This is a genomic window from Streptomyces sp. NPDC028928 (genome assembly GCF_055564915.1).
Genome location: NZ_JBVHVI010000026.1, coordinates 19,114 through 73,223 on the forward strand (window position 1 = coordinate 19,114; position 54,110 = coordinate 73,223).

The 54,110-nt window shown below is 72.0% G+C and carries 60 protein-coding genes and 1 pseudogene (1 of these 61 running past the window's edge); 35 read left to right on the plus strand and 26 right to left on the minus strand.

Annotation, left to right across the window (positions count from 1 at the left end; translation table 11 throughout):
* The 3 genes and pseudogenes from ACZ4U1_RS38985 to ACZ4U1_RS38995 all read right to left on the minus strand — a co-directional run.
* A pseudogene (locus ACZ4U1_RS38985) lies at positions 1-349 on the minus strand (hypothetical protein); the annotation flags it as partial.
* A 6-nt stretch (positions 350-355) separates the two neighbouring features.
* Complete coding sequence (locus tag ACZ4U1_RS38990; RefSeq protein ID WP_467908913.1) at positions 356-919, minus strand: hypothetical protein; 564 nt, start codon at positions 917-919, stop codon at positions 356-358.
* A gap of 124 nt (positions 920-1,043) precedes the next feature.
* The gene (locus tag ACZ4U1_RS38995; RefSeq protein WP_467908914.1) at positions 1,044-1,574 is read right to left on the minus strand and encodes a universal stress protein; all 531 of its coding nucleotides are present in this window, start codon (positions 1,572-1,574) and stop codon (positions 1,044-1,046) included.
* Positions 1,575-1,893: 319 nt separating this feature from the next.
* Here ACZ4U1_RS38995 and ACZ4U1_RS39000 point away from each other — a divergent pair, with 319 nt between their 5' ends.
* Genes ACZ4U1_RS39000 through ACZ4U1_RS39015 form a run of 4 tightly spaced genes read left to right on the plus strand, consistent with a single transcriptional unit; the run spans position 1,894 to position 6,100 of the window.
* Positions 1,894-3,183, plus strand: coding sequence for an extracellular solute-binding protein (locus ACZ4U1_RS39000; RefSeq protein WP_467908915.1), 1,290 nt, complete (start codon positions 1,894-1,896; stop codon positions 3,181-3,183).
* Positions 3,184-3,189: 6 nt separating this feature from the next.
* Complete coding sequence (locus ACZ4U1_RS39005) at positions 3,190-4,188, plus strand: carbohydrate ABC transporter permease (RefSeq protein ID WP_467908916.1); 999 nt, start codon at positions 3,190-3,192, stop codon at positions 4,186-4,188.
* Between the two features lie 53 nt (positions 4,189-4,241).
* Complete coding sequence (locus tag ACZ4U1_RS39010) at positions 4,242-5,006, plus strand: carbohydrate ABC transporter permease (RefSeq protein ID WP_467908973.1); 765 nt, start codon at positions 4,242-4,244, stop codon at positions 5,004-5,006.
* Positions 5,007-5,047: 41 nt separating this feature from the next.
* On the plus strand, positions 5,048-6,100 hold the full coding sequence (locus ACZ4U1_RS39015) for an endo-1,4-beta-xylanase (protein WP_467908917.1): 1,053 nt from the start codon (positions 5,048-5,050) through the stop codon (positions 6,098-6,100).
* Between the two features lie 94 nt (positions 6,101-6,194).
* Here the strand turns inward: ACZ4U1_RS39015 and ACZ4U1_RS39020 are convergent, their stop codons facing one another.
* Positions 6,195-6,401, minus strand: coding sequence for a DUF5999 family protein (locus ACZ4U1_RS39020; RefSeq protein WP_361699339.1), 207 nt, complete (start codon positions 6,399-6,401; stop codon positions 6,195-6,197).
* A gap of 284 nt (positions 6,402-6,685) precedes the next feature.
* Positions 6,686-7,285, minus strand: coding sequence for a hypothetical protein (locus ACZ4U1_RS39025; protein WP_467908918.1), 600 nt, complete (start codon positions 7,283-7,285; stop codon positions 6,686-6,688).
* Positions 7,286-7,855: 570 nt separating this feature from the next.
* On the opposite strand from ACZ4U1_RS39025, the gene ACZ4U1_RS39030 reads away from it, so the two are divergent.
* Positions 7,856-9,373, plus strand: coding sequence for a glutamate-cysteine ligase family protein (locus ACZ4U1_RS39030; RefSeq protein WP_467908919.1), 1,518 nt, complete (start codon positions 7,856-7,858; stop codon positions 9,371-9,373).
* Positions 9,374-9,541: 168 nt separating this feature from the next.
* A complete protein-coding gene (locus ACZ4U1_RS39035) occupies positions 9,542-10,339 on the plus strand; it encodes a CPBP family intramembrane glutamic endopeptidase (RefSeq protein ID WP_467908974.1) in 798 nt (265 codons plus the stop codon).
* Between the two features lie 8 nt (positions 10,340-10,347).
* On the opposite strand, the gene ACZ4U1_RS39040 is transcribed toward ACZ4U1_RS39035, so the two are convergent.
* On the minus strand, positions 10,348-11,160 hold the full coding sequence (locus ACZ4U1_RS39040; RefSeq protein WP_467908920.1) for a PhzF family phenazine biosynthesis protein: 813 nt from the start codon (positions 11,158-11,160) through the stop codon (positions 10,348-10,350).
* A gap of 64 nt (positions 11,161-11,224) precedes the next feature.
* Entirely contained in the window at positions 11,225-11,662 is a 438-nt protein-coding gene (locus ACZ4U1_RS39045) for a hypothetical protein (protein WP_467908921.1), read from the minus strand.
* 91 nt (positions 11,663-11,753) lie between these two features.
* Between ACZ4U1_RS39045 and ACZ4U1_RS39050 the strand changes: the two genes are divergently transcribed.
* The gene (locus tag ACZ4U1_RS39050; protein ID WP_467908922.1) at positions 11,754-12,119 is read left to right on the plus strand and encodes a MerR family transcriptional regulator; all 366 of its coding nucleotides are present in this window, start codon (positions 11,754-11,756) and stop codon (positions 12,117-12,119) included.
* A 127-nt stretch (positions 12,120-12,246) separates the two neighbouring features.
* Positions 12,247-12,882, plus strand: a complete 636-nt coding sequence (locus ACZ4U1_RS39055; RefSeq protein WP_467908923.1) for a PadR family transcriptional regulator — start codon at positions 12,247-12,249, stop codon at positions 12,880-12,882.
* A gap of 85 nt (positions 12,883-12,967) precedes the next feature.
* On the opposite strand, the gene ACZ4U1_RS39060 is transcribed toward ACZ4U1_RS39055, so the two are convergent.
* Positions 12,968-13,396, minus strand: a complete 429-nt coding sequence (locus ACZ4U1_RS39060; protein ID WP_467908924.1) for a type II toxin-antitoxin system Rv0910 family toxin — start codon at positions 13,394-13,396, stop codon at positions 12,968-12,970.
* Between the two features lie 243 nt (positions 13,397-13,639).
* Here ACZ4U1_RS39060 and ACZ4U1_RS39065 point away from each other — a divergent pair, with 243 nt between their 5' ends.
* The 3 genes from ACZ4U1_RS39065 to ACZ4U1_RS39075 all read left to right on the plus strand — a co-directional run bounded on the left by ACZ4U1_RS39065 (position 13,640) and on the right by ACZ4U1_RS39075 (position 16,487).
* Positions 13,640-14,221 (plus strand): Clp protease N-terminal domain-containing protein, encoded by a 582-nt coding sequence (locus ACZ4U1_RS39065; protein WP_467908925.1) that lies wholly within the window; start codon positions 13,640-13,642, stop codon positions 14,219-14,221.
* Positions 14,222-14,298: 77 nt separating this feature from the next.
* A complete protein-coding gene (locus ACZ4U1_RS39070) occupies positions 14,299-15,303 on the plus strand; it encodes an EamA family transporter (RefSeq protein WP_467908926.1) in 1,005 nt (334 codons plus the stop codon).
* 206 nt (positions 15,304-15,509) lie between these two features.
* Positions 15,510-16,487 carry a DMT family transporter gene (locus tag ACZ4U1_RS39075; protein ID WP_467908975.1) on the plus strand — a complete coding sequence of 326 codons (978 nt, stop codon included), beginning with the start codon at positions 15,510-15,512 and terminating at the stop codon, positions 16,485-16,487.
* Positions 16,488-16,496: 9 nt separating this feature from the next.
* Here ACZ4U1_RS39075 and ACZ4U1_RS39080 read toward each other — a convergent pair whose 3' ends face one another.
* Positions 16,497-17,177 carry a pyridoxamine 5'-phosphate oxidase family protein gene (locus ACZ4U1_RS39080; protein WP_467908927.1) on the minus strand — a complete coding sequence of 227 codons (681 nt, stop codon included), beginning with the start codon at positions 17,175-17,177 and terminating at the stop codon, positions 16,497-16,499.
* Positions 17,178-17,227: 50 nt separating this feature from the next.
* Between ACZ4U1_RS39080 and ACZ4U1_RS39085 the strand changes: the two genes are divergently transcribed.
* Entirely contained in the window at positions 17,228-18,559 is a 1,332-nt protein-coding gene (locus tag ACZ4U1_RS39085) for an aminotransferase class I/II-fold pyridoxal phosphate-dependent enzyme (RefSeq protein WP_467908928.1), read from the plus strand.
* A 25-nt stretch (positions 18,560-18,584) separates the two neighbouring features.
* On the opposite strand, the gene ACZ4U1_RS39090 is transcribed toward ACZ4U1_RS39085, so the two are convergent.
* Together ACZ4U1_RS39090 and ACZ4U1_RS39095 are read right to left on the minus strand one after the other, a co-directional pair.
* Positions 18,585-18,971: a VOC family protein gene (locus ACZ4U1_RS39090; protein ID WP_467908929.1), complete on the minus strand. Its 387-nt coding sequence runs from the start codon at positions 18,969-18,971 to the stop codon at positions 18,585-18,587.
* A 41-nt stretch (positions 18,972-19,012) separates the two neighbouring features.
* Positions 19,013-19,954: a DMT family transporter gene (locus ACZ4U1_RS39095; RefSeq protein WP_467908930.1), complete on the minus strand. Its 942-nt coding sequence runs from the start codon at positions 19,952-19,954 to the stop codon at positions 19,013-19,015.
* Between the two features lie 74 nt (positions 19,955-20,028).
* Here ACZ4U1_RS39095 and ACZ4U1_RS39100 point away from each other — a divergent pair, with 74 nt between their 5' ends.
* Positions 20,029-20,931, plus strand: a complete 903-nt coding sequence (locus tag ACZ4U1_RS39100) for a LysR family transcriptional regulator (RefSeq protein ID WP_467908931.1) — start codon at positions 20,029-20,031, stop codon at positions 20,929-20,931.
* Between the two features lie 6 nt (positions 20,932-20,937).
* Here ACZ4U1_RS39100 and ACZ4U1_RS39105 read toward each other — a convergent pair whose 3' ends face one another.
* Positions 20,938-21,408 (minus strand): pyridoxamine 5'-phosphate oxidase family protein, encoded by a 471-nt coding sequence (locus tag ACZ4U1_RS39105; protein WP_467908932.1) that lies wholly within the window; start codon positions 21,406-21,408, stop codon positions 20,938-20,940.
* A 98-nt stretch (positions 21,409-21,506) separates the two neighbouring features.
* Here ACZ4U1_RS39105 and ACZ4U1_RS39110 point away from each other — a divergent pair, with 98 nt between their 5' ends.
* A complete protein-coding gene (locus ACZ4U1_RS39110) occupies positions 21,507-22,151 on the plus strand; it encodes a cysteine hydrolase family protein (protein ID WP_467908933.1) in 645 nt (214 codons plus the stop codon).
* 7 nt (positions 22,152-22,158) lie between these two features.
* On the opposite strand, the gene ACZ4U1_RS39115 is transcribed toward ACZ4U1_RS39110, so the two are convergent.
* Positions 22,159-22,617 carry a Rieske (2Fe-2S) protein gene (locus ACZ4U1_RS39115; RefSeq protein ID WP_467908934.1) on the minus strand — a complete coding sequence of 153 codons (459 nt, stop codon included), beginning with the start codon at positions 22,615-22,617 and terminating at the stop codon, positions 22,159-22,161.
* Positions 22,618-23,037: 420 nt separating this feature from the next.
* Between ACZ4U1_RS39115 and ACZ4U1_RS39120 the strand changes: the two genes are divergently transcribed.
* A complete protein-coding gene (locus ACZ4U1_RS39120) occupies positions 23,038-23,739 on the plus strand; it encodes a LuxR C-terminal-related transcriptional regulator (RefSeq protein ID WP_467908935.1) in 702 nt (233 codons plus the stop codon).
* 63 nt (positions 23,740-23,802) lie between these two features.
* Here ACZ4U1_RS39120 and ACZ4U1_RS39125 read toward each other — a convergent pair whose 3' ends face one another.
* Together ACZ4U1_RS39125 and ACZ4U1_RS39130 are read right to left on the minus strand one after the other, a co-directional pair.
* A complete protein-coding gene (locus tag ACZ4U1_RS39125; protein WP_467908936.1) occupies positions 23,803-25,173 on the minus strand; it encodes a TrpB-like pyridoxal phosphate-dependent enzyme in 1,371 nt (456 codons plus the stop codon).
* 139 nt (positions 25,174-25,312) lie between these two features.
* Positions 25,313-26,263, minus strand: coding sequence for a DMT family transporter (locus tag ACZ4U1_RS39130; protein WP_467908937.1), 951 nt, complete (start codon positions 26,261-26,263; stop codon positions 25,313-25,315).
* A gap of 243 nt (positions 26,264-26,506) precedes the next feature.
* Between ACZ4U1_RS39130 and ACZ4U1_RS39135 the strand changes: the two genes are divergently transcribed.
* The 12 genes from ACZ4U1_RS39135 to ACZ4U1_RS39190 all read left to right on the plus strand — a co-directional run bounded on the left by ACZ4U1_RS39135 (position 26,507) and on the right by ACZ4U1_RS39190 (position 36,523).
* On the plus strand, positions 26,507-27,673 hold the full coding sequence (locus ACZ4U1_RS39135; RefSeq protein WP_467908938.1) for an aminotransferase class I/II-fold pyridoxal phosphate-dependent enzyme: 1,167 nt from the start codon (positions 26,507-26,509) through the stop codon (positions 27,671-27,673).
* Entirely contained in the window at positions 27,663-28,244 is a 582-nt protein-coding gene (locus ACZ4U1_RS39140) for a DUF6190 family protein (protein WP_467908939.1), read from the plus strand. Before ACZ4U1_RS39135 ends, ACZ4U1_RS39140 begins: the two co-directional genes overlap by 11 nt.
* The gene (locus ACZ4U1_RS39145; protein ID WP_467908940.1) at positions 28,241-29,179 is read left to right on the plus strand and encodes a dihydrodipicolinate synthase family protein; all 939 of its coding nucleotides are present in this window, start codon (positions 28,241-28,243) and stop codon (positions 29,177-29,179) included. Before ACZ4U1_RS39140 ends, ACZ4U1_RS39145 begins: the two co-directional genes overlap by 4 nt.
* Positions 29,176-30,039, plus strand: coding sequence for an iron-containing redox enzyme family protein (locus ACZ4U1_RS39150; RefSeq protein WP_467908941.1), 864 nt, complete (start codon positions 29,176-29,178; stop codon positions 30,037-30,039). Before ACZ4U1_RS39145 ends, ACZ4U1_RS39150 begins: the two co-directional genes overlap by 4 nt.
* Entirely contained in the window at positions 30,036-30,314 is a 279-nt protein-coding gene (locus tag ACZ4U1_RS39155) for a Rieske 2Fe-2S domain-containing protein (RefSeq protein ID WP_467908942.1), read from the plus strand. The genes ACZ4U1_RS39150 and ACZ4U1_RS39155 overlap by 4 nt, the downstream gene beginning before the upstream one ends.
* Before the next feature lie 131 nt (positions 30,315-30,445).
* Positions 30,446-31,222: a HipA family kinase gene (locus ACZ4U1_RS39160; protein WP_467908943.1), complete on the plus strand. Its 777-nt coding sequence runs from the start codon at positions 30,446-30,448 to the stop codon at positions 31,220-31,222.
* The gene (locus tag ACZ4U1_RS39165) at positions 31,219-31,668 is read left to right on the plus strand and encodes a DUF3037 domain-containing protein (protein WP_467908944.1); all 450 of its coding nucleotides are present in this window, start codon (positions 31,219-31,221) and stop codon (positions 31,666-31,668) included. The genes ACZ4U1_RS39160 and ACZ4U1_RS39165 overlap by 4 nt, the downstream gene beginning before the upstream one ends.
* 159 nt (positions 31,669-31,827) lie before the next feature.
* Positions 31,828-32,589 (plus strand): 3-oxoacyl-ACP reductase FabG, encoded by a 762-nt coding sequence (fabG, locus tag ACZ4U1_RS39170; RefSeq protein WP_467908945.1) that lies wholly within the window; start codon positions 31,828-31,830, stop codon positions 32,587-32,589.
* Positions 32,590-32,611: 22 nt separating this feature from the next.
* Complete coding sequence (locus ACZ4U1_RS39175) at positions 32,612-33,373, plus strand: SDR family oxidoreductase (RefSeq protein WP_467908946.1); 762 nt, start codon at positions 32,612-32,614, stop codon at positions 33,371-33,373.
* Between the two features lie 194 nt (positions 33,374-33,567).
* Positions 33,568-35,145, plus strand: coding sequence for an ABC transporter substrate-binding protein (locus tag ACZ4U1_RS39180; RefSeq protein WP_467908947.1), 1,578 nt, complete (start codon positions 33,568-33,570; stop codon positions 35,143-35,145).
* Positions 35,146-35,265: 120 nt separating this feature from the next.
* Positions 35,266-35,949, plus strand: coding sequence for a uracil-DNA glycosylase (ung, locus tag ACZ4U1_RS39185; RefSeq protein ID WP_467908948.1), 684 nt, complete (start codon positions 35,266-35,268; stop codon positions 35,947-35,949).
* Between the two features lie 100 nt (positions 35,950-36,049).
* Positions 36,050-36,523, plus strand: a complete 474-nt coding sequence (locus ACZ4U1_RS39190; RefSeq protein ID WP_467908949.1) for a hypothetical protein — start codon at positions 36,050-36,052, stop codon at positions 36,521-36,523.
* Between the two features lie 589 nt (positions 36,524-37,112).
* Here ACZ4U1_RS39190 and ACZ4U1_RS39195 read toward each other — a convergent pair.
* A complete protein-coding gene (locus ACZ4U1_RS39195; RefSeq protein WP_467908950.1) occupies positions 37,113-37,736 on the minus strand; it encodes a TetR/AcrR family transcriptional regulator in 624 nt (207 codons plus the stop codon).
* Between the two features lie 75 nt (positions 37,737-37,811).
* Between ACZ4U1_RS39195 and ACZ4U1_RS39200 the strand changes: the two genes are divergently transcribed.
* Together ACZ4U1_RS39200 and ACZ4U1_RS39205 are read left to right on the plus strand one after the other, a co-directional pair.
* Positions 37,812-38,987: an FAD-dependent monooxygenase gene (locus ACZ4U1_RS39200; RefSeq protein WP_467908951.1), complete on the plus strand. Its 1,176-nt coding sequence runs from the start codon at positions 37,812-37,814 to the stop codon at positions 38,985-38,987.
* Positions 38,988-38,996: 9 nt separating this feature from the next.
* On the plus strand, positions 38,997-39,908 hold the full coding sequence (locus ACZ4U1_RS39205) for a Gfo/Idh/MocA family protein (protein ID WP_467908952.1): 912 nt from the start codon (positions 38,997-38,999) through the stop codon (positions 39,906-39,908).
* On the opposite strand, the gene lnt is transcribed toward ACZ4U1_RS39205, so the two are convergent.
* Positions 39,826-41,400, minus strand: a complete 1,575-nt coding sequence (gene lnt, locus ACZ4U1_RS39210) for an apolipoprotein N-acyltransferase (protein ID WP_467908953.1) — start codon at positions 41,398-41,400, stop codon at positions 39,826-39,828. The genes ACZ4U1_RS39205 and lnt overlap by 83 nt on opposite strands.
* A gap of 63 nt (positions 41,401-41,463) precedes the next feature.
* Positions 41,464-41,928 carry a nuclear transport factor 2 family protein gene (locus ACZ4U1_RS39215; protein ID WP_467908954.1) on the minus strand — a complete coding sequence of 155 codons (465 nt, stop codon included), beginning with the start codon at positions 41,926-41,928 and terminating at the stop codon, positions 41,464-41,466.
* Positions 41,929-42,023: 95 nt separating this feature from the next.
* Between ACZ4U1_RS39215 and ACZ4U1_RS39220 the strand changes: the two genes are divergently transcribed.
* Entirely contained in the window at positions 42,024-42,635 is a 612-nt protein-coding gene (locus ACZ4U1_RS39220) for a DUF4291 domain-containing protein (protein WP_467908955.1), read from the plus strand.
* Positions 42,636-42,662: 27 nt separating this feature from the next.
* Here the strand turns inward: ACZ4U1_RS39220 and ACZ4U1_RS39225 are convergent, their stop codons facing one another.
* The 3 genes from ACZ4U1_RS39225 to ACZ4U1_RS39235 all read right to left on the minus strand — a co-directional run bounded on the left by ACZ4U1_RS39225 (position 42,663) and on the right by ACZ4U1_RS39235 (position 44,756).
* Complete coding sequence (locus ACZ4U1_RS39225) at positions 42,663-42,842, minus strand: hypothetical protein (protein WP_467908956.1); 180 nt, start codon at positions 42,840-42,842, stop codon at positions 42,663-42,665.
* A 419-nt stretch (positions 42,843-43,261) separates the two neighbouring features.
* The gene (locus ACZ4U1_RS39230; RefSeq protein ID WP_467908957.1) at positions 43,262-44,137 is read right to left on the minus strand and encodes an undecaprenyl-diphosphate phosphatase; all 876 of its coding nucleotides are present in this window, start codon (positions 44,135-44,137) and stop codon (positions 43,262-43,264) included.
* Between the two features lie 148 nt (positions 44,138-44,285).
* Entirely contained in the window at positions 44,286-44,756 is a 471-nt protein-coding gene (locus ACZ4U1_RS39235) for a winged helix-turn-helix transcriptional regulator (protein WP_467908958.1), read from the minus strand.
* 125 nt (positions 44,757-44,881) lie between these two features.
* Between ACZ4U1_RS39235 and ACZ4U1_RS39240 the strand changes: the two genes are divergently transcribed.
* Positions 44,882-46,063: a thiolase family protein gene (locus ACZ4U1_RS39240; RefSeq protein ID WP_467908960.1), complete on the plus strand. Its 1,182-nt coding sequence runs from the start codon at positions 44,882-44,884 to the stop codon at positions 46,061-46,063.
* 734 nt (positions 46,064-46,797) lie between these two features.
* Here the strand turns inward: ACZ4U1_RS39240 and ACZ4U1_RS39245 are convergent.
* The 3 genes from ACZ4U1_RS39245 to ACZ4U1_RS39255 form a co-directional block, all read right to left on the minus strand.
* Positions 46,798-47,220 carry a protein kilB gene (locus ACZ4U1_RS39245; RefSeq protein ID WP_467908961.1) on the minus strand — a complete coding sequence of 141 codons (423 nt, stop codon included), beginning with the start codon at positions 47,218-47,220 and terminating at the stop codon, positions 46,798-46,800.
* Positions 47,221-47,244: 24 nt separating this feature from the next.
* Complete coding sequence (locus ACZ4U1_RS39250; protein WP_467908962.1) at positions 47,245-48,012, minus strand: TVP38/TMEM64 family protein; 768 nt, start codon at positions 48,010-48,012, stop codon at positions 47,245-47,247.
* A 149-nt stretch (positions 48,013-48,161) separates the two neighbouring features.
* On the minus strand, positions 48,162-49,313 hold the full coding sequence (locus ACZ4U1_RS39255) for a glutathione-independent formaldehyde dehydrogenase (RefSeq protein WP_467908976.1): 1,152 nt from the start codon (positions 49,311-49,313) through the stop codon (positions 48,162-48,164).
* Between the two features lie 382 nt (positions 49,314-49,695).
* On the opposite strand from ACZ4U1_RS39255, the gene tuf reads away from it, so the two are divergent.
* Both tuf and ACZ4U1_RS39265 read left to right on the plus strand, forming a co-directional pair.
* Entirely contained in the window at positions 49,696-50,865 is a 1,170-nt protein-coding gene (gene tuf / locus ACZ4U1_RS39260) for an elongation factor Tu (protein ID WP_467908963.1), read from the plus strand.
* A gap of 7 nt (positions 50,866-50,872) precedes the next feature.
* A complete protein-coding gene (locus tag ACZ4U1_RS39265; RefSeq protein WP_467908964.1) occupies positions 50,873-51,718 on the plus strand; it encodes a spermidine synthase in 846 nt (281 codons plus the stop codon).
* On the opposite strand, the gene ACZ4U1_RS39270 is transcribed toward ACZ4U1_RS39265, so the two are convergent.
* Together ACZ4U1_RS39270 and ACZ4U1_RS39275 are read right to left on the minus strand one after the other, a co-directional pair.
* Entirely contained in the window at positions 51,680-51,886 is a 207-nt protein-coding gene (locus ACZ4U1_RS39270; RefSeq protein WP_467908965.1) for a hypothetical protein, read from the minus strand. The genes ACZ4U1_RS39265 and ACZ4U1_RS39270 overlap by 39 nt on opposite strands.
* Positions 51,887-51,972: 86 nt before the next feature.
* Positions 51,973-53,061, minus strand: coding sequence for a DUF8017 domain-containing protein (locus tag ACZ4U1_RS39275; RefSeq protein ID WP_467908966.1), 1,089 nt, complete (start codon positions 53,059-53,061; stop codon positions 51,973-51,975).
* Positions 53,062-53,114: 53 nt separating this feature from the next.
* On the opposite strand from ACZ4U1_RS39275, the gene ACZ4U1_RS39280 reads away from it, so the two are divergent.
* Together ACZ4U1_RS39280 and ACZ4U1_RS39285 are read left to right on the plus strand one after the other, a co-directional pair.
* Positions 53,115-53,585, plus strand: coding sequence for a DUF4442 domain-containing protein (locus ACZ4U1_RS39280; RefSeq protein WP_467908977.1), 471 nt, complete (start codon positions 53,115-53,117; stop codon positions 53,583-53,585).
* A gap of 206 nt (positions 53,586-53,791) precedes the next feature.
* Positions 53,792-54,110 carry the 5' end (the start) of a LuxR C-terminal-related transcriptional regulator gene (locus tag ACZ4U1_RS39285; RefSeq protein WP_467908967.1) on the plus strand. It continues 674 nt past the right edge of the window, so only the first 319 of its 993 coding nucleotides appear in the window; its start codon is at positions 53,792-53,794; the stop codon falls past the right edge of the window.

Genomic DNA, 54,110 nt, shown 5'->3' on the forward strand with positions numbered 1-54,110 from the left:
CCAGGCCGGACGCCCGGAACACGCCGAGGGCCGTCTCGCGGTCCACGCGGCGGGCCAGGCGGTGCAGGGCGGCCGTGCCGCAGCGCAGGGTGCCGGTCGCCTCGGAGGCGCGGGCGCCCTCGGCGAGGCGGTACCACAGCGCCGGGTTGCGGATCAGGACCTCGGGGTCGAGTGCCGTGGCCGCGGGGAGAAGGGGAGGCCGGGGGTGGTGGGCCGGGGTGGGGCCGGTGTCGGGTCGAGTGGATGAGCCCGGGGGGAGTCGGTGTCGGGTCGAGTGGATGAGTCCGGGTGGAGCCGGTGTCGGGCCGAGTGGATGAGCCCGGGTGGAGTCGGCCCGGGTGGTGGCCACCGAGCGTTACTCCAGGCCGGACGCCCGGAACACGCCGAGGGCCGTCTCGCGGTCCACGCGGCGGGCCAGGCGGTGCAGGGCGGCCGTGCCGCAGCGCAGGGTGCCGGATGCCTCGGAGGCGCGGGCGCCCTCGGCGAGGCGGTACCACAGCGCCGGGTTGCGGATCAGGACCTCGGGGTCGATCTCGACCCGGTCGCCGTGGGCGTCGCGCAGCACCAGGCGCTGGGTGACACCGTCCAGCGGGCGCACCACGGTCAGCAGATCGGTGCGGACCCGGCGGGTGCGCAGCGGCAGCAGACGGCGGGTGGCCAGCCAGCCCGGGCCGGCCGACACCCGGACCGGGAACAGGACGAGGAGCAGCAGCACCGCCAGCAGGAGCCACAGGGCACCGCGCCACCAGGTCAGCCCGCCGGCCGTCCAGTCGACGCACAGCAGCAGCCCCAACAGGGCGCCGGCGCAGCGGACCGAACGGCGCACGTCCTCGGCCCAGTCGCGGTCGTACACCACGGCCCCGGCGCCGGACGGGCACGAGCCGGCCGTCTGGGGGCGGGTGTCGTCGCGGTGCTCCATAAGAGAAACGGTAGTCCTCCGGCGGTCCTGTGCGGCATGCCTTGACGGCGCCCTGACGGGCGGACGGCGGTTCTTGACGGGGTGTGAGCGTCCGGACGGAAGCGTCCGGACGGAAGCGTCCCCGTCACAAGCCCCGCGTGTCGATCCGCAGATGCCATGTGTTGCGGCGGTGGACGGACAGCAGGTCGGACTCCAGGGGAGACGGGGGGACGGCCAGGACCGGGCAGTGGGCGTGGGCCAGGCAGTGGCGGGAGACCCGGCCGGAGAAGGCCCGCTGCAGACCGCGTCGGCCCGTGCCCACGACCAGGACGTCGTCGTCCCGGTTCGCCGTGGCCACCAGGGCCCGGCCAGGGGCGCCGCGCACGACGAGGGCGTGCATCGGCACGCCGGGGCCCTCGGCGCCGAAGATCTCCTCGAGCACCGAGGCCAGCCGCTGCTTGGCCAGTCGCTGCCACTCCTGTGTCAGCAGACCGGGGGCGGGGCCGCGCCGAGCGGCGGGGTCACCGCCCGGTGGTTCCCAGGCCAGCACCGGCCACAGTTCGGCTCCCAGCCGGCGGGCCAGCGCGGTGGCCCGGCGCAGGGCCGTGACGCTGTTGAGGGAGCCGCTCACACCGACCACCACTCGCGCGACCGCCGAGGCGTCGTTACCGGACATGACTCCACCGTCCCGGACGGGCACCGGCGGGTTCGGCTCCCGCAGGGGTGCCCGACTGCAAGGTCCTCGCTCCTCCCTTCCATCCCACTCCCGTACCCGCGGTTCGACCAGCCGGACGGCCCGCGCCCCTCACCTCGTGCACGACACCTTGACGCTCCCTACGCGCCTTCCTAGAGTCGCCGTTCGGAACGTTCGGGAAATTGCTCGAATGTTTCGGCTTGCTGGTGGGCTGAACAACCCTGTCGACCGCTTCCAGCCGGCCTGCTTTCTTCTCGGGACCCTCTCCCAAGCAATGTCGAAAGTTTCGAAGGAGCGCATGATGGGCGACCCTGCACTGTCCCGCCGCGGCTTCCTGGCGGCCTCCGTCGCCGCCGGTCTCGGGGCGACCGCACTCAGCGGCTGCGGCGACTCGGACGGAGGGTCGTCCTCGGGGGCGACCACGATCGAGTGGTGGAACATCTCGACCACGGAACCGACCAAGACCGTCTGGGCCGGCCTGGCCAAGAAGTTCGAGGCCGACACCGGCATCAAGGTGAAGATCGTCCAGCTGGAGAACGACGCCTACAAATCGAAGATGACCGCGCTGACCGCCTCCGGGAAGCTGCCGGACATCTTCCACACCTGGGGCGGCGGCGTACTGCGGCAGCAGGTCGACGCGGGGCTGGTCGAGGACCTCACGGACAGCACCAAGCCCTGGGCCGACGGGCTGCTGCCGGTCGCGAAGGAGCCGTATCTCATGGACGGGAAGGCGTACGGCATCCCGTTCGACATCGGCATGATCGGCTTCTGGTACAACAAGGCGCTCTTCAGGAAGGCCGGGATCAGCACACCCCCGACCACCTGGAGCGGCTTCCTGGACGCCGTACGGAAGCTGAAGTCCGCCGGCGTCACCCCGATCGCCCTCGCGGGCAAGGAGAAGTGGCCCGGTATGTACTACTGGGCGTACCTCGCGATGCGCACCGCCGGCGTCGAGGCCCTCCGGAAGGCCAGCGAGAGCAAGGACTTCACCGGCGCCGGGTTCGTCGAGGCCGGACGGCACCTGAAGGAGCTGGTGGCCCTCCAGCCGTTCCAGAAGGGCTTCCTCGGCGCCGCCTACTCCACCCCGACCGGCCAGGCCGCCACCGTCGGCAACGGCAGGGCGGCGATGGAACTCATGGGGCAGTGGGCCCCGGTCGTGGAGGCGGACGCGGGCAAGGGTCTCGGTGCTGACCTGGGCTTCTTCCCGTTCCCGGAGGTCGAGGGCGGCAACGGGAAGATAACCGAGGTGTTCGGCGGAGGCGGCGGCCACGCCCTGCGCAGGGGAGCCCCCGAGGCCGCCTTCGACTTCCTGAAGTTCTTCGCCTCCCAGACCACCGACCGGGAACTGGTGAAGAAGACCGGGGTGCTGCCGGTCGTGCCGGCCGCCGAGTCCGCGCTCAGCGATCCCAACCTCAAGGCCGTACAGACCCAGTTGAAGGCCGCCACCGGCTTCCAGCTCTACCTCGACCAGGCTTACGCGCCCGCCGTCGGCCAGGAGGTCAACGACAGCGTGGCCGCGCTGATCGCCGGGTCCAAGTCGCCCGAGCAGGTGGCGCAGTCGATCTCCCGGACCGCCAAGGAAGAGCAGTAGCCGGCGATGACCTCCACCTTCCTCCCGGACAAGCGGAGAGGCCCCGCCGCGGGCCGCCCGCTCCCGGCCGTCCCCGCGGACCGCGCCCGGACGCGGCGGCGCGCCCTGAACTGGCTCACCGCGGTCGGCTTCCAGCTGCCCGCGCTGGTGCTGTTCATCGGGCTGGTGCTGCTGCCGATGCTGTTCGCGCTGTACGCCGCCTTCTTCCGCTGGGGCGGCTTCGGCATGCCCTCCGACTACGTCGGCGGCGACAACTTCACCCGGCTCTTCCAGGACGACGTCTTCCTGGGCGACCTGTGGCGCTGCCTGGTGCTGGTCCTGCTGTCGCTCGCCCTCCAGCTGCCGTTCGCGCTGGCCATGGCGGTGCTGCTCAACCAGCGGCTGCGCGGCCGGGCCGTGTACCGGATGCTGTTCTTCGCGCCGTACGTCCTGTCCGAGGCGATCACCGGTGTGTTGTTCAGCATGGTCTTCGCCCCCGACGACGGACTCGCCGACCACGTCCTGGGTGCCGTGGGCCTGGACGGCCTGGGCGGGGAGTGGTTCGCCGACCCCTCCTACGTCATGGCGACGCTCTTCCTGGTGATGATGTGGAAGTACTTCGGCTTCCACATGATGCTCTACCTGGCCGGACTCCAGTCCATCCCGGCGGAGCTGACGGAGGCGGCGCTGATCGACGGCGCCGGGCCCTGGCAGCGCTTCCGCAACGTCACCCTGCCGCTGCTCGCGCCCACCCTGCGCATCAGCGTCTTCCTGTCCGTCATCGGGTCGATCCAGCTGTTCGACCTGGTGTGGGTGGTCACCCAGGGCGGCCCCGACCACCATTCCGAGACGATGGCCGTGACCATGTTCCAGTACGGCTTCAAGCGCTACCAGGTCGGCTACGCCAGCGCGATCAGCGTGGTCATGTTCGGCATCTGCCTCGTCTTCGCCCTCGCCTACCAGCGGTTCGTGCTCCGCCGCGACCTCGAAGGGGCCACCACGAACATGAGGGGAGACGGCAAGTGAAGTCCCTGCGCCGACTGCCGCTGCACCTGATCCTCGTCCTCGTCGGCGCGGTGATGGTCGTACCCCTGCTGTACGCCGTCCTGTCCGGCTTCAAGTCCACCGACGAGCTGTCCCGCAACCCCTTCGGACTGCCCGAGCACTGGCTGACCGGCAACTACACCGGCATCCTCGGCTCGGGCGGCTTCTGGCGGCTGGTCGGCAACAGCACGCTGATCGCGGTCGGTACGACCGTGCTCGTGGTCGCCGTCTCCGCCCTCGCGGCCTTCTCCTTCGCACGGTTCGCCTTCCGCGGGCGGGAGGTGCTGTTCACCGTCTTCACGATGGGGCTGATGTTCCCCTTCGCGGTCGCGGCCCTGCCACTGTTCCTGCTGCTGCGCTCGCTTGACCTGCTGGACAACCCGCTCGGCGTGATCCTCCCGCAGGCCGCCTACGCGCTGCCGATGACGATCATCATCCTGCGCGGCTTCTTCCGGGAGATCCCCGGCGAACTGGAGGAGGCGGCCACGCTCGACGGGTGCAGCGCGTTCGGGTTCTTCTGGCGGGTGCTGCTGCCCATGGCCCGGCCGGCGCTCGGCACCGTCTCGGTGCTCGCGGTGGTCACCAGCTGGAACAACTTCTTCCTGCCGCTGCTGGTGTTCACCGACAGCACCTGGTGGACCCTGCCCGTCGGGGTCCAGCAGTTCCAGGGGCAGTACTCGGCGGAGTACGCCCGGGTCTTCGCCTATCTCGTCCTCGCGATGGTTCCCGCCCTCGCCTTCTACTCGGTCGCCGAACGCCAGCTCGTCGGCGGCCTCACCGCCGGCGCCACCAAGGGCTGAGCCGCACCTCTTCCCACCCACACGGAGACAGGAGTCCCACCATGCCCACGGCACGTCCGAGACTCGTCGGCGCCCTCGCCGCCGTCCTGGTCGCCGCCGGTCTGGCCGCCGGCCCCGCCGCACAGGCCGCGCCGTCCCCCGCACGGCAGCCCACCCTCGCCGACCTCGCCGAGCGCCACGGGCGCTACTTCGGCAGCGCCACCGACAACCCCGAACTCACCGACACCGCCTACACGGGGATCCTCGGCAGCGAGTTCGACATGATCACGCCCGGCAACGGCATGAAGTGGTACGCCACCGAGCCGCAGCAGGGCGTGTTCGACTGGACCGACGGCGACCAGATCGTGAACCTGGCCCGGAAGAACCACCAGAGGGTCCGCGCGCACACCCTCGTCTGGCACAGCCAGCTGCCCGACTGGCTCACCTCGAAGCAGTGGACGGCGAGCGAACTGCGGGCCGTGCTGAAGAAGCACATCACCACCGAGGTACGCCACTACCGGGGCAAGGTCTACTCCTGGGACGTGGTCAACGAGGCCTTCAACGAGGACGGCAGCTACCGCGAGACCATCTGGTACAAGACCCTCGGCCCCGGCTACATCGCCGACGCGCTGCGCTGGGCCCACCAGGCCGACCCGCACGCCAGGCTCTACCTGAACGACTACAACATCGAGGCGACCGGCCCGAAGAGCGACGCCTACTACCGGCTGGCCAAGGAGCTGAAGGCCCGGGGCGTGCCCCTCGACGGCATCGGCTTCCAGGCCCATCTGGCCCTCCAGTACGGCTATCCGACCACCCTGGAGGACAACCTCCGCCGCTTCACCCGACTCGGCCTCGACACCGCGCTCACCGAGGTCGACGTGCGGATGCAGCTGCCCGCGACCGAGGAGAAGCTGGCCGAGCAGGCCGACTGGTACCGGGACCTCACCGCGGCCTGCCTGGCCGTACGCCGCTGCGTGGGCGTCACCATCTGGGACTACACCGACAAGTACTCCTGGATCCCGGCGGTCTTCCCGGGAGAGGGGGCGGCCCTGCCCTGGGACGAGGAGCTGCGTCCCAAGCCCGCCCACCGGGCGCTGCGGGAAGCGCTGCGCTAGCGGCCCGCCACGCTTCGCGGTCACGTCCGGACACGCGTCGGGGCCGGTGCGCACCGGGTGCGTGCGGCCGGCCCCTCAGGTCACTGTGCCGTGGTCAGGCGGCGGTCATCACCTGATCCGCACCGAGCGGGCGGTGCGGTGCGATGATGCGGCCGTCCGGCAGCAGCTCACCGGTGTCCTCGAAGAGCAGGACGCCGTTGCACAGCAGGCTCCAGCCCTGCTCCGGGTGGTGCGCCACGAGACGGGCGGACTCCCGGTCGGCGGATTCGGCTGTCGGGCACGGCGGCTGGTGCTGGCACATGGGCGGGATCTTTCGCTCTGACGTGATCATGTCTGCCCCCGTGGTGAAGAGTCGGTCGGGATCCAGTGTTGTCCTCTGGGCGTCATTCCGCAGGGATTTCACGGCACCGCTTCTCACAGGTTCAGGACGCGTCACCCGCCCGGACGGTTCAGCCCAACTGCACTGTCACTTCGGGTGGTTCTCGGTGGCCGGATGGGACTAGTCCGCATAGCCCCGGCCGTCGGAGGCCCTGATCACACACGTACCCCGCTTCCCTTCCGGGGAGCGGGGTACGCGTGCGGGGGTCAGGCGGGCGAGCCGAGCACGGGCGAGCCGAGCAGCGGGAGAGGAGTCGCGCGATGGGTCAGCACCGGGAGCAACTCGGCGACCCGGAACGGACGGTGTGCCGGGATTCCGGGCGGCGCCGGCGCCAGGGGCACGAGCAGATCGGTGGCGGCCGGATGGCCCTCGGTGCCGTCGCCGGAGCAGTCACCGTGCAGCCACAGCGTGAGCATGTACAGACCGGGTACGGACAGCAGGCGCGCCTGGTACGGCTGTTGCAGCGTCTCCGCCTGCTGCAGCGCGCGCTCGGTGGAGGCGACGTAGGGGCCCTCGAAGAAGTGCGAGAAGGCCCAGCCGTCGGGGGTGAGCATGGTCTCGGCCGCGGCCACCGCGCGGTCGCCGCACCGGATCAGGAAGCGCCAGCCGGTCAGCCTCGTCGCGGACAGGCCTTGCGCGGTGATCCGGTCCAGGACGTGGACCGGCAGCGGGAGTTCGGGTGTCGCGGGACCCTGCGCGGCACGCAGGGAGGGAGTACGGGCCTCACGGACCGCGGTCGGGGAGCCGAGGGCGGTGAGGACGGAGCGCAGGGCAGGCGCGGGGGCAGGGGGTACGTGCAGCGGCATGTGGGTCGCCTCTCAGTCGACAGGCGCGGCGGCGCGAGGAGGGTGGGGCGGACGGCGCTGTCTGCTCACGGAAGGCCGGAGAGGTGGGGGCCCGGGTTGGTGTGAAAGAGACTGCGGCTCGGTCTGCCGCCCGTCAACAGTGACGACAGGAACACCGCGGAAACCAGAACCGAGGGCGCCAACCTTGTGCCTTGTGGACGAAGTTTATACGACGCGTGTTCGGCCGGTGTTTCGGCTATCGGATTCCGATCGACCGGGCAAGGCGGAATTACGCCGTCGATTTGCGGAAATCATCCCGATTTCAGGACCGAGCCCCCGCCGCTGACCTCGCCCTACGCGCCGGTAGCGGTCGGCCGAATGTCGTCGGCGTTTTTCACGAGGCAAAGGGGGCACCCGGTGGTACGCCCTGTGGCATGCCTCGTGAATGTGCCGCCGGGAACATTCAGAAAGAGTAGCGGGCGACGCGCCCGCGCGGGACGTTATCGATCGCTTCGGCTGGGCATCATCCCACCTGACCCGGGAGCCCGGCGGCCGGATCGTCGGCCCGCCCGTCCGAGGAGGGACACTTCGATGGGGGAGAAGGTCGTGGCAGGGCAGTTCGACCTGTCCGATCGCCAGCGATACCGTGAAAAGCTCCAGAAGTGTCTGACGGGGCTGGAGCGGCTGCTGCGCGAGAAGCGATTCGATCGCCCCAAGAACCTCATGGGAGTCGAGATCGAACTGAATCTCGCGGGCTCCGACGGTATGCCGAAAATGTTGAACGGCGAGGTACTGGAGCGCATCGCGAGCCGCGATTTCCAAACAGAACTCGCCATGTTCAACCTGGAAGTCAACATAGCCCCACACCGATTGGGCGGGCGGGTATTCGACCGGCTCGCCGAGGAACTGCGCACCTCGCTCGCCTACGCCGACAGGAAGGCCTCGGAGGTGGACGCGGGCATCGTGATGATCGGCATCCTGCCCACCCTCGACCGGGACGACCTGGTCTCCTCCAACCTCTCCGCGGTCGACCGCTACACCCTCCTCAACGACCAGATCGTCGCCGCGCGCGGAGAGGACTTCCGGCTCGACATCGAGGGCGTGGAGCACCTCGTCTGCACCTCGAAGTCGATCGTGCCGGAGGCCGCGTGCACCTCCGTGCAGCTGCACCTCCAGGTCACCCCCGCGCGGTTCGCCGACGTGTGGAACGCGGCCCAGGCGGCCTCGGCCGCGCAGATCGCCGTGGGCGCCAACTCGCCGTTCCTCTTCGGGCACGAGCTGTGGCGCGAGTCCCGGCCCCCGCTGTTCCTGCAGTCCACCGACACCCGGCCGCCCGAACTCCAGGCCCAGGGCGTACGGCCACGCACCTGGTTCGGCGAGCGATGGATCTCCTCCGCCCACGACCTGTTCGAGGAGAACCTGCGCTACTTCCCGGCGCTGCTGCCGCTCTGCGACGACGAGGACCCGCTGGAGGTCATCGAGGCCGGCGGGGTGCCCAAGCTCGCCGAACTCGTCCTGCACAACGGCACCATCTACCGCTGGAACCGGCCGGTGTACGGCATCGCGGACGGCGTCCCGCACCTGCGCGTGGAGAACCGGGTGCTGCCGGCCGGGCCCACCATCACCGACGTGATCGCCAACTCGGCCTTCTACTACGGCCTCGTCCGCGCCCTCGCCGAGGACTCCCGGCCGGTGTGGACACGGCTGCCGTTCGCCGCGGCGGAGGCGAACTTCGACGCGGCCTGCCGGTACGGCATCGACGCGCGCTTCGTCTGGCCCCGGCGGGGACGCTACGGCGGCACGGGCGAGGTCGACGCGGTCACGCTGGTCCGCGACGAGCTGCTGCCGCTCGCGGCGGCCGGGCTGGACGCGTGGGGGGTGGAGGCCGCCGACCGCGACCTCTACCTGGGCGTGATCGAGGAACGCTGCCGGCGCCGGGTCAACGGGGCGTCCTGGCAGGCGGCCACGTTCCACCGGGCGCTGGAGCGCGGGCTGTCACGGGACGCGGCCCTGGCGGCGACGACGCGTCGGTATGCCGAGCTGATGCATGTGGGAGAGCCGGTGCACACGTGGCCGGTGGGGCTGCCGGAGCCGGTACCGCTGGGGTGAGGGGGCCGGCGGCGGGCTGAGCGCCGTGCGGACCGCCGGTCCGAGCCGTGGGGGTTGACAAGAAGAGGCGCCGGCTTCCGGGGGCCGTCGGGCACTCCCCACGGTTCCTTCTGCGATCCTTGCCACGCGAAGGTGGGCCGTGGGCCCGTGAGGTCGCTGGAGGCAGGGGTGCAGGTGGAGGCTGGGTCGGTGGCTGGGGCCTCGGCGGGGGAGCGTGGCCGGCGGGTCCTGCGGGACGAGACGCTGCTCGTCCTCGGGCTCTCGCTCGGAGCGAGCGGGGTGTCCGCGCTGATCAGCTTCATCGGCTCGGTCACCAAGCCGGGCGGCCTCAAGGACCAGGCGGCCACCCTCAACGCCTCGGCAGCGCCGGGCCGGCCCTGGCTGGACCTGGCCTGGCAGCTCTTCGGCATCGCCACCGCGCTGATCCCCGTGGCCCTCGTCGCCCACCTGCTGCTGCGCGAGGGCACGAGCCTGCGCGCCCTCGGCTTCGACCGCACCCGGCCCTGGCCCGACCTGGGCCGAGGCGCCGGCATCGCGGCCGTGATCGGCAGCACCGGCATCGCCTTCTACCTCGCCGCCCGCGGACTCGGCTTCAACCTCACCGTCGTTCCCGAGGCACTCCCGGACGTGTGGTGGAAGTACCCGGTGCTGATCCTCTCCGCGCTGCAGAACGCGATCCTCGAAGAGGTGATCGTCGTCGGCTATCTGCTGCGCAGGCTGGGCCAGTTGGGCTGGACCCCGGGGACCGCGCTGGTCGCCAGCGCGGTCCTGCGCGGCTCGTACCACCTCTACCAGGGCATCGGCGGCTTCCTCGGCAACATGGTGATGGGCGTGGTGTTCGTCTGGCTCTACCGCCGCTGGGGCCGGGTCGGTCCGCTGGTCGTCGCGCACTCCCTGCTCGACATCGGCGCCTTCGTCGGCTACGCCCTCCTCGCCGGCAAGGTGGGCTGGCTGCCGACCGCCTGAGCAGGCCGTCAGGCGCGCAGCTCGCCCTCGATGACCGTCACCGCGCGGCCGGTGAGCAGGGTGCGCTCGCCCCGCAGACCGGTGCGGACCAGTCCGGTACGGCGGGAGGCCTGGAGCCCGGTGAGGTCGTCGCGGCCGAGCCGGGCTGCCCAGTGCGGCGCGAGCGCGGTGTGGGCGCTGCCGGTCACCGGGTCCTCGTCGATGCCGACGTTCGGGAAGAAGCAGCGCGAGACGAAGTCGTAGCCGCGGTCCGGGCCGTCGGCGCGGGCGGTGGCGATGACGCCCCGCGAGGAGTAGGCCCCCAGGGCGCGGTGGTCGGGGGAGAGGCCGAGGACGGTCTTCTCGTCGGCCAGCTCCACCAGCAGGTCGCCGACGTTCGGACCGGTGTCGAAGACGACGACCGGCTGCGCGCCCAGCGCCTCGGCGACCCCGGCCGGAACCTCGACCGGGGTGAGCGGGGCGGTCGGGAAGTCGAGGGTGACCGAGCCGTCCGCCGCGGGCGTGGCGATCAGCACGCCGCTGCGGGTGGCGAACCGCACCGGACCCTGGTGCGCGCCGGTGGTGTGCAGGACGTGGGCCGTGGCGAGGGTGGCGTGCCCGCACATCGCGACCTCGGCGACGGGCGTGAACCAGCGCAGCGCCCAGTCCGCCTCGCCGCCCTCGGGCAGCCGGTGGGCGAACGCCGTCTCGGCGTGGTTCACCTCCATCGCGACGTTCTGGAGCCAGTCGTCGTCCGGGAAGACGTCGTCCAGGAGCAGGACTCCGGCCGGGTTGCCGGCGAAGGGACGGTCGGTGAAGGCGTCCACGATTCGAATGCGCATGACGCCGACGCTAGTGGTTCCGAGCGCCACCGGACCAAGGCCAATCCACGAGTGCCGGACTGATTCACGAGGGCCGGACGGAGTCCCGGCCGGCCGCGGTCGCGCGTGCCCGCAGCCACGGGGCGAGCTGGACGACGCCGAACGACACCTCCACGACGAGGAAGGGCCACAGCACCCGCGGCCCGCCGTGGGCCAGCGCGTACGCCTGCCACAGCGAGAACAGCACGCGCGCGGTGCCGTCGAGGAGACCGTGCAGCGGCAGCGGCCGTACGACGCGCAGGACGGACCAGACCACGACGACCGAGCCCATGAGGTTGGCGTACAGGGTCTGCACCGGGGTGAGCGCGGGCATGGTGCCGAGACCGGCCGCGTCACCTCCGGCCGACAGGAGCCGGTGGACCAGCGCGTAGGTCCAGGGCGTCGCGAAGCCGGCGGTGACGATCAGGTCGTACCAGCCGCTGGTCCGGACGACGCGCAGATAGGCGGGGGCGGCAGGGCGCATCGGGCCTCCTCGGAAGGGCTCGCTCGGGCGCCGCTCACGCTAGACAGCGGAGTACGCTCCAAGGTCAAGTCGGCCGAGCCGCGGGGGAGTCATGCGCATCGGAGAACTGGCGGCGCGTACCGGGGTGTCCAAGGACACGCTGCGCTTCTACGAGAAGATCGGCCTGATCGAGGGCTGCCGGCTGCCCAACGGCTACCGCGACTTCCCGCCGGAGACGGTGGTCTGGCTGCAGTACGTGCGCACCGCGCAGACGCTCGGGTTCACCCTGGCCGAGATCGCCCGGCACGGAGCGGAACTGCGGGACGCGCCGGACAGCGCCGAGGCCCTGACCGCTCTGTTCCGCGACAAGATCCGCATCGTCGACGAACGCATGGCCGCGCTGGCGGCACTCCGGGCCGACCTCACCGCCCGCGCCGGCACCGGCTGCCCTCTGCGGCCGGCGAACCGGGCCGGCTGAGCCTCCGTCCGCGTCCCGACCCCGGACAAGGGGCTTGTCACGCGATCGGTCCCGATATATCGTTGAGTCATCGCGAACGATACGCGATGCAAACGTGACAGATCAGCGATGGAATGGAGTGATCACGATGCGTACCCACGGATTCGAGCGTGGACATCGGCACGAGGGCCCCGGCCGGCGGGGCATGGGCGGCTTCGGCGGCTTCGAGGGGCGGCGGGCCGCCTTCGGTCCCTTCGGGCCGGGTGGCCCGGGATTCGGTCCCGGCGGGCCCGGATTCGGACCGGGGCCCTGGGGGCCGCGCGGGCGAGGAGGCCCGCGAGGGCGGGCGCGGCGGGGTGATGTGCGCGCCTCGATCCTGGCCCTGCTCAAGGAACGGCCCATGCACGGCTACGAGATGATCCAGGAGATCGCCGAACGCAGCGGCGGCGCCTGGAAGCCCAGCCCCGGCTCGGTCTACCCCACCCTCCAGATGCTGGAGGACGAGGGGCTGATCGCCAGCGAGAGCGAGGGCGGCAAGAAGCTGTTCTCCCTGACCGAGAGCGGACGGGCCGCCGTCGAGGAGATCGCGGACGCCCCCTGGGAGGAGGCCTCGCGCGGAGTCGACTGGGAGGCCCTCAGTGAGATCCGCCAGGCCGGCTTCGGTCTGATGGAGGCCTTCGGTCAGGTCTGGAAGACCGGCAGCAAGGAACAGCGCGAGAAGGCGCTGGCCGTCATCAACGACGCCCGCAAGAAGCTGTACCTCATCCTCGCCGACGAGCACTGAGCCCCGCAGGCGAGTGCCGTCGCCCGTACGACGGTCCGGGCGCCCCGCGCGTTGACGCGTGCGGGGCGCCTTCGTGTGTCCGGGCTCAGGCCACCAGGCCGCCCAGCCTGCGCAGCGACTCGTTCAGGGCGGCCGTCGCCGAGTCCCTGAGCTTGCCCGCCATCAGCGACACCGCGGCGCCGGTGAACTCGCCGTCGATCCGGACCGTCGTCGCGTCCCCGTCCGGGGTCAGGGTGTAGCGGGTGGCGACGGTCACCGCCATCGGGCCCTTGCCGCGGATGGCGAACACCCGGGCCGGCCGCAGTTCCTCGATGGTCCAGTCGACCTCCGCCGGGAAACCCATCAGCTTCATGTTCTCCTGGAACGTCCCGCCCACGGCCAGTGTCCGCGGACCGCCCCGGGGGAAGCTGGTGTGGGTCGCGTTCCACGCCCCGTACGACGGCCAGTCGGTGAGCTGGGCCCACACCTTCTCGGCCGGCGCCTGGATGCGTGCCTCCGCGCTGACTTCGGCCATGCGACCACCCCTCCGGATCGGGCGTATCGGGCTACGGTGTCGCGGAACGTAGCGGCAGGGGCGCGAACATTCAATACTGATGAACCGTCAGAAGTGTGGTGAGGGTGCGCCGCCCTCGCGCGGGACGGTCAGATCTCCTCCGTAAGGATGAGATCCGGGTCGGCGATGTCCACTCGGCGTGGGACGCGAAAATGGTTCCCCTCGTGGATGCGCCGTCCCGTTGAGGCTGATGAGGTAGGGGATGTGCAACCCCGTACAGCCCCTCGGGCCGCCCAGGACGGAGCGGTTCCGCACCCGGACGGCGCTGCCGGGCTCGACGCCGAGCTGGCAGCGGTGGTCGCCGGTGCCCGCCGCCGGGCCGTGCGGGACGGAGACCGGCAGACCGACACCGCCCATCTGCTCCACGCCCTGCTGGAACACGACCCCGAGGCCCGCGCCGCCGTCGGCGGACCGCAACGGCTCGCCCGCCTCCTCGGCTACCTCGTGCAGCGCAGCATCGGCTACGGCCTGCGCTGGCAGGCCGGCGTGGAGGACTCCGGCGCGATTCCCCTCGTACCCGCCCCGGCCGCTCCCGCCGACTCCGCCGGCGGGGGTGCCGACAACTGGTCTCCCGCCGCGGCCGCCGCGCTCGCGGACGCGGCGGCCCGCGCCCGGCGGCGGGGGGCACCCCGTGTCGGCGGCACCGACCTGCTCGCCGCGCTCGCCGCGGACCCGGAGTCCCGGGCCGTCGAGGTGCTCGAACGGGCCGGCATCCCCGCCCGTGAGCTGTCCGCGCGGATCGAGGCGGGAGCCGGCGGGGACGCCGACGGCGGCGCGGCCCGCTGACCCTCGGGACGCCCCGCGGTCCACCAGCTGAGACAGGTGTCACCAGGGATGACGCTCCTGTCGGCGCCTGTCATCATGTGCCGGTGCATACGTCTGTGAGCAGTCACCACAGTCCCGGCAAGGGAGCCGGGCTCGGTCTCGCCATCGTGTCGGCGCTGGCCTTCGGCGGTTCCGGAGTGGCCGCCAAGCCGTTGATCGAGGCGGGACTGGAACCGCTGCACGTAGTGTGGTTGCGGGTGGCGGGCGCCGCCCTGGTGATGCTGCCGACAGCCGTACGGCACCGGGTCCTGCCCCGCCGCCGGCCCGCGCTGCTCGCCGGGTTCGGACTGCTCGCCGTCGCCGGTGTCCAGGCCTGCTACTTCGCCGCGCTGTCCCGCATACCGGTCGGCGTTGCCCTGCTCATCGAGTATCTGGCCCCCGCCCTCGTACTGGGCTGGGTGCGGTTCGTGCAGCGGCGGCCCGTCACCCGTGCCGCCGCGCTCGGCGTGGTCCTCGCGGCGGGCGGCCTCGCCTGCGTGGTCGAGGTCTGGTCCGGGCTGAGCTTCGACGTGCTGGGCCTGGTCTTCGCCCTCGGCGCCGCCTGCTGCCAGGTCGGCTACTTCGTCCTGTCCGACCAGGGCAGCGACGCGGGCGACGCGGCGCCGGACCCGCTCGGTGTCATCGCCTACGGCCTGCTCGTCGGCGCCGCCGTGCTGACGGTCGTGGCCCGGCCCTGGAGCATGGACTGGTCGGTGCTCGCCGGCTCCGCGGATCTGGGCGGCACCTCCGTACCGGCCGTCGCCCTGCTCGCCTGGATCGTGCTGGTCGCCACGGTGATCGCGTACGTCACCGGCGTCCTGTCCGTGCGCCGGCTGTCGCCGCAGGTCGCCGGCGTCGTCGCCTGCCTGGAAGCGGTCATCGCCACCGTGCTGGCCTGGGTACTGCTCGGCGAGCACCTGTCCGCGCCGCAGGTCGCCGGTGGCGCGGTCGTCCTGGTCGGAGCGTTCATCGCCCAGTCCTCCGCCCCGGCCAAGGGCTCCGCGGAACCGGTCGCCTCGGGCGGCGCGGAAAGGGAGTTGTCCGCCCGGGGCACCGCCGCCTAGAGTCCGGATCATGCCGCAGAACGCACTCGTCCTTCCGCCCCCGGCCGCCTGAGGCGGGCCTCCGGGTCATCGCCCGGCGCACGCGCGCCGGGCTGGACGGTGCTGCCCGCAGAAGAAGTCCGTGCGCCCCGCCGTAGCGGGACGCCCCCGAACTTCCGCACGTACGCGTGCGCTTCTGCGGAGAGATTCCCTTGTCGACATCGACGTTGTCGCACTCTGTTTCCGGCCTGCCCGTCGGGCGTGGCCTGCTGTACCTGATCGTCACCGGTGCCGCCTGGGGCACCGCGGGCGCCGCCGGCTCGCTGGTCTACCGGACCAGTGACATGGGCGCTGTCGCCCTCTCCTTCTGGCGCTGCGCGCTGGGGCTCGCCGTCCTGTCGGCCGGCCGGCTGCTGCGCCGGCGCGTCCGCCGTACGGCCACGGCCACGGCCGGAGTCACGGCCACGGCTCGGTCCCGTCGGCGCGGGGTCATGAGGGCCTTGACCACCGGAGTCGCCCTCGCCGTGTTCCAGACCGCGTACTTCGCGGCCGTCGCGTCGACCGGGCTGGCCGTGGCCACCGTCGTGACCCTCGGCGCGGGCCCCGTGCTCATCGCGCTCGGCGCCCGGCTGCTGCTCGGCGAGCGGCTCGGCGTGGGCGGTGTCGCCGCGGTCGCCGGTGCGCTCGCCGGGCTGGCCGTACTCACCCTCGGCGGCTCGGCCGCGACCGTCCGGCCGGCGGGTGTGCTGCTGGCCGTGGCCTCGGCGGCGGGCTACGCCGTCATGACCCTGCTCACCCGCTGGTGGGGCAGGGGCGGCGGTGCGGACGCCGCCGGGACCACGGTGGGGGCGTTCGCGGTGACCAGCCTGTGCCTGCTGCCGTTCGCGGTGCACGAGGGGCTGCTCCCGCACACGGCCCATCCGGTCCGGCTGGTGTGGCTGCTGCTCTACATCGCCGCCGTGCCCACGGCCCTGGCGTACGCCCTCTACTTCGCGGGCGCCGCCGTCGTCCGGTCCGCCACCGTCTCCGTGATCATGCTGCTGGAGCCGGTGACCGCGGCCGTGCTCGCCGTCGTACTGCTCGGCGAACGGCTCACGGCGACCACGGTGGCCGGCACCCTGCTGCTGCTCGGTGCCGTAGCCGGACTCGCCGTGAGCGAGGCCCGTGGCGCCGGCCGGAGCCGGTTCCGGTGTGACGGTGTGTGACCCGCGCCGTCAGCGCGCCGCCAGGTAGTCCGGCAGCTCGATGCCGGGCGCCAGGTCGGCGTTGGGGACCGGGGTGTCGTAGCCCTTGCGGAGCGGGACGACCCCGGCCCAGTGCGGCAGGGCGAGGTCGTCCGGCTCGTCGTTGGCGCCACCGGTGCGGACCTTGGCCGAGACCTCCTCCAGGTCCAGGCGGATGACGGCGGTGGCGGCCAGCTCCTTCTTGTTCGCGGGCCGGGAGTCGGCGGCCCGGCCCGGGACGACGTGGTCGACCAGCGCGTCCAGGGCGAGGCGCCGCTCCTCGGGGTCGGTGACCTCGTGCGCGATGCCGTGCACCACGACCGAGCGGTAGTTGATCGAGTGGTGGAAGGCGGAGCGGGCCAGCACCAGCCCGTCGACGTGGGTGACCGTCAGGCACACCGGCAGACCGGGGTCGGCCTGACCGGTCATCCGCAGCGGGCGCGAACCGGTGGACCCGTGGACGTACAGCCGCTCGCCGACCCGGCCGTACAGCGTCGGCAGGACCACCGGGGCGCCGTCCCGGACGAAGCCGAGGTGGCAGACGTACCCCTCGTCCAATATCGCGTGCACCAGCTCCTTGTCGTACGACGCCCGGTCGGCGGAGCGCGTGGGCACGGTCCGGTCGGTCGGCGGGTAGGCGGTGGCCCGGGTGTCCTCGGTCGTGCCCTGCATGGCGGTCCCCTCGATTGCGGCGAACTTTGTACTAGTGCATAATGTTCTTTGTGTTAGGAGAATATCGGATCACGGGGCGCGGTGCAGCCGAGATTGCCGCCAGCGTCGAGCAGGCGGTCGGGGCCGGGGAGCTGGAGCCGGGTCAACCCCTGCCCCCCATGCGGGAGTTGGCGGACCGGCTGGGGGTGAATCCGAACACGGTCGCGGCCGCGTACCGCACGCTGCGCGAGCGCGGGGTGATCGAGACGGCCGGCCGCCGGGGGAGCCGTGTCCGTGCCAAACCGGCCACCACCGGCCGGGAGCAACTGCGGGTGGAGGTGCCGCCCGGCGGTCGCGACCTCTCCACGGGCAACCCGGACCCGGCCCTGCTGCCCCGCCTGGCCCCGGCCCTCGCCGTGGCGGCCGAGCGGAGCGACGACCGGCCCGTCCTCTACGGCGACGCACCCGTGGACGCCGGCCTCGCCCGGGCGGCCCGCGCCGAACTGGACGCCGACGGCGTCCCCGCGGGCCCGCTGACCGTGACGTCCGGCTCCCTGGACGCCGTCGAACGCCTCCTCGCCGCGCACCTCCGACCCGGCGACACGGTCGCCGTCGAGGACCCCGGCTGGGGCAGCCTCCTCGACCTGGTCCCCGCCCTCGGACTGCACACGGCCCCGGTCGGCGTGGACGACGACGGACCGCGCGCCGACGATCTGCGCCGCGCCCTGGAGTCCGGAGCCCGCGCCGTGATCGTCACCGACCGGGCCCAGAACCCGACCGGCGCCTCGGTGACCGCCACGCGCGCGCGTGCCCTGCGCGCGGTGCTGCGCGACCACCCGGGGACCCTGCTCATCGAGGACGACCACGGCCACGGCATCGTCGACCTGCCCCTGCACCCCCTCGCGGGCGTCACCCGTCACTGGGCCTTCGTCCGCTCCGCCGCCAAGGCCTACGGCCCCGATCTGCGCCTCGCCGTCCTCACCGGGGATCCGGTCACCGTCGACCGGGTCCAGGGCCGCCAGCGCCTCGGCCCCGGCTGGGTGAGCCTCCTGCTGCAGCGGGCCGTGGCCCACCTGTGGACGCACGGCGCGGTGGACCGGGCGGCGGTGGCGCGGTCGTACCGGGCCCGCAGGGTCGGTCTGGTCGAGGCGCTGGCGGAGCGGGGTGTCGTCGCCCACGGCCGCAGCGGTATGAACGTCTGGGTGCCGGTCCCCGACGAGACGGCCGCGGTGGCCCGGCTCCTCCAGGCGGGCTGGGCGGTGGCGCCGGGAGCCCGCTTCCGTCTGGCCTCCCGCCAGGGCGTCCGCGTCACGGTCTCCCCGCTCACCGAGGAGGACATCACCCCTCTGGCCGACGCGGTGGCGGCGGCCGTACGGCCGTCTCCGGCCCGCGCTTACGGCTAGAGGGGCTGGAGACGGGTGCTCGGGACTACGGCTTAAGGGGCTGGAGCCGGGTGCGCAGGAGGCAGAACTCGTTGCCCTCCGGGTCGGCCAGGACGTGCCAGTCCTCGGTGCCCGTCTGGCCCACGTCGGCGGGCTTGGCGCCGAGGGCGAGCAGCCGCTCCAGCTCGGCGTCCTGGTCGCGGTCGGTGGCGTTGACGTCGATGTGCAGCCGGAGCTTCCCGGTCCGCGGCTCGCTGCTGGGGATGAACACGAGGACGGGCTGCGGGCCGCCGAATCCGGCGTCGGCCGGCCCGATCCCGATGACTCCGTCTCCCCGGCCGATCTCCACGTAGCCGAGTACCTCGCGCCAGAACGCGGCGAGCCTCTCGGGGTCGGCGCAGTCGATGACCAGTTCACTGATGCGGCATGCCATGCCCGTCAGTGTAGGGAGACAAGCCGATCACGGCTGCCGCATCAGGCACTCCTGCCGCGCACCTGGGTGAGCGCCGCCCCCGCGAGCACGATCACCGCGCCCACCGGCGTGGTCCACCGCAGCGACTCCCCGAGGATCGCCACCCCCGCGGCCGTGGCGATGACGGGAATGAAGTACGTGACCATCTGGGCGGTGGTGGGCCCGACTTCCGCGACCAGCCCGTACTGGATCAGCACCGCGAGACCGGTCCCCAGCGCTCCCAGTGCGGCGACGGCCAGCAGCGGGACGAGGGAGAAGTGGTCGGGGGCGCTGGTGAACAGCGGTGTGACGACGGCCAGTTGGACAGTGGCCAGCAGCAACTGGCCCCCGGTCATCGACAGGTGGGAGTTCCCCGTGCCGGCCAGGGTCCGCCGTACGTAGATCCACCCCACCGGATAGCTCAGCGAGGCCAGCAGCGCCATCGCCGTGCCCGTGCCGTCCAGGCCGTGGAAGCCCTGCCAGGCGCCGAGCACGGTGAGGACGCCCAGGAAGCCCAGGCCGAGCCCGGCGACGCGCACCCGGGTGGGGCGGTCCTCGGACAGGGCGACCAGGGACAGGGCCATGCCCCACAGGGGGGAGGTCGCGTTGCAGATCCCGGCCAGGGTGGACGGGATCGTCAGCTCGGAGTAGGCGAACAGGGAGAACGGCAGGGCGTTGAGCAGGAACGCGGCGACCGCCATGTGCCCCCACAGCCGGGCCCCGCGCGGCAGCCGCTCCCGCTTCACCGCCATCGCCGCCACCAGCACCGCCGTACCGAACAGCAACCGTCCGAGGGTGACCTGGAAGGGCGCGTACCCCTCGGTCCCGACCTTGATCAACAGGAAGCTGAAGCCCCAGATCAGGGACAGGGCGCCGAAGCGGAGCCGCCAGCCGAGACGGGGGCGGGGGCCGGCCGTGGCGGGGGAGGGGGACCGGGTGCGGGAGGTGGTGGTGACCGTGCTCATGGTCTCCACGATGCTGGAGGCAACCTCGTAGCACAATCGAGATTTCTCACCTGGTACCTCTTAGAATCACTTACATGTTGAATCTGGAGCGCCTGCGCACCCTCGACGCCCTGGCCCGGCACGGCTCGGTCAGCGCCGCCGCCGAAGCGCTGCACGTCACCACGTCCGCGGTCTCGCAGCAGCTGGGCAAGCTGGAGCGGGAGATCGGCCAGCAGCTCCTCGCCAAGAACGGCCGGGGCGTCCGGCTCACGGACGCCGGCCGGCTGCTGTCGGAGCACGCGGCACGCATCCTGTCGCAGGTCGAGCTGGCCGAGTCCGACCTGGAGGCGCACCGCGGCCAGGTCGTCGGCGAACTGAGGCTGTCGGCCTTCCCCACCGCCGCCCGCGGCCTCTTCCCCGCCGCGCTCGGCGCCCTGCGCACCGCGCACCCGGGCCTGCGCGTGCGCTCCAGCGAACTGGAGCCGGAGAACGGCATCGCCGGGGTCGTCCGCGGCGATCTCGACCTCGCCGTGGTCCTGGACTGGTACAACAAGCCGATGCCCGTGCCCGACGGCCTGGTCAAGGCGCCCCTGCTGGACGACCCGGCCGAGGTCGCCATGCCCGTCGGGCACCGGCTCGCGGGCCGGGACGAGGTCGACCTCACCGAGTTCGCGGAGGACGAGTGGATCACCTGGGGCGAGGGCGAGTTCTGCCACGAGTGGCTGATGTTCACCCTGCGGTCCAAGGGCGTCGAACCGATCGTCGGACACCGCGCGGGCGAGACCCACACCCAACTGGGGCTCGTGGCCGCGGGACTGGGCGTGTGCATCGCGCCGCTGCTGGGCCGGCACCCGGTGCCCGACGGAGTGGTCCTGGTACCGCTCACGCAGCGCGTGCGCCGTCATGTGTACGTGGTCTGGCGGGCGGACGCCGACCGGCGGCCCTCGATCCGCGCGGCCGTGGAAGCCCTGCGCACGGCGGCGCAGAAGCTGGGCTGAGCGCCCTCACGCCCCGCCCAGTTTCCGGAAGTCCCAGGACACGATCTTCTCCGGGGTCAGCCGGGCCCAGGCGTGCCGGCCGTCGTGCGGCATCTCGTCCAGACCGAAGTTCTTGCGTGCGAACAGCGTCTCCGCCGTGTCGAGTTCGGCGCACAGCTCGCCCCTGCGCGGCACCTCGCCCACGAACTCCACCCGGCCGGACAGCTCGACCCCGCGCAACTGGTCGTACTCCTCGCCGGAGTCCACCACGACGGCCACCCGCGGATCCCGGCTCAGCTGAGCCCAGCGCCGGCTGCGCACCACCGAGTACAGCCACAGCGAGGTGCCGTCCCAGGCGAACCACAGCGCGCTCACGTGCGGTGTGCCGCCGGCGGACACGGTCGCGACCCGGCACGTGCGCTGGGCGGTGAGGAACTCGTCCAGCTCGCCGGGCGTCATCATGATCTTCCGGCCCCGGCGCTGCTGCGTGATGGTCATGCGGCCCCCTCTTCTCCCACGTCGTGTCAGAAAACTATGGTGATCCTCTGACATCACGTCAGAAAAGAGAAGCCGTCGTCTTCAAGGGGGCGCGTGCCATGCCGTCGTACGAGCGACTCGACGACCTCCTCGATCCCGCGAGCACCGTCCTGCTCACCGTGGAGTGCCAGCAGGGCGTCGTCGGCCCGGACAGCGCCCTGCCCGAACTCGCCCGCGCGGCCCGCTCGTCCGGTGCCCTGGGCAACGTGGCCCGGCTGGTCGCCACCGCCCACGAGACCGGGGTGCAGGTGATCCACGCGGTCGCCGAGCGCCGCCCCGACGGCCGGGGCGCCAGCCGCAACGCCCGTCTGTTCCGGGCCGCCGAACGGCTGCCCGTGCAGCAGCTCAGCGGCAGCACGGCGGTCCGGGTGGCACCCCCGATCGAGGTAGCCGAGGAGGACTTCGTCGTACGGCGGCTGCACGGGCTGTCGCCGATCCACGGCACCGACGTCGACGCCCTGCTGCGCAACCTCGGCTGCCGCACGCTGGTCGTCACCGGGGTCTCGGCCAACGTCGCCGTCCCCAACGCGGTGTTCGACGCCGTCAACCTCGGCTACACCGCCGTGGTCCCGGCCGACGCCGTCGCGGGGGTGCCCGCCGAGTACACCCGCGCGATGATCCGCAACACCCTCGCACTGGTCGCCACGGTCGCGACCACCGACGAGGTGCTCGGCTGCCTCAGACGGGCGCACGCACGGCGCTGAGCGGGGCTCAGGCCAGCTTGATCTCGTCGCCGGAGACGGCGATCTTCGCCGCCGGCAGCGCCTTCGTCGCCGGTCCCTTCTTCACGCTGCCGTCCGTCACGGAGAACTCGCTGTTGTGACAGGGGCAGACGATCACGCCGTTCGCCACGCTGCCCACCGCGCAGCCCTGGTGGGTGCACTTGGACGAGAACGCCTTGTAGGTGCCCGCCGTCGGCTGCGTGACCACGACACCCTGGTCCTTGAAGATCTTGCCGCCGCCCTCGGGGATGTCCGCGGTCTTCGCGAGCGCGGTGCCGCCGCCGTCCTGCGAGGAACCGGCGGAGCCCGAGCCGGTGTCGACGCTGTCGGACGAGTCGTCGCCCGAACCGCAGGCGGTCAGCGCGGCGGCGAGCCCCGCCGCTCCGGCCGCCGCCATGACGGTACGGCGGGCCGGTCCCGCTGCGGGGTGGAGCGATGGGCTGGTCATGTGGGGTTCCCTTCCGCGAGCTTGTCCTGGTCCGTCATGGGGTACGGCCCGGGGACGGCGGCCGTTCAGACGGGCACCCGGATCCTTCCCGTCCGGCGGTGAACGGGCCGTGAGCCGGCGCTGTGCCCCGGCTGGATTTCCGCCAGCTTTCGGCGCGTTCCGGACAAAGTGGCGCGCGGCCGTGCAGGGACCCGGGAGTGGGGTCCGCCTCCTCGCGGTCGCCGGCGCCGCATTTCTCGCGCGGTGATTACGAGCAAACCCGCTGCACGCGGAGTGTTCGGGACCGTTTACCGCCTCACCGGTCGGATTCGGCGACTCGTCGTCTATCCTTCCACCTCGGGGTTCCGGCACCAATGCGCTTTCGACCGCGTTCGTACAGGTGAAGATCCACTTCTGCGGAAAAGACGGGGGAATCGGCACGTGGAGAACTTAAAGTCGCAACAATCTTCGGAGAACGCTGTTATTCGCGTCCTCATTCTGGACGCGTCGCCGATCACGCGCAGCGGCCTGGGGGCGGTACTGCGCTGCAAGTCCGGTATCGACGTCGTGGCCGAGGCGTGCGACCACCACGAGGCGGTGACGCTGATGGCCGAGACCAAGCCGCACGTCGTCGTCCACACCGTCGAGAGCCCCAACGGCTCGTCGGCGACGCTGCGGCAGGCCAAGGACTGGCAGGGCAAGGTGCTGGCGCTGGTCAGCGACTCCCTGTGCGACTCCGCGACGATCGGCCTCATCGGAAAGGACGCCGACGGAACGCTGCTGCGCAGCGCGCAGGTCGACGACCTGGTGGCCGCGCTGCACATGCTGGTGGCCGGCTACTCCCTCTTCCCGGCACCGGTCACCGCGGCCGGGCCGGCCGAGCGCCGGCTCCCGTCGGCGGCCCTCTCCCCTTCCGCGTTGCCGAGGCCGGCCTCCGCCTCCACGCCCTACCCGCTGACGCCCCGGGAGCACGACGTGCTGCGCCTGCTCGGCCGGGGCCGCACCAACGCCGAGATCTCCGCGCAACTCACGCTCAGCGAGAGCACCGTGAAGTCCCATGTGCAGAATCTGCTGGCGAAACTGGGGCTGCGCAACCGCGTCGAGGCGGCACTGTACGCCGTCGAGGCCGGGCTGGTGGACTGACCGCGGTCGCGCCGGGGCACCGGGCCGCGCACCTGTGGACGGGTGCGCGGCCCGAGCCCTGTCTCAGACCGGGATCTTCGCCGAGGGCAGCTCACCGAGGGCCCGCTCGATCTCCGCCTGCTCCGGCTCGTGGTCGGTCAACGTGTGGGCCAGGTAGGAGTCGTAGGCCGCCATGTCGAAGTTGCCGTGCCCGGAGACGTGGACGAGGATCGCCCGCGCCTCGCCCGCCTCCCGTGCGGCCAGCGCCTCGTCGATCGCCCCGCGCACGCCGTGGGCGGACTCCGGGGCCATCACGAAGCCCTCGTTGCGTGCGAAGAGCACGGCCGCGCTGAAGATGTCGGTCTGCGAGACCGAGCGCGCCTGCACATGGCCGTGCTGTACCAGCGTCCCCATGGTCGGGGAGCTGCCGTGGTGGCGCAGGCCGCCGGCGTGGATGGGGGCGGGCATGAAGTTGTGCCCGAGGGTGAACATCGGCAGCACCGGGCCGAGCGAGGCGGTGTCGGGATAGTCGTAGGCGTAGGTGCCCCGGGTGAGGCTGGGGCAGGCGTCCGGTTCGACCGCGACGAAGCGGGTGCCGGAGCGCTTGCCGGTCAGGGTGTCGTACAGGAACGGGTAGGACAGGCCGGCGTAGCCGGAGCCGCCGCCGACGCAGCCCACCACCACGTCGGGGTAGTCGTCGGCGATCTCCAGCTGCTTCTTGGCCTCCAGTCCGATCACCGACTGGTGGATCAGTACGTTGTTGGAGATCGAGCCGAGCGCGAAGCGGGTGTCCTCGCGGCTGAGCGCGTCCTGCACGGCCTCGCTGATGGCGATGCCGATCGATCCCGGGGAGTCGGGGGCCTGCGCCAGCACCGCGCGCCCGGCGTCGGTGCGCGCGCTGGGCGACGGGTGCACCTCGGCACCCCAGGTCTCCATCAGGATGCGCCGGTAGGGCTTCTGCTGGAACGAGGAGCGGACCATGTAGACGGTGACGTCCAGACCGAACAGCGAGCCCGCGAAGGACAGCGCCGAGCCCCACTGCCCGGCCCCGGTCTCGCTGGTCAGCCGGCGCACACCGTCCTCGGCCGCGTAGAACGCCTGGGCGATGGCGGTGTTGGGCTTGTGGGACCCCGCGGGTGAGACACCCTCGTACTTGAAGTAGATCCGGGCCGGGGTGTCCAGCGCGCGCTCCAGCCGCGTCGCCCGGTGCAGCGGGGAGGGCCGCCAGATCTGGTACAGCTCGCGCACCCGGTCCGGGATCTCGATCCAGCGCTCCTCGGAGAACTCCTGCTCGATGACGCCCTGGGGCAGCAGCCCTGAGAGGTCCTCAGGACGCAGCGGCTCCAGCGTCTGCGGATGCAGCGCGGGCGGCGGGCTCGCCGGCAGGTCGGGAACGATGTTGTACCAGTGGTCCGGAAGGTCTGCGGCGCTCAGGACGACATGCGTGGTGGTCATGGATTTCGCATCCTCACGGGAGGGGGAAAGAGATGCGGCGCGGTGGCGCCGGGATGCCGGACGCGGTCCTGCGGGGGACCTGGCCACCTCATGCTAGAAATGCGGCTCCTGGCCCGCTACCAGGCGAAATGACGAAAGTTCACCCGTCGTCATCCGCCGTCGGTACCGGCACTTTCGGATCTGCCGGACCGGTTTCCGGTGCTTCGGACGGGGCCGCCGCGGGTGCGGGTCCAGCGTCACGGGCCGGCGCGGACAAGCCCGCGCTGAGTCCCGTACCGACCAGGATGCTGCCGGTGACCTGGGCCGCGCCGAGCGTGCCGCTGCCGACGATCGGTGCGGTGAACGCCGCCGCGACCGGGATGAGCCCGGCGAACAGGCTGGTCGCCTCCGGGCCCAGGGTGCGCAGGCCGAGGTAGTAGAAGATGAACGCCGCGGCGGTCACCGCCACCGCCAGGTAGCACAGGGCGCCCAGTTCGCGTGCGTCCGGCCAGCGCAGGTCCCCGCCGGGCAGTTCGACCGCCGCGGTCAGGACGCCCATCTCGACCGTGGCCAGGACGCAGACGTAGGTCGCCACCGGGATCGCCCCCAGCCGGGGCAGCAGCGGTACCGCCAGCAAGGTGAAGGAGACCTCCCCCAGGAGGGCCAGCAGGGAGAACCCGAAGCCGCCCGCGCTGCCGCGCCCGAAGCCGATCAGCAGCGCGGCACCGGCGACCACCAGGGCGGCCGAGGCGATCAGACGCCCCGATATCCGGCGCCGGCTCAGCAGGGGACCGGCGATCGCCACCAGGAGCGGGGTGGCACCGACGATCACGCCGAGTACGGCGGGCTCGGCGGAACTCAGTGCGGCCAGGCAGGCCAGATTGAAGCCGACCAGGCCGGTTCCGGCCAGCAGCGCCAGCAGCGCCCACTCGGATCCGGTCGGCCGCGGCCAGGGCGCGCGCCCGACGACGGACAGCAGCGACAGGCTCAGAGCGCCCAGAGCGAACCGCAGGGTCTGGCCGCTCAGGAACGGATAGTCCGTCAGCAGGCTCGTGGCCACGAAGGAGGTGCCCGCCAGCGCGGTGCCGAGCGCCGCGTAAAGCGCCCCCACGGCCCGAGAAGGCGCCGTTCCCGCCGCCGGTCGTCCGGCCCCGCCCGATTCACTTGAGGTCATGCGGGCAGGTTATTGGCGGAACACGCTATTCCACCAGCGTACTTTCGGATAGCCCGCCGTTTGACTCCGCCAATGGTTCCTCATCATTTCTGGCGTGGTCCCGGCAGCTCGCGCTCCCTACCATTCCAGGCGTCATCGGCGTCATCACCATACGAATGCCGTCCTGTGCGAGGAGCGGATATGTCAGCCCAGGATTTGATCGACCTCACCCAGCACGAGATCAAGGCACTGCGCACTCGGTACAACCTGGCCGACGCGCACACGCATCAGCGGCAGTCCGGCAGCCAGGACAAGATCGTCGCGCGACTGCCCGCGCTCTGGTACGAGTCGGAGGACCTGCAGCAGGCGCATTTCGAGCGGCAGTTCACCGAGGCGTTCTTCCGCCTGCACGGCCAGACGACCGCGCCCGGCCTGGGCCGCACCCTGCTGTCGTACTCGGCCAGCGTGTCCACCATGGTCGCGGCGATGTACCTGCGCCGGCACGACTACACCGTCTCCCTGGTGGAACCCTGCTTCGACAACCTGGTGGACCTCCTGAAGTACCTCGGGACGCCGCCCGCCGCCCTGCCCGAGGAAGCGCTGGCGAACCCGGACACCGTGTACACGGAGCTGACCCGCCTGGTCCGGACGGACGCGCTGTACCTGGTCGACCCCAACAACCCCACCGGATTCACGCTGTTCACCGACGGCGCCCGGGGGTTCGAGGAGGTCCTGCGGTTCTGCCGTGACCAGCGCAAGCTGCTCATACTGGACTTCTGCTTCGCCTCCTTCGCCCTGCACAACGGCCTGGCCCAGCGCCCCGACGTGTACCGGATGCTCGAGGAGTCCGGAGCCAGCTACCTCGCCATCGAGGACACGGGGAAGACATGGCCGGTCCAGGACGCCAAGTGCGCCCTGCTGACAGCGAGCGCGGACATCTACGAGGAGGTGTACAACCTGCACACCTCCGTACTGCTCAACGTCTCCCCCTTCGTGCTGAACTTCCTCACCCACTACGTCGAGGACTCCGTCGCGGACTCCTTCGCCTCGGTGCGCGAGGTGATCGACACCAACCGCGACACGCTGCGACGCGAACTGCCCGAGTCGGTCCTGGAACTGCAGGACGCGCGGGTGGACACCAGCGTCGCCTGGCTGCGCATCCTGCCCTCCGGCCTCACCGCGCAGGACGTCCACGCGCGGCTTCTCCAGGCCGAGGTCTATGTGCTGCCGGGGAACTACTTCTACTGGGACAACCCGGGGCGGGGCGAGCGGTACGTGCGGATCGCGCTGGCGCGCCCGCCGGAGCAGTTCGCCGCCGCCGTACGGGTCATCCGCGAGACGCTGGGCTCCGCCTCCCATGAGCGGTGAGGCGGGCGCCCCGCTCCCGGGGGCCGTCCCGGGACTCGGGACGCTCATCGATGCCTCGGTGTTCATGGGCATGCACAGCGCCGACGACAGGATCAGGACCGCCTGCAAGAACTTCTTCGTCCGGCAACTGGCGGCGGGCAGCCCGCTGGCCATGACCCTGGAGCAGGTGGGGCTGTGCGACGACCTGATCTGGCGGCGGCCGCGTGACGAGCAGGACGCCTACTACCCCTTCATGGACAACCTGCACAGCGAACTGCGGATCACCCGCTTCGGCTTGCGGCAGGACGACGTGCGCACCGCGCTGGAGGCCGCTGCGCTCAAGGGCCTGCCGATCGCCGACGCACTGGTGCTGGCTCCGGCCGTGCACCGGGGCGGCCGGCTGCACAGCGTGGCGCCGCGCCTGCGGAGACGTCCCGGCGCCGGAGCGCTCCTGAGCGCGCCCCCGGACGGTCCGGAGGAGGCGTTCCCCCCTCGGCTGGAGGAGTTGTACCGCCGGTCGCTGGCGCTGCGCGTCGACCTGGCCGCGCTGGACCGCATTTCCTGCCCCGACGACGATGTGGACTCACCATGACGAACGCTGAGACCCCGCAGGGGTCCCCGGCGCGGCCGGGCTCCGGCGTCGCCCTGGAAGCCGGCGCGGCCGGGGCCGCCTCCCGCCCGGACCCCGCCCGCCCGCATACCGCAGGCGCCCCCCTCTCCGGCGTGGTCGTGCCGCTGGTCACCCCGCTCGACCGGCAGGGCCGGGTCCGCGCGGACGACGTGGCGCGGCTGGTCGACTCGGTCCGCGGCGAGGTGACCGCCCTGATGCCGACCCTCAGCTCGGGCGAGGGCTGGCTGCTGACCGAGGCGCAGTGGCGCGACATGGTGGCGGCCACCGTGCGCTGTGCCGACGGCCTGCCGGTCATCGCGGGGGTCCAACTGCCGGACACCGGCGCCGTGGTGGCCCGGACCCGGCTCGCCGCCGAGCTGGGCGCCGACGCGGTGGCGGTCACCACGCCCTTCGGTGCGGGTGTCGGTCAGGAGGACATCGTCACCCACTATGAGCGCGTACTCGGCGCGGGGGCGCCGGTGCTCGTGTACAACGAGGAGGCCTTGTCCGGCAACCGCATCGAGGCCGAGACGCTGGCACGCATCTGCCGGCTCCCGGGTGTGATCGGGGTGAAGGAGTCCAGCGGCGACCCGGCGTTCACCCGGCAGCTGGTGGCGGCCGGCCTGGGGGTGCCGGTCTTCGAGGGCTGGGAGAACCTGCTGTTCCAGGTCCCCGGCGTCGCAGGGTTCATCGGCCCGCTGGCCAATCTGGAGCCGGCGCTGTGCACGGCACTGCTGCGACACCCGACGCCGGCGCTCCAGGCCGAGGTCGACACGGCGTGCGAGACGTACGGCATCCTGCGCGACGACTGGTACCTGCACGTCAAACGCGCCCTGGTGGCGCGAGGCGTCATCAGCACGGACACCACGGCCCAGGACGCTCGCGGGGCCGCCGCGGCGGCGGAGGCGGCGCCGTGATCACGAGGACGGGCGAGGCCCCGGCGCTGCCGCGGTCGGCCACCGTGCAGCAACGGCTGTACTGGCACAACCGCACCGTCCCCGACGCCGCCGGGTATGCCGAACTGCTCGAGCTGGAAGCGGTCTGGCCGCGCGCCGAGGCGGACGCGCTGGCGGACGCGGCGCCCGCCTTCGGCTCGCTGGACGACCTCCTCGAGGCACTGGAACAGCGCCTGCGCTGCGAGGAGAACGATCCCTCGCCCAGCGAGCGGTACCTGGCCGAGCAGGCGACAGCGGCCGAGTTCGCCTATGTCGCGGGGCAGTTCGCCGTGGACGGTCTCGTGGAGTCCCAGTCGCACCTGGGCGTGCTGCCGAGGCTGACGCCCCGGGCCCGCATGGCGGTGATGCGGGTGCTCATCGACGAGTTCGGGTGCGGCAACGAGGCGCAGGAGCACGCCCGGCTGTACGAGCGGCTGATGGTGGAGCTGGGACTGTCCACCGACCCCTTCCACCACGCCGCCAGGGCCTGCGAGGAGACGCTCGCCTATGTCAACCTCTTCCACTGGCTGGCCTCCCGGGCACCCACTCCCGACTATTTCCTCGGCGCCTACGCCTACTTCGAGTCCAGCGTGCTCTACGGCTTCCGCTGCTACGCCGCGGCCTGCGCCCGGTTGGGCATCGCCAACGGCCAGTACTACGACGAGCACCTGCACATCGACGCGTTCCACAGCCGCGAGATGCTGGCCGCGCTGCGCGCCTGGGACCGGGAGCACGGCGCGGACCTGGACAGGGTCTGGGCCGGTGTCGAACTGACCAGCGCGACCATCGCCCGCGCCACCGAGGCGGCGGTACGCCGGGCCCGCGCGGAGGCCGGCCGGTGAGCGGCTCGGAGCGGGCAGCCGGGCGGCCCCGGCTGCGCCAAGTGGACGCCGACACGGTGGCCGTGGAGTGGCAGGGCCCTGAGGGCCAGGGCGGTGTGCTCGTCGAGGCGCGCTGTCCGCACCGGGGCGGCCTGCTGCGGCACGCCCACGTGAACGCCGCGGCGACCCGTCTGGTGTGCCCCCTGCACCACTCGGCCTTCGACCTGACCGACAACGGCACGCAGACCTCCGGTCCGGCATGCCGCGCACTGCGCGTCGGCCCTCTGCCGCAGTGAGCCGGGTGGCGCGCCGCCTCGGGTACTCCTCGCCAGTGATCACCCTCGGTTACTATGCTCACTTCATGCCCGAGGCCGGACCAAGGGGCGGACGGCCAGTGCGAGGCTGAAGAGACGGACGGCCCAGAAAAATGTTGAAAGAGGTCACCGCGACCCGCTACATCACGCCCCTGCGTGAGGGCGGCTCGCTGCCGGGGCTCGTCGAGGCCGACGACTTCGGGACCTACGTCATGAAGTTCACCGGCGCCGGACAGGGCCGCAAGACCCTGGTCGCCGAGGTGGTGTGCGGCGAGCTCGCCCGGCGCCTCGGATTCCGTATGCCCCGGCTGGTCACCGTCCAGCTGGACCCCGTCCTCGGGCTCGGCGAGCCCGAACAGCAGGTGCAGGACCTGCTCCGGGGCAGCGGCGGCACCAACCTCGGCATGGACTTCCTGTCCGGCGCCCTCGGCTACGACCCGCTCGCCTTCCCGGTGAGTTCCGAGGAGGCCGGCCGGATCGTCTGGTTCGACGCGCTCATCAACAACGTCGACCGCTCCTGGCGCAACCCCAACCTGCTGGTGCACCAGGGCGAGCTGTGGCTCATCGACCACGGCGCCACCATGATCTGGCACCACAACTGGCCCGCCGCCGAGGCCTCGGCGGCCCGCCCGTACGACGCCTCCGACCACGCCCTCGCCCGCTTCGCCCCGGACGTCGCCGCGGCCGCGGCCGAGCTGGCCCCCCGGGTCACCGAGGACCTGCTCGCCGAGGTCACCGCCGAGATCCCGGAGGTCTGGCTCGCCGACGAGCCCGGCTTCGACACCCCGGACGAGCTGCGCCGGGCCTACGCGCGGCCGCTGCTCGCGCGGGCGGCCGTCGTCGCCGAGCGGATCACCGGCGTCGGCACCGGACAGGAGGAGGGCAAGTGAGCGAGCGCCACATCCACATGGCCGGCCATGTGACCGAGCGGCACATCACCCGGGCGGGCCAGGGCGGCGACCGGGACGTGTTCGAGTACGCGCTGCTGCGGGTCGTGCCCCGGGTCGAGCGCGGGGAGTGCATCAACGCGGGCGTGGTCGTCTACTGCCGCGCCCGCGGCTACGTCGGCGCCCGCACCCATCTGGACGAGGCCCGGCTGCTCGCCCTGGACCCGGCCGCCGACGTGGCCGGGGTGCGCGCCGCGCTCGGTGCGATCGAGCGCCACTGCGCGGGCGGCGAGCAGGCCGGACAGGCCGCCGGTGACGACGCGGGGCGCCGCTACCGCTGGCTGGTCGCGCCCCGCTCCACCGTGGTCCAGCCCGGTCCCGTGCACACCGGGCTGACCGCCGACCCGGCCGCCGAGACGGAGCGGTTGCTGGACCTCCTGGTGAGGTAATGGATCACACCGGCCGGATGTGCCGTTGACACCGCGTGCCAGGGCTTCTAGCGTCACGGGTGCTGAAGGTACTAAGCGGTCGCTCACCGCACCAGGGGCCCTCCCGGAGGGCCCGACAGGTCTCTCAAGACGTTCTCTCAAGGGCGAGGAGAAACAGCAATGTCCACCACTGAACAGCGGGTCGCGATCGTCACCGGCGCGGCACGCGGCATCGGCGCCGCCACCGCCGTACGACTGGCCGCCGAAGGTCGCGCGGTCGCCGTGATCGACCTGGACGAGGCCGCCTGCAAGGACACCGTCGAGAAGATCACCGCGGCCGGCGGCAAGGCCATCGCGGTCGGCGCCGACGTCTCCGACGAGGCGCAGGTCGAGGCGGCCGTCGCCCGGGTCGTGGAGGAGCTGGGCGCCCCGACGATCCTGGTCAACAACGCGGGCGTGCTGCGCGACAACCTGCTGTTCAAGATGAGCGTCTCCGACTGGGACACGGTCATGAACGTGCACCTGCGCGGCTCGTTCCTGATGACCAAGGCCGTCCAGAAGCACATGGTGGACGCCGGCTGGGGCCGGGTCGTCAACCTCTCCTCCTCCTCGGCGCTCGGCAACCGCGGCCAGGTCAACTACTCGGCCGCCAAGGCGGGCCTGCAGGGCTTCACCAAGACCCTCGCCATCGAGCTGGGCAAGTTCGGCATCACGGCCAACGCCGTCGCCCCCGGCTTCATCGCCACCGAGATGACCAAGGCCACCGCGGACCGCGTCGGCATGGGCTTCGAGGACTTCAAGAAGGCCGCCGCCACCCAGATCCCCGTGCAGCGTGTCGGCGAGCCCGAGGACATCGCCAACGCCATCGCCTTCTTCACCGGCGAGGCGGCCGGCTTCGTCTCCGGCCAGGTGCTGTACGTCGCCGGCGGACCGCTCAACTAAGGGATTCAGGGGAACCACGGACATGACTGAACTCCCGGAGCTTTCCGGCAAGGTCGCGATCGTCACCGGCGCCAGCCGCGGCATCGGCTACGGCGTCGCCGAGGCACTGGTCGCGCGCGGCGACCGCGTGTGCATCACCGGCCGCGGCGAGGACGCCCTGAAGGAGGCCGTCGAGCAGCTCGGCGCCGAGCGGGTCATCGCCGTCGCCGGCAAGGCACACGACCTGGACCATCAGAGCGAGGTCGTCGAGCGCACCATGGCGGCCTTCGGCCGGGTCGACTTCCTGGTAAACAACGCGGGCACCAACCCCGTGTTCGGTCCGATCGCGGACCTCGACCTGGACGTCGCCCGCAAGGTCTTCGAGACCAACGTGATCTCCGCGCTCGGCTTCGCCCAGAAGACCTGGCACGCCTGGCAGAAGGACAACGGCGGCGCGATCGTCAACATCGCCTCGGTCGCCGGCCTCGCGCCCTCGCCGTTCATCGGCGCGTACGGCGTCAGCAAGGCCGCGATGATCAACCTGACCCAGCAGCTGGCGCACGAGTTCGCGCCGAAGGTCCGGGTCAACGCGATCGCCCCGGCCGTGGTCAAGACGAAGTTCGCGCAGGCCCTGTACGAGGGCCGGGAGGAGGAGGCGGCCGCCGCCTACCCGCTCGCCCGGCTCGGTGTGCCCTCCGACATCGGCGGGGCCGCCGCGTTCCTCACCTCCGAGCAGTCCGACTGGATCACCGGCCAGACGCTCGTCGTGGACGGCGGCATCTTCCTCAACGCCGGCGTCGGCTGAGACGGGACATCTCTTCCGGGCGTCGATTTTCGGACGGATCGGCGCCCGGAAGGCCGTACAGGAACCGCTCAGCGGAATGACAACGTCGTCATCGCTCAGTCGATCAAGAAGGGCCGTTTCCGGGCAGGTTCAGGGAGCCGAACGCTGCGGTATGGTCTGCCGACCCTTGGTGCGGCAGATCGAGGAGCGTGCGCGTGTTCAACCGGAACCGATTCCTGCGGAAAGTCGCGGCGATCGCGTCCATATCCCTGGTGGCCGGATGCAGTCTGTTGTCCGACGGCGACCCCGACAGTCAGGGCCCGATCGTCGTGGGCACCACCAGCGCCCCCAGCACGCTGGACCCGGCGGGTGCCTGGGACGGCTCCTGGGAGCTGTACCGGAACATCTTCCAGACGCTCCTCGCCTACCCCAACGGCGCCACCACCCCCCAGCCCGACGCCGCCCAGAGCTGCTCCTTCACCGACTCCAGCAGCCGCACCTACCGCTGCAAGCTGCGGGCCGGCCTGAAGTTCGCCGACGGCGACCCGCTGACCGCCGAGGCCGTCCGGCACTCGATCGACCGCATCCGCACCATCGACGCCCCCGGCGGTCCCGCCGGGCTGCTCGGCAGCCTGGACAAGGTCGAGACCTCCGGCGACCGCGAGATCGTCTTCCACCTCAACCAGCCCGACGCGACCTTCCCGTTCGTGCTGGCCACCCCCGCGATGTCGATCGTCGACCCGGACGACTACCCCGCGACCTCCCTGCGCAAGGACACCTCGGTCCACGGCTCCGGGCCGTACGAGCTGCAGTCCTACGAGGAGGGCTCCGAGGCCGTCCTGGTCCGCAACGACACCTACAAGGGCTTCGCCGAGCGGAAGAACGACGCGGTGACCATCCGCTACTTCAAGGACTCCGCCGGCATGGTCGAGGCCCTCAGGGACAAGCGGATCGACGTCACCTACCGCGGCCTCGCCGCCGACGACATCCTCGCCCTGCAGGAGCACGACAACGAGGACCTGCAACTGGTCGACGGCGCCGGCACCGACATCAGCTACCTGGTGTTCAACCCGAAGGACCCGTGGGCCAAGCAGCCCGCCGTGCGCAAGGCCATCGCCCAGATCGTGGACCGGGGCGCGATCGCGCACAAGATCTACAAGGACACCGTCGACCCGCTGTACTCGATGGTGCCCGCGGGCCTGACCGGCCACGCCACGCCCTTCTTCGACGACTACGGCGAACCGAGCGTCTCCAAGGCCCGCAAGATCCTCTCCGACGCCGGCATCACCCGGCCCGTCCCGCTCACCCTCTGGTACACCACCGACCGCTACGGCTCCGAGACCGCCCTGATGTTCCAGGAGCTGAAGCGGCAGCTGGACGGCTCCGGCCTGTTCACCATCACCCTCAAGAGCCGCCCCTGGAAGACCTATGTGGTCGGCTACCAGAAGGGCGAGTACCCGGTGTTCGGGCGCGGCTGGTTCCCGGACTTCCCGGACGCGGACAACTTCATCGCCCCGTTCGTCGGCGAGCACAACGCCCTCGGCACGCCCTACCCGGCCAAGGAGATCACCGACCGGCTGCTGCCCCACGCGCGCTCGGAGAGCGACCGCGCCCGGACCGTCAAGGACGTGGAGGCGGCCCAGCAGATCATGGTGAACGACGCCCGGCTGATCCCGCTGTGGCAGGGCCGGCAGTTCGTGGCGGCCAGCGTCGACATCTCCGGCGGCGAGCAGGCCCTCGACCCGTCGACGATCATGATGATGTGGACGCTGCACCGCAAGACCAGCTGGTGAGCCCGGCTGTCGGGCTCGGTGAACGGCCCTCGCGGCTCCGGTTGTCAGTGGTCGCCTGTAGGTTCTGAATCCTGGAAGTGACCGCACGCCGTAGTTGATCGACATCGTGAGGACGTTGACGTGACCGACATCGCCATGCTGCCCGACTCCTGGCGCGGGGTTCTGGGCGACGAGCTGCAGCAGCCCTACTTCAAGGAGCTGACCGAGTTCGTCGAGGAGGAGCGGGCGAAGGGTCCCGTCTACCCGCCGCGCGAGGAGGTCTTCGCCGCGCTGGACGCGACGCCGTACGACCAGGTGAAGGTCCTCATCCTCGGCCAGGACCCGTACCACGGCGAGGGCCAGGGCCACGGCCTGTGCTTCTCGGTCCGCCCCGGCGTCAAGACCCCGCCCTCCCTGCGGAACATCTACAAGGAGATGCAGGAGGAGCTGGGTCTGCCCGTCCCGGACAACGGCTATCTGATGCCGTGGGCCCGGCAGGGCGTGCTGCTGCTCAACGCGGTCCTCACCGTCCGGGGCGGCGAGGCCAACTCGCACAAGGGCAAGGGCTGGGAGAAGTTCACGGACGCGGTGATCCGCGCGGTGGTCTCCCGCCCCGACCCGGCGGTCTTCGTCCTGTGGGGCAACTACGCGCAGAAGAAGCTCCCGCTGATCGACGAGACCCGGCACGCGGTGGTCAAGGGCGCGCACCCCTCCCCGCTCTCCGCGAAGAAGTTCTTCGGCTCCCGCCCGTTCACCCAGATCAACGAGGCGATCGCCGCGCAGGGGCACGAGCCGATCGACTGGCGCATCCCGAACCTGGGCTGACGCTCGCGGGAGGGGGAGCCACGGCGCCGCCTGTCCGGGAATCCGGTGCGCGCCGGTTAGCGTCAGGACCGAACCATTGCCGACGGTCCGGAGGGCACCCGTGGTGGAGCGACAGGAGCAGGCGGCGCCGGACACTGTGCTGACGCGGATCGGGCAGGTCGTCATGCTGCACCACGGCGGCGACCGCGAGGAGGCCCGCAGCCGCTTCCTGGACCTGTGGACGGAGATCGGCGAGGAGGGCGACCCGCTGCACCGCTGCACCCTGGCCCACTACCTGGCCGACACCCAGGACGACCCGGCGGACGAACTCGCCTGGGACCTGCGGGCGCTGTCGGCGGCGGAGGAGCTGGCCGACGGCCGCGCGGGCGGCGACCCGGCGAGCGTGCAGGGCTTCTTCCCCTCCCTGCACCTCAACCTGGCCGCCGACTACGTCAAACTGGGCCGCGCCGAGGCCGCCCGCAGCCACCTGCGCCGGGCCCGCACGGCCGCGGGCACCCTCGCCGACGACGGTTACGGCGCGGGGGTGCGGTCGGCGATCAGCCGGCTGGCGGTGCGGTTGGGGGAGGACGGGTAGCTCCGCCGGCGGGGGCGGCTCAGTGGCCGTACGTCTGTTCGCAGATCCTCGCCTCCGGACTGCCTCTCCGCCAGCCTCCGTACGCCCTGCCCAGGGCGCACACGTCCGGGGCTCGCACCAGGGGCGGGGTGGGCGAGGTGGTGTGCGGTTGCCCGGTGTGGGCCGGGCGCGGGGGCTCGGGCGGGGTCGGTGGCCGGTGCGGGGGCTCTGGCGCGGCCTGGGCACGGTGCCGTGCGGGGGGCCCGGAGCGATCCGGGCGCCGGGACGGGCTGGCCATCTCCAGTGCCTCGCGGGCCGGTGCCTGGACCACCCGGGGTTCCGCGCTGCCGTCCGGCCGGGGCGCGGTCGGCTGGGAGGGTGCGGTGTCCGGCGGTGGCGCCGGTGCCGTCGCCGGGTGCCGTACCGTCACACAGCCGGAGAGGGCCGAGACGGCCACGGTGACCAGAAGCGCTGCGGTCGTCGTCGTTCGATACACCCGCGCAACTCTGCTGGGTCGGCACCGGCTTGGCACCGGGTAGCCGAGTCGGATGCGCCCGCACGGGTGATTGCGTGCCCCGTGCGGAGGGTTCCGCGGTGCCGGTGCTGACGTTCAGGCCCCGGTGGCGCCGTCGCGCCGCGCGCCCAGCAGGCCCGCGAGCAGTTCCCGCAGCCCGGTGCGGATCTCCTCCAGGTCGGGTGTCCGGCTGCTGAACGAACCGGCCGCGCAGGAGAACATCAGCCCGTCCGCCCACGCGACCAGGGACAGCACATGGCGGTCCGGGTCGGGTGAGCCCGCGGCGGTGAGCAGCGCGGCCAGCTGCTCCTTGAACACGGCGCCGGTCCGGTCGTAGAAGGCGCGCAGCTCGGGCCGGCGGGTGGCCTCCAGGGCCAGTTCGTAACGGGCGATCAGCAGCTCGCGGTTGCGGGTCAGCGAGCGGTGCACCGCGAGCGCCAGCCCGTCCGCCAGCGCCTCGGGTCCGCCGCTCGGGTCCGGCATCTCCTCCAGCGCCAGCACCCGCGCCTCCCGCTCCGCGTGCCGGCGTACCGCGAGTTCCAGCAGGGCCTGCCGGGTGCGCGCCACGTTCGACGTCGAGCCCGGCGGCAGCCCGGCCGCCTCGTCCACCGCCCGGTGGGTCAGTCCGCGCATGCCGCGCTCGGCGAGCAGGGAGAGGGCCGCGTCGGCGACGAGGCCGGCGCGGGAGGTGCTGGGGCTGCTGGGGCTCGCTACGGACATGAGCCGACCCTACCCGTCTCACTACGGCTGTAGTAGAGTCGCCGCGTACTACAGGTGTAGTCACGAGGAGGGGTCATGGCACAGCCGGCGCGCGTCATCGTCATCGGCGGGGGAATCGGAGGGCTGGCCGCGGCGGCGGCACTGCACCTCAAGGGCTGGTCCGTGACCGTGCTGGAGCGCGCGCCCGCCCTGGACCCCGTCGGCGCGGCCATCTCGCTCGCCCCGAACGCCCTGCGCGCCCTCGATGTGCTCGGCATCGGCGAGGAGATCCGCGACCTGGCCGCCTGGCAGGGCGACGGCGGACTGCGCACCCCCGGCGGGCGCTGGCTGTCCCGCTCCAGTGCCGAGGCCGCCGCCGCCCGCTTCGGCGGCCCCCTGGTCCTGCTGCCCCGGGCCACCCTGGTCGACCGGCTCGCCGCCCTGCTCCCGCCCGGCGCCGTCCGCACCGCGACGACCGCGTCCCTCGCCGACCCCGGCGACCGGGCCCGTCCCGCCCGCGTGACCGCCGGTGAGCAGGAACTGGAGGCCGAGCTGGTCGTCGGCGCGGACGGCATCAACTCGCGGGTCCGCGCCGCCCTGTTCCCCGCCCATCCCGGGCCCGTGTACGCGGGGTTCACCACCTGGCGGCTGCTGATCCCGGTGCCCGGCGCGGACTTCGCCTCGCACGAGACCTGGGGCCGCGGTCACATCTGGGGCACCCACCCGCTCAAGGACGGCCGGGTATACGCCTACGCGGCGGCCACGACCCGGGCGGGGGAGCGGGCGCCGGACGACGAGAGGGCCGAACTCCTGCGCCGCTACGGCGACTGGCACGACCCGATCCCCGCCGTGCTCGCCGCCGCCCGCCCCGCGGACGTGCTCCGGCACGACGTCCACCACCTGGCCCAGCCCCTGCCCGCCTACCACTCGGGCCGGACCGTGCTGCTCGGCGACGCCGCCCACGCCATGCCCCCGACCCTCGGCCAGGGCGGCAACCAGGCCGTCGAGGACGCCGTCGTCCTCGCCCACCACAGCGAGGATCCGCCCGCCTACACCGCCGCCCGCCTCCCCCGGACGACCGCGATCGCCCGCCAGGCCGTGCGGGTCGCCCGCCTCAACATGGCCGGCAACCGGGCCGTCGTAGCCGTACGCAACACGGCCCTCGCGGCCCTGTCGCAGGCCGGACCGGCGCTCTTCCTGCGGAGCTTCGACGGCATCGCCGACTGGCGGCCCCCGTATGCTTCCGGCAGGCAACACGCAGGCACGCGGTAGGGAGAACACGTGAAGGTCGGCTGCATCGGACTCGGGGACATCGCGCAGAAGGCCTACCTGCCGGTGCTCGGCACGCAGCCGGGAGTCGAACTGCACCTGCAGACCCGTACGCCCGCCACCCTCGACCGGGTCGCGGACGCCCTGCACCTGCCGCGCGAGCAGCGGCACACCACCCTGGACTCGCTGCTCGCCGCCGGCCTCGACGCGGCCTTCGTGCACGCGCCGACCGCCGTCCACCCCGAGATCGTCACCCGGCTGCTGGAGGCCGGCGTGCCGACGTACGTGGACAAGCCGCTCGCCTACCGGCTCGCCGACTCCGAGCGGCTGGTCGCCCTGGCCGAGCAGCGCGGCGTCTCGCTGTTCGTCGGCTTCAACCGCCGGTACGCCCCCGGGTACCTCCAGTGCCTGGACCACCCGCGCGAGCTGATCCTCATGCAGAAGAACCGGATCGGGCTGCCCGAGGAAGCCCGCTCGATGATCCTGGACGACTTCGTCCATGTCGTCGACACCCTGCGGTTCCTGGTGCCGGGGCCGGTCGACGACGTGACCGTCCGGGCCCGCGTCGAGGGCGGCCTGGTCCACCACGTCGTGCTCCAGCTCGCCGGGGACGGGTTCACCGCGGTCGGGATGATGAACCGGCTCAGCGGCTCCAGCGAGGAGATCCTGGAGGTGTCCGGGCAGGACACCAAGCGCCAGGTGGTCAACCTCGCCGAGGTGATCGACCACAAGGGGCAGCCCACCGTGCGCCGGCGCGGCGACTGGGTGCCGGTGGCCCGGCAGCGCGGCATCGAGCAGGCGGTCCTCGCCTTCCTCGACGCCGTACGGGCCGGGCAGGTGCTCAGCGCGAAGGACGCGCTGGCGACTCATGAACTGTGCGAGCGGGTGGTGCGAGCGGTTCAGGAGCGCTCCGGCGCAGCCTGAGCGCCCGCGCCCCCTCGGTCACGCCCAGCGCGACCAGCACCAGCAGCGCGCCGTGCACCGGCCAGTCGCCGAAGCGGACGTACGGCGTGACGCCGTGCGCGAGCGGTACGTCGTACACCCGCGCGGTGCTCGCGCCGGTGCCGAGCCACGGGCCGAGGCGCTGCCCGCCCGGGCCGTACACCGCCGAGACGCCCGTGAGCGTCGAGTGCACCACCGGGCGGCCGGTCTCGGCGGCGCGCAGCGCGGCCAGCGAGGCGTGCTGCTCCGGCGCCCAGCTGTGCTGGAAGGACGAGGTGGAGGACTGGCCCAGGAGGACGTCCGCGCCGTCCTGGGCGAGGTGCCGGCTCATGTCCGGGAACGCGGTCTCGAAGCAGATCAGCGGGCCGACGCGCAGCCCGTGCCCCACGTTCATCACGGTCTGCCCGGTGCCGCGGTGCCGGTCCTCGCCGGCGGCCCGGCCCACCGAGGTGGCCCAGCCGAGCAGCGAACGGGCCGGTATGTACTCGCCGAACGGGACCAGCCGCATCTTGTCGTACCGGTCGCCGGTCAGGCCGTGCGGGCCGACCAGCACCGAACTCTTGTAGATACCGGGCCGGTCGGAGCGGCGGGCGTCCACGTTCACCAGCAGGTCGGCGCCGGTCTCGCGGGACAGCGCGGCCAGCCGCCGGGCCAGGTCGGGACGGTCGTCCAGGTCGAAGCCGACGCTGGACTCGCCCCACACCACCAGGTCGACGCCTTGCCCGGCGAGCCGCCGGGTCAGCTGCTCCTCCCGGTCGAACCGCTTGTCACCGCTGCCCTGCCCGGCCACGATCCCCGGCTGTACGACGGCGATCCGCACCCGCTGGTCGACGTCCGGGCGCGGTGCCCACGCCCACGCGGCCGAGGTCGCGGCGGCCGTGGCGACCAGCGAGGCCACGGCCGGCACCCGCGACTCACGGACGGCGAGCAGCACGGCCACCGCCACGTTGACGGCCACCACCAGGAAGCTGAGCAGCCACACCCCGCCGACCGAGGCCAGCCGCAGCGCCGGACCCACCTGCCACTGGCTGGCGCCGAGCATCCCCCACGGCCCGCCGAGGCCCTGCCAGGACCGGACCAGCTCCACCGCGAGCCAGGCCGACGGCAGCACCAGCAGCGCGACGGCCGCCCGGCCCGGGGACGGCACCCCGCCCAGGAACCGGCGCACCAGCCAGCCCCAGGGCGCCCAGAGCAGGCCCAGCAGCGCGGCGATCAGGAAGATGAACACGTGCAGGCTGGGCAGCAGCCAGTGGTGGACGGCCACCAGGAAGCCGATGCCGCCCCACCAGCCGTCGTACAGGGCCCGCCGCCCGGTCGGCGCGGAGCGGGCCAGCAGGATCCACGGCACCAGGGCGACGTAGGCGCACCACCACAGCGAGGGGGCGGGGAACGCGAGCACGGGAAGGGCGCCGGCCAGGGCCGCGGTGGCCGAGCGGCGCCAGGGGGAGGTCAGCCAGTGGTCGATCATCCTCATAGGGAGCCTCCCTACCCAGCCGATGGCTCCAGTGTGCGCGTGGGATGCGGGGCGGCGCGCGTTTCAGCCCGCGCCGGGCAGCCGGCGCCACTTCTCGTGGACGACGACCTCGCTCAGCCGCCAGCCCTCCGGTGTGCGCAGTACCCCGAAGTCGTACCGTCCACCGCACTCCAGGTCCGGGGCGGCGGAGCCGTCGGTGGCGGTGAGGCGCATGGGGTTGAGGTAGTCGGCGCGGACGCGGGCGGTGTCACCGGTGTCGTGGTCCAGGACGCCGAAGCGCACCTGGCGGTTGACGATCAGGTGCTGGCGCACGGCGAACCGGGCCAGGCTCTCGGCGAGCCAGCCCGCGACCCGGTCCGCGTCGCCCTCGATGCCGCCCGCCGAGCGGTAGTCGGCCCGGCCGTCGGCCGTGAACAGGTCCCGGTACGCCCTCCAGTCGCCGTCGTCCACCGCCACCGCGTACGCGGTGACCAGGTCGTCCACGGCCAGCCGGTCCCTCACGGTCGCGAACTCCGCACGCTGCGTCATCGGCACAGTGTTGGGCACGGCGGGCCCGGAGCCAAGAGGTGTGCGGGGTGAATATTCGGTGGTGCGGGACGTGTGCGGCGGCCGAGGCTGTCCCCGTGAACGACGAAACCACCACGACCGAGCCGAAGTTCCGTATCCGTGCGCGGTACACCGACACCACGGTCACCGTGTACCAGGCCTATCGCCCGGAGATCGGCCGTCCGGCCGCTCGCACCGGACGGTTCCCGTCCGCGTGGAAGCGGGACCGGATGACCTGGATCAAGCCGTCCTTCCTGTGGATGATGTACCGCTGCGGCTGGGGCACCAAGGAGGGCCAGGAGACCGTCCTCGCCGTCGACATCAGCCGCGAGGGCTTCGAGTGGGCCCTGCGCCACTCCTGCCTGTCCCACTACGTGCCCGAGCTGCACACGGACCAGGACGCCTGGAAGCGGCAGTTGCGGAGCAGCCCGGCCCGCGTGCAGTGGGACCCGGAGCGGGATCTGCACCTGAACCCGCTGCCGTACCGCTCCTTGCAGCTCGGCCTCTCCGGGGAGGCGGCGGCCCGGTACGCCGACGAGTGGATCGTCGGCATCGAGGACGTCACCCCGCTGGCCACGGAGATCCACGCGCTGGTGCGGGCGGGCGAGCTGGAGCGGGCGAGCGGGCTGTTGCCGCGGGAGACGCCGTACCCGGCACCCGACGAGGCGCTGGCGCACCTGCGGGCGTAGGTGCACGACGGTCCGGTCATGGGGCTGTCAGGCCGCCTTGATGACCCGCCCGCGGATCGCCTCGGCCCACTCGATCACCAACAGCTCGTACTCCGCGCGCTCCTGGGCCGACAGGGTGCCGCTCGCACGCAGCCACAGCGCCCGGATCTGCTCGTTCACCTCGGCGGCAGACCGCACGGAACCAGGGGGCAGGGATTCGGGGGACATGCGGACCAGCCTAGGGGCAAGCACTGACAGCCCGCTACCGCGTGGCTACGCAGAAGGTATGGGGTTGGTCACCGCCACCGCCCCGCCATGTGCCGCCGGCCGCGAAGTCCCCGGCGTCCGAGGGGCGTTGCCCAGGTCGCGGGCGGACCGCGACCACACGGAAGATGTCCGAAACAGGGGCGGTGGGGCGGGCCCGGGGTCTGCCTCTGTCCGAGCCGAACGCGCTCGGGCTCAGCCTCGGCTTCGCGACTGCCGGCGAACGTCCGTCAGTAGCCGCAGTGAGTGTCTCGGCCAGCGGCCAGCCGGGCCTTTGTGGGAGACGACTGGGAGATGACCAAGGAAATCGGGCGCGGGCTGCCGCTGGTCTCCGCGGGAGGACGGTAGATCCCGACAGGGGCTACTGGTGCCACGCCGACGTTCTACCCGGCCGACTCCGCCGCGTGCGGGCTCAGTACGCCCGCGCCGACCAGGGCGATGATCACGATGCCGAGGGCGATGCGGTACCAGACGAACGGCATGAAGCTCTTGTTGGAGATCCACTTCATGAACCAGGCGATGACCGCGTAGCCGGAGGCGAAGGCGATCACCGTGGCGAAGAGGGTGGGCGGCCAGTCCACGTGGCCCTCGCCCAGCGAGTCCTTCACCTCGAAGGCGCCGGAGGCGAGGACGGCGGGGATGGCGAGGAGGAAGGAGTAGCGGGCCGCGGCCTCGCGCTTGTAGCCCATGAACAGGCCGCCGCTGATCGTCGCGCCGGAGCGGGAGACGCCGGGGATGAGGGCGCAGGCCTGGCAGAGGCCGAAGACCAGACCGTCCTTGACCCCCAGGTTCTCCAGTGTCTTGCGCTGCTTGGGCGCCCGGTGCCGGCGGCCGGTCTCGTCGCGGGCCGCCATCCGGTCGGCGATGCCGATGACCAGGCCCACGACGATGAGCATGGTCGCGGTGATCCGCAGATCCCGGAACGGCCCCTCGATCTGGTCCTTCAGCGTCACGCCCAGCACCCCGATCGGGATGGAGCCCACGATCACCAGCCAGCCCATCTGCGCGTCGTGGTTGTGCCGCATCGCCTTGTCGAACAGCGAGCGGAACCAGGACGAGATGATCCGCCCGATGTCCTTGCGGAAATAGATGAGGACCGCGGTCTCCGTGCCGATCTGCGTGATGGCGGTGAAGGCCGCGCCCGGGTCCTTCCAGCCCGAGAACGCCGCGGTCAGCCGCAGGTGCGCGCTGGAGGAGACGGGCAGGAACTCGGTCAGCCCCTGGACGAGTCCGAGGACGAGGGATTCAAACCAAGACATGAAGGTATGGCGTCCAAGCGCTGTTTGAAGACGAGGTGATCATGTGACGGACGAAGCGTAGCGGGCCCGTCTGACAGCGCGGCAACAGGGGCCGGACAGTCGCCGGCCCGCTTCTGGGGCGCGAGCCGGCTTCCGCCGCCGGAACCGGCTACGCGGCCGTCGGCCCGGCCAGCGTCCAGCCCGGGGCCTGCGGATGCGCGGTCAGGTCCTCGTGGCGCACCGGATCACCGCAGGCCTGGCACGTGACCACCGGCACCAGTTCGCTGCCGCAGGAATGCTCGACGACCATCGGCAGGTCGGCGCCCTTGCGGAGATGGCGGTCGCCCCACTCCTTGAGGGTCATCAGGACCGGCTCCAGCTCCAGGCCCGCCTGCGTGGGCCGGTACTCGAACCGCTGGGGGCGCTCGCTGTAGAGGCGCTTGGTGAGGATCCCGGCGTCCACGAGCCGGCGCAGCCGGGCGGACAGGATGTCGCGCGGGGCGCCGGTGTTGCGCACGAGCTGGTCGAAGCGGCCGTTGCCCAGGCACACCTCGCGCAGGACGAGCAGGGAGTACTTCTCGCCGACCAGCGCGAGGGCGTCGGCGATGGAACAGGGGCGCGGGTCCTTCGTGGCGGCCATGCGGCCAGTCTAGATGAGGGTTTGATTTTCCAACTGAAGGGGCTATGGTGAGTTCGGATTTCCTACTCACTGGTAGCCCTTCCGATCACCGCACTTCCGGACAGGTCACGTTGGAGGCCCGCCCCATGCGAGACGCAGTCATCGTCGAAGCCGTACGCACCCCCGTCGGCAAGGGCAAGCCGAACGGCTCCCTCGCCCACGTCCACCCCGTGCAGCTCCTCGCGCACACCCTGCGCACCGTGGTCGAGCGCTCCGGCGTCGACCCGGTGCTGATCGACGACGTGATCGGCGGCACCGTCGACCAGGTCGGCGAGCAGGCCATGAACACCACCCGGTACGCCGTCCTCGCCGCCGGACTGCCCGAGTCGGTCCCGGCGACCACCGTGGACCGCCAGTGCGGCTCCTCCCAGCAGGCCGTGCACTTCGCCGCGCAGGGCGTGATCTCGGGGGCGTACGACCTCGTCGTCGCCTGTGGCGTGGAGTCGATGAGCCGGGTGCCGATGTGGTCCAACGTGCCCGCGGGCAAGGACCCCTTCGGGCCGGGCGTCGCCGAGCGCTACCCGGAGGGCCTCGTCCCGCAGGGGATCAGCGCCGAACTCATCGCCGCCAAGTGGTCCCTCACCCGGGCGCGGATGGACGAGTTCGCGGTCTCCTCGCACCACAAGGCCGCCGCCGCGTGGCGGTCCGGGCTCTTCGACGCCGAGGTGGCGCCGCTCGACGGCGTCGCCCGCGACGAGTGCGTCCGCCCCGACAGCACCCCGGAGACCCTCGCCGGTCTCAAGCCCGCCTACTACGACCCCGGCTTCGCCGAGCGCTTCCCGCAGATCGAGTGGAACGTCACCGCGGGCAACGCGAGCCCCATCAACGACGGCGCGTCCGCCGTTCTGATCACTTCCAGCGACACCGCGGCCCGGCTCGGCCTGCGTCCGCTGGCCCGCCTGCACAGCTTCGCCGTGACCGGATCCGACCCCTTGCTCATGCTCACCGGGGTCATACCGGCCACCGAGAAGGTGCTGCGCCGGGCCGGACTGACGCTGGACGACATCGACCTGTTCGAGGTCAACGAGGCCTTCTCCAGCGTGGTGCTCGCCTGGCAGCAGGAGACCGGCGCCGACCTCGCCAAGGTCAACGTGCACGGCGGCGCGATCGCCCTCGGCCACCCGCTCGGCGCGAGCGGCACCCGGCTGACCACGACCCTGGTCCACGCGATGCGCGAACGCGGCGCCCGCTACGCCCTGCAGACCATGTGCGAGGCGGGCGGCCTCGCCAACGCGATGATCCTGGAGGGGCTCCTGGAAGGGGCCTGAGCCAGGGAGCCGTCCTCCGGGGGGGCATGCGGCTCGGGCGCGGCCGGAGTCGCCGGTGCCACGCGCGCCGCGTACGGCGGCGGCGCCCACGGTGGCCCGCCCGCGCCCGTCGAGCCGGTCGTCCGAGCCGGCTCCGGCAACGCTACGACGCCACGGCGGCTCCCGGCCCACGATCCCCCCGGGGCTCTTGCGGTCGCCGGGGTGAAGGGGGTCGGTCAGCGGGTTCGTAGTGACGGTCGGCGGGTCCGCTGTGCGGCCGCTGGGCTGTCGTGGTCGGCGGACTCGTCGTGCGGCCACCGGGTTCTCGTGGGCGCCGGGTTTGTGGTGCGGTCACCGGGGTTTTCGTGGGCGCCGGGTCCGTGGTGCGGTCGCCGGGTTCGCTGTGCCGGTCACGGGGCTCTTGCCGTCGCCGTCGCCGGGGTGAAGGGGGTCGGTCAGCGGGTTCGTAGTGGCGGTCGGCGGGTCCGCTGTGCGGCCGCTGGGCTGTCGTGGTCGGCGGACTCGTCGTGCGGTCACCGGGTTCGCTGGGGCGGTCACCGGGGCCGTCGTGTCGGCTACCGGGGCTCTTGAGGTCGCCGGGGTGAAGGGGTCGGCCAGCGGGTTCGCGGTCATGGTCGGTGGGTTCGCTGGGGTGGCCGTCGGGGACGTCGTGTCGGCCGGCGCGGGTTTCGTGGTCGGTGGGGTGCAGGGGGCGGTCGGCGGGGCCACAGTGATGGTTGCCGGGGCGTCGTGCGTTACCAGGACATGATCCGGCCAGCCGCGGACACCAGTTCGTCCGTTGCCGCGATGGCGGCCTCGCGGCGGGTCGCCAGGGTCGTGTGGTCGGGGGCGTCTCGTAGGGCGAACGCGGCCAGGGCGGCTTGGCGGGCCGGTTCGGCGAGGGCGGGTTCGAGGACGGAGACCGCGACCAGGGGGGAGGTCACGGCGGAGCGGGTGGCGTGGGTCGCCGCGCGCGCCGCCTCGACGGCCTCCGCGCTCGCGCCGTTCAGCTGCAGCTCCTCGCGATGCCACAGGGCCCGCCGGTGATCGCCCAGGGCCGCCACCAGTTCGCCCAGCGCCACGCGCAGCGCGTCCGCCCTCCGCTCGGCGCGGGCGGCCCGCTCACGCCGGGACTGGAGCAGCGCGGTGAACGCCCCGCCGAGCAGCGTGCCGGCCACGGCGATGACGCTGGACCACATCGCTCAGCGGCCGCGCAGGTGGTGACGCTTGCGCCAGGCCAGCACCGTGCCCGCCAGCGCCGGTACGGCGATACAGGCCATCGCGATCAGGAAGGCGGGCGAGGTCGGTGCCGAGGCCCGGGCGCCGGCGACGGCGTAGGCGGCGGTGTTCGGGATCGAGCCGAGCCCCGTGGCCAGCAGGAAGGACAGCCAGCCCATGCGGGAGACGGCAGCGCAGTAGTTCGCCGCCCAGAACGGCACCCCCGGGAAGAGCCGCAGGGCCAGCATGGACCGGAACCCGTGCCGGCTGAGCTGCCCGTCGGCCGCCTGCAGCCAGCGCCCCCGCAGCAGCGGACGCAGCGCGTCCTGCCCGAGCAGCCGGCCCAGCCCGAACGCCACCCCGGCACCGAGCACCGTGCCCGCGAGCGCCGTCGCCAGCCCCAGCTGCGAGCCGAACAGCGCGCCCGCGGCCAGATTCAGCAAGGGGCGCGGTACGAACGCCACCGTGCACAGCCCGTACGCCGCCCCGAACACCACGGCCGCCGCGGCCCCGCCGAGCTGCGGCGGCCAGCCGTGCGTCAGCAGCCGCTGCGGCTCGAACAGCAGCACGCAGGCGGCCGCGCCGGCCAGCAGCGCGAGCAGCAGGGAGAGCCGGGCGTAGGGGGAGAACAGCACCCGGGTGCAGGCGGCGGTGAACCCCCTGGCGCGCAGCGGCGGAACAGGGACGGCGAGCTCCGTGGCGGCGGCCCGGGGAGAGGCCGTGGCGGTGCCAGAGCGGTTGGCATCGAGCATCCGATGACACTAACCGACGAACGTATGTGATCGCCGTCAAGTGTGTTCCCGGACCGTCACAGGCCGGCGGTGGCGGACACCGGACGCCGGTGAACGAGGCAGGTCCGGGCGCCGCCGGCGCTCGGACCCGGTAACCCGTGATGTGTGACTCACGCGGCGAGAGCGTGACCGGGGTGCAGGACCACCTTGGTGTAGCCCTCGATCCGCTTGTCGAACTTCTCGTACGCCTGCGGTGCCTGGTCCAGCGGCAGCTCGTGGGAGACCACGAAGCTGGGCTTGGCCCGCTCGGCGATGATCAGGTCGCGCAGCTGGCGGTTGTACCGCTTGACGTTGCACTGACCCGTGCCCATCTGCTGGCCCTTCTCGAACATCCTGCCGATGGAGACCAGCAACTGGCCGTGCTTGGCGTGCTCGTCGGGCCCGCCGGGGTCCGAGGGCACGTACAGGCCCGGCACGCCGAGCATGCCCGTCGGCCGTACCGTCTCGACCAGTTCGTTGAGGACGATGGCGGGTTCCTCGTGGCTGGCGTCGTGCGCCTGGGCCTGGTAGCCGACGGCGTCGACGCCCTTGTCGGTTCCCTCACCTCCGGTCTGTTCCTTGATCTGCTCGGCCGGGTCGCCCTTGGTGAAGTCGATGGGGATGGCCCCGATCTCCTCGGCCTTGGCGAGCCGTTCGGGCACGCGGTCGACGGAGAAGACCTTCGACGCACCGCGCAGCAGCGCGGAGTAGGCGGCCATCAGGCCCACCGGTCCGGCGCCGTAGACGGCCACGGACTCCCCGGGGGACACCTGGGCGAGTTCGCACCCGTGGTAGCCGGTCGGGAAGATGTCGGCGAGCAGGACGAAGTCGGTCTCGAACTCCTCTCCCGGTGGCAGCTTGAGGCAGTTGAAGTCGGCGTAGGGCACCCGCAGCCGTTCGGCCTGGCCGCCGATGAACGGGCCCATCGCCACATAGCCGTAGGCGCCGCCGGCGAATCCCGGGTTGACCGTCAGGCAGAAGCCGGTCTTTCCGGCGAGGCAGTTCTTGCAGAAGCCACAGGCGACATTGAAGGGCATCACGACGCGGTCACCCTCGGACAGGGAGGTCACACCGCTGCCGACCTCCTCGATGATGCCGAGGTTCTCGTGTCCGAAGACGATGCCCGACTCGGCCGCCGTGCGGCCCTCGTACATGTGCAGGTCCGAACCGCATATCGCGGTCGACGTGACGCGCACGATCACGTCGTTCGGGTGCTGGATCCGGGGGTCCTGGACGTCCCTCACCACCACGCTGAACGGCTCTTCGTAGACGACGGCTTTCACGTCTGTCACCTCCACGTCGAGCGTCACCCCCGTCATTCCAGGTAACGCCCGTGGGGAGGGGGGTGCAAGCCCCGCCGGGGCCGGTGCGACCGGCCGTCCGGCCACCCCGGGATGCGAGTGTGTGCACGCATGCCGAAAACCATTCGACGCCGTCACCGACCGTCGGCAATCATCGACGGCATGTTCCGGTACGCCTTCCTCCTCGCCGCATCCGCCGTCGCGGATGCGCCGAAGGCTGCCGTTCCGCTTCTCGTGGCCGCTGTCGACGGCGCCCGAAGCTGACCCTCTCCGGATCGTCCGGCGGACCCCGCAGGGGGAGGGTCGGCCAGTCCCCGGGGGTCCCGCGTCTTTCGTCACGGCTGAGAGGCTTCGAGGTACAGCCATGTCCAAAACGGCCTACGTGCGCACCAAGCCGCACCTGAACATCGGCACCATGGGTCACGTCGACCACGGCAAGACGACCCTGACCGCCGCCATCACCAAGGTCCTCGCCGAGCGCGGCACCGGCACCTTCGTGCCGTTCGACCGCATCGACCGCGCCCCGGAGGAGGCCGCCCGAGGCATCACCATCAACATCGCCCACGTCGAATACGAGACCGACACCCGGCACTACGCCCACGTCGACATGCCGGGCCACGCCGACTACGTCAAGAACATGGTCACCGGCGCGGCCCAGCTCGACGGGGCCATCCTCGTCGTCTCCGCGCTCGACGGGATCATGCCGCAGACCGCCGAGCACGTGCTGCTCGCCCGGCAGGTGGGTGTCGACCACATCGTGGTCGCGCTGAACAAGGCCGACGCCGGGGACGAGGAACTCACCGACCTGGTCGAGCTGGAGGTCCGTGACCTGCTCACCACCCAGGGCTACCCCGGCGACGCCGTACCCGTGGTACGGGTCTCCGGGCTGCGGGCCCTGGAGGGCGACCCGCGCTGGACGGCGTCGATCGAGGCGCTGCTCGACGCGGTGGACATGTACGTGCCGATGCCGGAGCGGTACCTGGACGCGCCGTTCCTGCTGCCCGTCGAGAACGTGCTGACCATCACCGGGCGGGGGACCGTCGTGACCGGTGCGGTCGAGCGCGGGACGCTCCGCCTGGGGGACCGGGTGTCGGTGCTGGGCGCCGACGTGGAGACCGTGGTCACCGGGATCGAGACCTTCGGCAAGCCGATGGAGGAGGCGCAGGCCGGGGACAACGTGGCGGTGCTGCTGCGGGGCGTGCAACGGGACGCGGTCCGGCGCGGGCAGGTGGTGGCGGCGCCGGGGAGTGTGGTGCCGAGCCGTCGGTTCACGGCCCGGGTGTATGTGCTGTCCGGGCGTGAGGGGGGTCGTACGACGCCGGTCTTCAGCGGGTACCGGCCGCAGTTCTACATCCGGACCGCTGATGTGGTGGGGGTCGTGGATCTGGGGGAGACGGGGGTCGTGCGGCCCGGGGAAACGGTGGAGATGAGCGTGGAGCTGGGACGGGAGGTGCCGTTGGAGCCGGGGCTCGGGTTCGCCGTCCGTGAGGGCGGCAGGACCGTGGGGGCGGGGACCGTGACCGCTGTGGGGTAATGGAGACGTGAACGAATCCATACCCATCACCCGCACCACCGACCACGGCACGGCCAAGCTGATGCCCGATGTCGATCGGGAGCGGGCCTGGCTGCTCACCGTGGACGGGGCGCCGCAGTCGTACGTCGATCTCGACGAGCCGACGTATCTGGAGTTCGAGTACGCGCGGCGGCTGGGATTCGTTCTGGATGCCGTCTCCGCCGAGGGCACACCGCTGGACGTGGTGCACCTCGGCGGGGGCGCGCTGACGCTGCCGCGGTACGTGGCGGCCACCCGGCCCGGTTCACGGCAGGACGTCGTCGAGGCGGACCGGGGGCTGCTGGAGCTGGTCACCGAGCACGTGCCGCTGCCGGCGGGCTCGGGCGTCGCGCTGCACGCGGCCGATGCCCGGGCCTGGCTGGAGCAGGCACCGGACGACCATGCCGATGTGCTGATCGCCGACGTGTTCGGCGGGTCCCGGGTACCGGCACATCTGACCACGCTCGACTACGTCCGCACCGCCGAGCGGGTGCTGCGGCCGGGCGGGGTCTATCTGGCCAACCTCGCCGACGCGGCGCCGTTCGGTTTTCTGCGCTCCCAACTGGCCACGCTGGCAGCGGTCTTCGAGGAGCTGGCGTTGATCGCCGAGCCGGCGGTCCTGCGTGGCCGGCGGTTCGGGAACGCGGTGGTCGTGGCCTCGCACCGGCCGCTGGACATCGCCGCGATGACCCGCCGCAGCGCGGCGGACGCGTTTCCGGCGCGCGTCGAACACGGCGCGGCGGTGCGGCAGTTCATCGGTTCGGCCGAACCGGTCGAGGACGCCGACGCGGTGCCCTCACCCGAGCCTCCCGACGGGGCGTTCGGCATCGGCTGAGGTTCGGGAGGCGGTGAGCCGGGCGCGCAGTGCCGCGGCGAGCATCCAGCCGGGGCCGACGGCCGCGACCAGGGCCCCGCCGATGAGCAGGCACACCACCAGCGGCAGGGTGGTGCGGGCCGCGGCCACCAGGCCGACGTACCCGCCGTCACCACCCGACTCGAGCACGGCGAACGCGGCGGCGATAGCCGGAGGTGTGGGTCACCGGCCGGCTGTCCCCGCCCTGCTACCGGTCTGACAAGTGAGTTTGCCGGTCAGTCCGTGGTGGGGTCGCCGTGCAGCCGTACCGTGCCGAGGATCTTGTCGACGGTCGCGTCCGGCACCTCGTCCTTGACGCCCTTGGCGCCGTAGAACGTCCACGAGACGAAGCTGCCCTTGGAGTTCTTGAAGGCGAACGTCGTGGCCTTGCCGTCGGTGTCGCACTTTTTCTTCTTCGGGACGCCGACGACGTACGACGTCGCGACGCTGCCCTTGACACCCGAGGTCGTCGTGAAGGATTTCGCCTTGCCGATCCGCAGGTACTTCTTGGCGGCCTTCGACTGGTCGGTGTACCCGCCGAACGCGAAGGTGGCGGAGTCGCCGGTGGCGATGCTCGCGGTGTCCTTGGCGCCGTTCTCGCCCTTCGTGCCGCTTCCCGCGAGCGCGTGCGACTCCTTGTAGCCGCCGGCGTCGGAGGTGCAGTAGTCCCGCTTCAGGAACGAGGTGCCGGAGAAACCGATGTACGCCGAACCGTCGCCCTTCTGCTCGTCCTCGAAGAAGGAGAAGACGCCGGGCCGCTCCACCTCCCAGTCCGCGGGCACCTCGAAGGCCGTGCCGTACTTGGGGTTGACCACGACCTTCCAGCCCGCGATCGTCGGCTTCTCCGTCTCGTTGGAGCGCGGGTTGTCGGTCGCGGACGAGGTGGGCGAGGCGGACGAGGTGGCGGTCGGCGACGCGCTCACGGTCTGTCCGCCCTTGCCGTCGACCGTCTCGTCGTCCTCGGAGCCGCCCAGCACCAGGTAGCCGGTCACGGCTGCGGTGACCACCACGGCCGTGGCCGCGATGATCGCGATCAGCTTCGTACGGCCGCCGCCGCCCCGCGGGGGCTCGGTCGCGGGCACGGGCACGGTGGGAGGCTGTCCCCACTGCTGCTGCTGTCCGTACGAGCCGGCCGGCGCCTGCTGTCCGTACTGGCCGGCCTGCGGGTACTGCTGGTACCCGGGCTGCTGGTACGGGTTCGCCTGCTGCTGACCCGGCTGCTGGTAAGGGTTCGACTGTGGGTGACCCGGCTGCTGGTACGGATTCGGCTGCGGGTTGCCCTGCGGGTTCTGCGCGCCCCCTGGCGGCTGCTGATCTGGCCACATGGCCAGTAACCCTAGTGTGCTCCACTGGCCAGCCTTCGCTACTCGTGAGTAACATGACCGCCATGAGCGCAGACCAGATGTCGATCGGCGAGATGCTCGCCGCCACCGTGCCCATGGCCCGGACACTGAACCTCGAATTCGTGGAGACCACGCCCGACAAGGCCGTGGTGTCCCTGCCGGACCAGAGCGCGTACCACAACCACGTGGGCGGCCCGCACGCCGGTGCGATGTTCACCCTCGGGGAGTCGGCCAGCGGCGCGATCGTGCTGGCCGCCTTCGGTGACCAGCTCTCGCGTGCCGTGCCGCTCGCCGTGCGGGCGGACATCGCCTACAAGAAGCTGGCGATGGGCGCCGTCACCGCGACCGCCACGCTGGGCCGCCCGGCCGCCGAGGTCGTCGCCGAACTGGACGCCGGGCAGCGCCCCGAGTTCCCGGTGTCGATCGAGATCCGGCGCGCGGACGGCGCCGTCACCGGCGAGATGAGCGTCCTGTGGACCCTCCGCCCGACCGACCAGGGGAAGTGAGCCGCGCAGACCACGGTCACCCGGCACGGCCGGAGCAGCGCTACACCGGGCTGCTCCGGCCAACGCTGTTGAAGAAGAGGCCCGTTGCCCCGGGAGGGCGGGCCGGTTTGAGCGTGTCAGTTCTGGTTAGGGGCCCGGAGAGAAACACCTGAGCAAGAAGCGTACGAGACGAGGGGCTTGCGTGGTGTCTCAAGGGGCGCTGGTACATGCTTGACGTTCTTGGGCTCGATGCCGTGACCGACGTCGTCTACCGGGAGATGCTCGCGCATCCCGACGACGGTGTGACCGAACTCCGCAGACGGACGGGCTTCACCGAGGGCGCCGTACACACCGCTCTCGACCGGCTCAGCGAGATGGCGCTCATCCGGCCGGCGAGCGGGGACGCACGGCGCCTGCACGCCGTACGACCGCATCTCGCCATGGAGATCCTGCTGGCCCGCAAGCAGGCGGAGGTCGCGGCGCAGCAGCAGCAACTGGAGGAGAGCCGGGCCGCGGCGGTCAGACTGATCTCGGAGTTCGCGGGCG

Coding starts and splice junctions, on each gene's coding strand:
- ACZ4U1_RS39090 (WP_467908929.1), bottom strand. CDS start 18,971: ATGGCATGCCGCATCAGTGAACTGGTCATCGACTGCGCCGACCCCGAG.
- ACZ4U1_RS39030 (WP_467908919.1), top strand. CDS start 7,856: ATGGGGGAGAAGGTCGTGGCAGGGCAGTTCGACCTGTCCGATCGCCAG.
- ACZ4U1_RS39125 (WP_467908936.1), bottom strand. CDS start 25,173: ATGACCACCACGCATGTCGTCCTGAGCGCCGCAGACCTTCCGGACCAC.
- ACZ4U1_RS39055 (WP_467908923.1), top strand. CDS start 12,247: ATGCGTACCCACGGATTCGAGCGTGGACATCGGCACGAGGGCCCCGGC.
- ACZ4U1_RS39115 (WP_467908934.1), bottom strand. CDS start 22,617: ATGACCAGCCCATCGCTCCACCCCGCAGCGGGACCGGCCCGCCGTACC.
- ACZ4U1_RS38995 (WP_467908914.1), bottom strand. CDS start 1,574: ATGTCCGGTAACGACGCCTCGGCGGTCGCGCGAGTGGTGGTCGGTGTG.
- ACZ4U1_RS39060 (WP_467908924.1), bottom strand. CDS start 13,396: ATGGCCGAAGTCAGCGCGGAGGCACGCATCCAGGCGCCGGCCGAGAAG.
- ACZ4U1_RS39175 (WP_467908946.1), top strand. CDS start 32,612: ATGACTGAACTCCCGGAGCTTTCCGGCAAGGTCGCGATCGTCACCGGC.
- ACZ4U1_RS38990 (WP_467908913.1), bottom strand. CDS start 919: ATGGAGCACCGCGACGACACCCGCCCCCAGACGGCCGGCTCGTGCCCG.
- ACZ4U1_RS39105 (WP_467908932.1), bottom strand. CDS start 21,408: ATGACCATCACGCAGCAGCGCCGGGGCCGGAAGATCATGATGACGCCC.
- ACZ4U1_RS39110 (WP_467908933.1), top strand. CDS start 21,507: ATGCCGTCGTACGAGCGACTCGACGACCTCCTCGATCCCGCGAGCACC.
- ACZ4U1_RS39240 (WP_467908960.1), top strand. CDS start 44,882: ATGCGAGACGCAGTCATCGTCGAAGCCGTACGCACCCCCGTCGGCAAG.
- fabG (WP_467908945.1), top strand. CDS start 31,828: ATGTCCACCACTGAACAGCGGGTCGCGATCGTCACCGGCGCGGCACGC.
- tuf (WP_467908963.1), top strand. CDS start 49,696: ATGTCCAAAACGGCCTACGTGCGCACCAAGCCGCACCTGAACATCGGC.
- ACZ4U1_RS39050 (WP_467908922.1), top strand. CDS start 11,754: ATGCGCATCGGAGAACTGGCGGCGCGTACCGGGGTGTCCAAGGACACG.
- lnt (WP_467908953.1), bottom strand. CDS start 41,400: ATGAGGATGATCGACCACTGGCTGACCTCCCCCTGGCGCCGCTCGGCC.
- ACZ4U1_RS39235 (WP_467908958.1), bottom strand. CDS start 44,756: ATGGCCGCCACGAAGGACCCGCGCCCCTGTTCCATCGCCGACGCCCTC.
- ACZ4U1_RS39100 (WP_467908931.1), top strand. CDS start 20,029: ATGTTGAATCTGGAGCGCCTGCGCACCCTCGACGCCCTGGCCCGGCAC.
- ACZ4U1_RS39080 (WP_467908927.1), bottom strand. CDS start 17,177: ATGCAGGGCACGACCGAGGACACCCGGGCCACCGCCTACCCGCCGACC.
- ACZ4U1_RS39215 (WP_467908954.1), bottom strand. CDS start 41,928: ATGACGCAGCGTGCGGAGTTCGCGACCGTGAGGGACCGGCTGGCCGTG.
- ACZ4U1_RS39020 (WP_361699339.1), bottom strand. CDS start 6,401: ATGTGCCAGCACCAGCCGCCGTGCCCGACAGCCGAATCCGCCGACCGG.
- ACZ4U1_RS39015 (WP_467908917.1), top strand. CDS start 5,048: ATGCCCACGGCACGTCCGAGACTCGTCGGCGCCCTCGCCGCCGTCCTG.
- ACZ4U1_RS39045 (WP_467908921.1), bottom strand. CDS start 11,662: ATGCGCCCTGCCGCCCCCGCCTATCTGCGCGTCGTCCGGACCAGCGGC.
- ACZ4U1_RS39195 (WP_467908950.1), bottom strand. CDS start 37,736: ATGTCCGTAGCGAGCCCCAGCAGCCCCAGCACCTCCCGCGCCGGCCTC.
- ACZ4U1_RS39135 (WP_467908938.1), top strand. CDS start 26,507: ATGTCAGCCCAGGATTTGATCGACCTCACCCAGCACGAGATCAAGGCA.
- ACZ4U1_RS39005 (WP_467908916.1), top strand. CDS start 3,190: ATGACCTCCACCTTCCTCCCGGACAAGCGGAGAGGCCCCGCCGCGGGC.
- ACZ4U1_RS39230 (WP_467908957.1), bottom strand. CDS start 44,137: ATGTCTTGGTTTGAATCCCTCGTCCTCGGACTCGTCCAGGGGCTGACC.
- ACZ4U1_RS39145 (WP_467908940.1), top strand. CDS start 28,241: ATGACGAACGCTGAGACCCCGCAGGGGTCCCCGGCGCGGCCGGGCTCC.
- ACZ4U1_RS39095 (WP_467908930.1), bottom strand. CDS start 19,954: ATGAGCACGGTCACCACCACCTCCCGCACCCGGTCCCCCTCCCCCGCC.
- ACZ4U1_RS39040 (WP_467908920.1), bottom strand. CDS start 11,160: ATGCGCATTCGAATCGTGGACGCCTTCACCGACCGTCCCTTCGCCGGC.
- ACZ4U1_RS39225 (WP_467908956.1), bottom strand. CDS start 42,842: ATGTCCCCCGAATCCCTGCCCCCTGGTTCCGTGCGGTCTGCCGCCGAG.
- ACZ4U1_RS39200 (WP_467908951.1), top strand. CDS start 37,812: ATGGCACAGCCGGCGCGCGTCATCGTCATCGGCGGGGGAATCGGAGGG.
- ACZ4U1_RS39140 (WP_467908939.1), top strand. CDS start 27,663: ATGAGCGGTGAGGCGGGCGCCCCGCTCCCGGGGGCCGTCCCGGGACTC.
- ACZ4U1_RS39160 (WP_467908943.1), top strand. CDS start 30,446: ATGTTGAAAGAGGTCACCGCGACCCGCTACATCACGCCCCTGCGTGAG.
- ACZ4U1_RS39250 (WP_467908962.1), bottom strand. CDS start 48,012: ATGCTCGATGCCAACCGCTCTGGCACCGCCACGGCCTCTCCCCGGGCC.
- ACZ4U1_RS39010 (WP_467908973.1), top strand. CDS start 4,242: ATGGTCGTACCCCTGCTGTACGCCGTCCTGTCCGGCTTCAAGTCCACC.
- ACZ4U1_RS39280 (WP_467908977.1), top strand. CDS start 53,115: ATGACCGCCATGAGCGCAGACCAGATGTCGATCGGCGAGATGCTCGCC.
- ACZ4U1_RS39275 (WP_467908966.1), bottom strand. CDS start 53,061: ATGTGGCCAGATCAGCAGCCGCCAGGGGGCGCGCAGAACCCGCAGGGC.
- ACZ4U1_RS39000 (WP_467908915.1), top strand. CDS start 1,894: ATGGGCGACCCTGCACTGTCCCGCCGCGGCTTCCTGGCGGCCTCCGTC.
- ACZ4U1_RS39025 (WP_467908918.1), bottom strand. CDS start 7,285: ATGCCGCTGCACGTACCCCCTGCCCCCGCGCCTGCCCTGCGCTCCGTC.